Below are 57,345 nucleotides of genomic sequence, written 5' to 3' on the forward strand. Positions count from 1 at the left end.
CCGCCTGCCCGAGCCTGACGCGCGGCAAGTACGCCTACGACTTCGGCGACACCGGCCACCTGACGCCGCTGACCAAGATGCACACACTGGGCTCAACCTTCACGCCGCCGGGTTTCCATGCCGGCGGCCTGCGCTACCACGGCATGGCGCCCTTGATCAGCCACTGCAAGGAACTCGGCCTGCTGGATGCCGTGGCCTACACCCAGGGCGAGTGCTTTGCCGCCGGCGTGCAGTTCGCGCGTGCCGAGGGCATCGTGCCGGCGCCGGAGGCCAACCACGCGGTCAAGGGCGCCATCGACGAGGCGCTGCGCTGCAAGAAGGAAGGCAAGGCCGAGACCATCTTGTTCAACCTGAGCGGGCACGGGCACTTCGACATGGCGGCCTACCAGGCCTACTTCGCCGGCAAGCTGGTCAACGAGAAGTACGACGAGCGGGAGTTGGCGCAGGCGCTGTCGGGGCTGCCGGCTGTGCCGGCGTAAGCCGGGGGCGGGCAGCCATGACGCACGCCTACATCGTCGGTCACATCACCGTCAAGGACGCCGGGCGCTGGGCCGAGTATGTCGCCAGCGTGCCGGCGACGCTCGCGCCCTGGGGCGCCGAACTGGTGTTCCGGGGCCGGCAGGTCGCCGCCCTGGCCGGCGAGTTGCCGCACCCCGACATCGTCGTTGCACGCTTTCCCAGCATGGCGGCGGTCGACGGCTGGTTTGCCTCGGCGGCGTACCAGGCGCTGATCCCGTTGCGCGAGCAGGCGGCCGAGGTGGTGTTGCTGAGCTACGAAACCTAAACGTCAGGCACGCTCGTCTGCCGCTGCCGGCCGCACGCCCGCGGTCAGCGCCGTCAGTGCCGCCTCGTCCAGCGTTTCCTTGACCAGCAGTTCGCGTGCAGCCCGGTCCAGCACCGCGCGGTGCCGTTCCAGGAGGCGCGTGGCGGCGTCGAAGGCGTTCATCACGATGCCGCGCACGGCGCTGTCGATGTGCTGCTGGGTCTGCGGACTGACGTTGCAGCCGCCCGGCGCGGGGTAGCCGGGCACGTCGAGGAAGCGCGGGCGCTGGGCCTCGAAGGCGACGTAGCCCAGCACCTCGTCCATGCCGTAGCGCGTGACCATGTCGCGCGCGATGTCGGTGGCCTTGGCCAGGTCGTCGGCGGCGCCGGTCGACAGGTGGCCGAACACCAGTTTTTCCGAGGCACGGCCGCCCAGCAGCACCATGATCCTGCGCTCCAGTTCCTCGCGCGTCATCAGGAAGCGGTCCTCGGTCGGGCGCTGCAGGGTGTAGCCCAGGGCGCCGATGCCGCGCGGGATGATCGAGACCTTGTGCACCGGATCGGTACCGGGCAGCGCCAGCGCCACCAGCGCGTGGCCGATCTCGTGGAAGGCGACGATCTCGCGCTCGTGCGGGCTGAGCACGCGGTTGCGCTTCTCCAGCCCGGCGACGATGCGCTCGATGGCGACCGTGAAGTCCTGCAGCGTGACTTCCGTCGCGCCGCGGCGGGTGGCGGCCAGCGCGGCCTCGTTGCACAGGTTGGCCAGATCGGCGCCGGAAAAGCCGGTGGTGAGCGCCGCCACCTGCTCCAGGTCGACGCCCGGCGCCAGCCGGATCTTCTTGACATGCACCTGCAGGATCTGCACCCGCCCGGCCTTGTCGGGCCGGTCGACCAGCACCTGGCGGTCGAAGCGGCCGGCGCGCAGCAGCGCCGGGTCGAGGATCTCGGGGCGGTTGGTGGCGGCCAGCAGCACCACGCCGGAGGAGCTGTCGAAGCCGTCGAGCTCGACCAGCAACTGCTGCAGCGTCTGCTCGCGCTCGTCGTGGCCGCCCACCATGCCGCCGGCACCGCGTGCGCGGCCAAGCGCGTCGAGCTCGTCGATGAAGATGATGGCCGGTGCCTTGGCGCGCGCCTGCTCGAACAGGTCGCGCACGCGCGCGGCGCCGACGCCGACGAACATCTCGACGAACTCGCTGCCGCTGATGCTGAAGAAGGGCACCACCGCCTCGCCGGCCACGGCCTTGGCCAGCAGGGTCTTGCCGGTGCCCGGCGGCCCCACCAGCAGCACGCCCTTGGGCATGCGCGCGCCCAGGCGGCCGTAGCCCTGCGGGTCCTTCAGGAAGGCGATGATCTCCTGCAGCTCGGCCTTGGCCTCGTCGACGCCGGCGACGTCGGCGAAGGTGACGCCGGTGTTCTGCTCGACGTAAACCTTGGCGCGGCTCTTGCCGATGCTCATGAAGCCGCCGATGCCGCCGCCGGCGCGCTCGGCGAAGCGCCGGATGAGGAAGAACCAGAGGCCGAAGAAGATGACCGCTGGCAGGATCCAGGACAGCAGGTCACGCAGCCAGGTGCTTTCGATGGCGCGCGAGTAGGGCACCTTGTACCGGTCCAGCCATTCGGAGGTGGCGACGTCGACCCGGTTGGCGACGATCACCGTCTTGCCGGCGTCGGGGTTCTTCAGCCGGCCGGTGATGGTGGTGTCGCCGATCACCACTTCGGCGACGCGCTGCTCGGCCAGCGCCTGCTCGAACTCGCTGAAGGGCACGGGCTCGATGGTGCGCGCCTGCCACACCGTCTGGAGCACGAACAGGGCCAGCAGGGCGATCAGCCAGTAGCCGACGTTCCACTGCGTCTTCGGATCGGGTTTGCTGGGCATCGGTAGCAACCTCGCGCTTGCTCGCGGGAGCCCGGCGCCGCGTGCGGGTCATTCGGCTGGCGTCGGGCCGGCGGTGTGCGTCAAGTGTAGCCACCGGCCCGGATGCCGGCCGGTGCGTGGATTTCAATCCACGCTGTCGAACACTTCCAGCAGCCGGTCCAGCCCGCCCAGATCGATCGCCACCTTGGCCTGCTCGCGCACGCTGGGCTTGGCGCGGTAGGCGACCGACAAGCCGACCGCATCCATCATCTCCAGGTCGTTGGCGCCATCGCCCATGGCGATCGCCTGGTCCGGGTCGCAGCCGATCAGGCTGCAGGTTCGCAGCACGGTCTGGCGCTTCATGGCGCCGTCGCAGATGTCGCCCCAGCTCTGCGGCAGGATGCGTCCCGTGAGCTGGCCATCGACGATCTCCAGCTTGTTCGAGCGCGCGAAGTCCAGCGCCAGACGATCGCGCAGGCGGTCGGCGAAGTAGGTGAAACCACCCGACACCAGCAGCACCTTCAGGCCCGCCGCCTTGCAGGCCAGCACCAGTTCGGCGGCGCCGGGGTTCAGGCGCAGGCGCGCGCGGTAGACCTGCGCCAGGTGCTCCTCGCGCACGCCTTCGAGCATGGCGACACGGCGGCGCAGGCTTTCCTTGTAGTCGCTGATCTCGCCGCGCATCGCGGCCTCGGTGATGGCGGCCACCTCGGCCCGGCGGCCGGCGGCGTCGGCAATCTCGTCCACGCACTCGATGTTGATCAGCGTGGAATCCATGTCGAACGCGATCAGCTTGAAGTCGCGCAGCGCCAGCGGCGGCGTGATGCCGCGCACGACCAGGCCGGGGCTGAGCTCGCGCGGGCAATCGATGGTTTGTGGGGACGTCATGGGCTTCGATAACGGCCGTCAGGCGCGCGGTCGGCAGCGACGGCGAAGAATGCGATTATCCACGTGACGCCCGCGCCGCACGCGCGTCCGCACAGTGCCCTGGATGCGCCGGGCGCATCCGGTTGACGAGGTGACCGGCGTTCGAGGTGATCAGTCTGCCGCGCCGCGCTGCGCCACGGTCTGCGGCGGGGGCTCGCCGGCAAACGGAAACACGCTGGCGACCGGCTTGGTTTCCGGCAGCACGTAGACCACGCCGGCCGTGCGGCTGAACATCAGGTCGATGTAGCGGTCGTAGAAGCTGGCCGGCACGTTGACGCAACCGAACGAGATGCGGTTGTCGTCCACCGTGGGCGTGAGCAGGCGCTTGGTGCGGAATTCCTTCGGCACATTGCGCACCCGGTGCATCGACAGCGCATTGTCGTAGTCGAGCCAGACGATGTCCTCGCCCTTGTGGTTCTTGCCCGGTTCGGTCAGGTAGCGCCCCGCCGTGGTGACCTTCTCGTGCAGCTTGACCCGGGACAGCGGGCGCGTGCCGATGTCCGCCGGCGCCGTGTCTCCCTTGGCCTGTCCGACCAGCACCGGGGTGTTCGCCACCGCCTGGCCCTGCTTGTCGAACAGCCACAGCGTGGCGGCCTGCTTGTCGATGACGCCGAAGGCGCGCCCGCCGGCGTCGCCGCTGCGCATGACCTGGGCTGCAAACTCGCTCGCCGCCTGGGCGGCAGCCGCGTCCGGTGGTGCGTACGTGCTCGCGCCGCCCGCCGCCACGGCATGCGTGGCGGCCGCCAGCACCAGCGCGCCCAGGCTTCGACGGAAAACGCCAGTCAGTGAAGGCATGGATGGATCAAGGAAGTTTCAGGCTGATGAAGGATTCAGGTTATACCCCCGAAGCCGCGAACAGTTCCATGTGCCGGCGGTGCAAGGCCGAAAAACAGCCTGATTACGCGGCTTGTTTGTGGCACGCATGTGGCTTCTTGGCGCATCCGAGCCGGCACGGTGCACAACGCAAGGGCCTCGCGCTGCAAGGCCCTTGCCGACGGCTGCGGATCAGCCCCTGTCCGGACGAGCCGGGCGCGGCGGCGGTGGGGGCGGCGGAGGCGGCGGCGGTGGCGCAACCACCGGCGGCGGTGCCGGCGGCGGCGGTGCGACCGGCGGAGGCGGCGGAGGCGGCGGAGGCGGCGGTGCGACGTACACCGGCGCCGGTGGCGGCGCGGCCGGCCCGGTCGGGTTGAACTCACCGGCGTCCGGGAAGCCCCGTTCCTTGAACGGCGAATTCGGCCACGAACGGTCGCTGTTCTGCGCGCTCTGGTTGGGATCGTCCTGGGCCATCACCGGGCCGCTCAGGGCGGCCGCGACAGCCAGCAAAGCCACGGTCGTGAGTTTTGTCATCTCGTGCTCCTTGTCAGTTCTGCGGTGGCTGAGCGGCCTGCCGGATGGCATGCATATCACGCAAAGCCTGCCATGAACTCTAGGAGCGACGCTGGCTCGACGGTGTGGAGGGGCATCCAGTCACGTTGTAGGACGCGAGCGCGCTGATCGGCCAGTTCAGGCCAGCACCGGCGCTGGCGCCGTGCCCAGATTGCGCAGCACGTCGCGCACCATCTGCGCGCGGTCCCGGGGCTCGGGCAGCGCCTTCTCGATGCGCAGCTTGTCGTTGCTGGCCAGCTTGATGTGCCGGTTCTTCTGGATCATCTGGATGATGGCCATCGGATCGATCGGCGGGTTCGGCTTGAAGGCGATGTTGATCACGCCCGGCGCCGCATCCACCTTCTGCACGCCGTAGGGCGTGGAGAGCACGCGCAGGCGGTGCACGTCGATCAGCGTCTGCGCCTGAGGGGGGAGCTTGCCGAAGCGGTCGACGATTTCCTCCAGCAGCGCGTCGATCTGCTCGCTGGTCCGGGCGGTGGCGAGCTTCTTGTAGAACGACAGGCGCAGCTGCACGTCGCCGCAGTAGTCGGTCGGCAGCAGGGCGGGGGCGTGCAGGTTGATCTCGGTGACTGCCTGCATGGGGCTCAGCAGGTCGGGCTCCTTGCCGGCCTTCAAGCTGCGCACTGCCTCGGCCAGCATCTCGCTGTAGAGCTGGAAGCCGATCTCCATCATGTTGCCGCTCTGGTTCTCGCCCAGCACCTCGCCGGCACCGCGGATCTCCAGGTCGTGCATGGCCAGGTAGAAGCCGCTGCCGAGTTCCTCCATCTGCTGGATCGCGTCCAGCCGCTGCGCCGCGTGCTTGGTCAGGCTCTGGGTATCCGGCACCATCAGGTAGGCGTAGGCCTGGTGGTGGCTGCGGCCGACACGCCCGCGCAGCTGGTGCAGCTGCGCCAGGCCGAAGCGGTCGGCGCGGCTGATGACGATGGTGTTGGCTGTCGGCACGTCGATGCCGGTCTCGATGATGGTCGAGCACAGCAGCAGGTTGTGGCGCTGGGCGACGAAGTCGCGCATCACGCGCTCGAGCTCGCGCTCGGGCATCTGGCCGTGGGCAATGGCGATGCGCGCCTCGGGCAGGATCTTTTCCAGCGCCTGGCGACGGTTCTCGATCGTCTCGACCTCGTTGTGCAGGAAGTACACTTGCCCGCCGCGCTTCAATTCGCGCAGCACGGCCTCGCGGATCACGCCCGTGCCTTCGCTGCGCACGAAGGTCTTGATCGCCAGGCGGCGCTGCGGTGCAGTGGCGATCACGGAGAGGTCGCGCAGACCTTCCAGCGCCATGCCCATGGTGCGCGGGATCGGCGTGGCAGTCAGCGTGAGCACGTCGACCTCGGCGCGGAACTGCTTCATCTGCTCCTTGTGACGCACGCCGAAGCGGTGCTCCTCGTCGATGATGAGCAGGCCCAGGTTCCTGAACCGGGTCTTCTCGGAGAGCAGCTTGTGCGTGCCGACCACGATGTCGACGCTGCCGTCGGCCAGCCCTTTGAGCGTGGTGTTCACCTCCTTCGCGGAGTTGAACCGGCTCATGCTCGCCACCTTCACCGGCCACTTGGCGAAGCGGTCGGCCAGCGTCTGGTAGTGCTGCTCGGCCAGCAGCGTGGTCGGCGCGAGGAAGGCCACCTGCTTGCCGCCGGTGACGGCGACGAAGGCGGCGCGCAGCGCCACCTCGGTCTTGCCGAAGCCGACGTCGCCGCAGACCAGGCGGTCCATCGGCTGCGGACTGATCATGTCCTGCACCACGGCGTGGATGGCGGCCTTCTGGTCGGCCGTTTCCTCGAAGCCGAAGTCGGCGGCGAAGGCCTCGTAGTCGTGCGGCGAATAGCGGAAGGCGTGGCCTTCGCGGGCGGCGCGGCGGGCGTAGATGTTGAGCAGCTCGGCGGCGGCGTCGCGCACCTGTTCGGCGGCCTTGCGCTTGGCCTTGTCCCACTGGTTGCTGCCGAGCTTGTGCAGCGGCGCCTCCTCGGCGCCGACCCCCGTGTAGCGGCCGATCAGGTGCAGCTGCGACACCGGCACGTACAGCGTGGCGTTGCCGGCGTACTCCAGGTGCAGCATTTCCTGCAGGGCGGGAGTGCCGTCGCTGTTGGTGGCACCCAGGTCCATGTTGACCAGCCCGCGGTAGCGCCCGATGCCGTGCTGCGCATGCACCACCGGATCGCCCAGGTGCAGCTCGCTCAGGTCCTTGATCAGCGCGTCGACGTCGCTGACCTGCTCCTGCTTGCGGCGCTTGCGCGTGGTCGGGCCGGCGGCGAACAGCTCGGTCTCGGTGACGAAGTCGATGCCGCCTTCGAGCCAGGCGAAGCCCTGCACCAGGGCGGCGGTGGCGATGCCGGCTTGCTCGTCCGTGGCCTGCTGGAACTCGGCCAGCGAGTCGAAGGCGGGCGGATTCAGGCCGCTGGCGCGCAGGAAGTCCAGCAGGCTCTCGCGCCGGCCTGCGCTTTCGGCCAGCACCAGCACGCGCTGCGCGGTGCCGGCCATGTGCGCCTGCAAGCGCGCCAGCGGATCGTCGGCGCCGCGCACCACGGTCAGCTCGGGCAGCTGCTGCGCGAAGGCGCTGGCGTCGATGTCATCGATACCGGGGCGCAGCGCCAGCTGCGCATGCGGCTTGGCGGCGAGGTAGAACTCCTCCGCGTTCAGGAACAGCGCCTCGGGTGGCAGCACCGGCCGCTCGGGATCGCCCTGCGCCAGGCGGTAGCGCTCGCGCGTATCCTGCGTGAACTGCTGGAATGCGGCCTCCAGATCACCGTGCAGCACCAGCGTCGCGTCGCTGCCGAGGTAGTCGAACACCGTCACCGTGTCGTCGAAGAACAGCGGCAGGTAGTACTCGATGCCGGCGGTGGCGATCGCCTGCCCCATGTCCTTGTAGACGCGGCTCTTGGTCGGGTCGCCCTCCAGCAGCTCGCGCCAGCGGTGGCGGAACTTGGCGCGCGCCTCGTCGTGGATCGGAAATTCGCGGCCCGGCAGCAGGCGCACCTCGGGCACCGGGTACAGGCTGCGCTGGGAATCGGGGTCGAAGGCGCGGATCGAGTCGATCTCGTCGTCGAACAGGTCAACCCGGAACGGCTGCGGGCTGCCCATCGGGAACAGATCAATCAGGCCGCCACGCACCGCGTACTCGCCGGGGCTGACCACCTGCGTCACGTGCGTGTAGCCGGCCAGGGTGAGCTGCGACTTCAGCGCCGCCTCGTCCAGCTTCTGGCCCTGCTTGAAGTGGAAGGTGGTGCCGGCCATGAACGACGGCGGCGCCAGCCGGTACAGCGCCGTGGTGGCCGGCATCACCACCACGTCGGCCTGCCGCTGGCGGATCGCCCACAGCGTCGCCAGGCGCTCGCTGATCAGGTCCTGGTGCGGGCTGAAGCTGTCGTAGGGCAGGGTTTCCCAGTCGGGGAACAGGGTGGTGCGCAGCTCGGGCGCGAAGAAGGCCAGTTCGTGCAGCAGGCGCAGCGCATCGGTGGGCTCGGCGGTGACGATGGCGGTGAGCCTCTGGCCGGCGGTCTCGCGCCGCGCCAGTTGCGCGAGCAGCAATGCGTCGGCCGAGCCGGGCGGGCGCGGCAGGGCGTGGCGTTTGCCGGGAATGAGCTTGGGCAGATCCATGGAGAAGGTGCGGGGGAAACGACGAAAACCCCCGGCCGGGCTGGACGGGGGTGTGAGCGGAATTTTACGCCGACCAGGTTTCTCGATCGTTTCGGCTTCAGGCCCTTGTTCAACATCGATAGTCAGCTATGGAAATAATAATAAACAGAGGAGTGGTTGCGTGCAGGATCTAGCGCACCGCCCGTCTATAGTTGCAGCACACACTCACAGCAGGAGCCTTCGACATGCCCGATTCCAACGCCGCCATCCCCACCCGTTTCGGCAGTGGCCAGGCGGTCAAGCGGCTCGAGGACGAGGCACTGCTCAAGGGTCAGGGCCGCTACACCGACGACCTGGGCGAGCTCGGCGATGGCGTGCTGGTGTTCGTGCGCTCGCCCCACGCGCACGCCGCCATCCAGGGCGTCGACGCCGAGGCAGCGCGTGCCATGCCCGGCGTGCGCGGCGTCATCACCGGCGCCGATCTGGCAGGTGCCCCGCCGCTGCCCACGGGTTCTCCTGCCTTCAAGCGCGCCGACGGTGGCGACTGCGCCTCGCCGGTGCGCCGTGCGCTGGCGCACGAGGCGGTGCGCTACGTGGGCGAAGCCGTGGCCGCCGTGGTGGCCGACACGCTGCAGCAGGCGAAGGATGCAGCCGAGGCGGTGTTCGTCGATTACGCAGAACTGCCCGCCGTGCCCACGCTGGCTGCCGCGCTGGGTGGCGACGCAAGGGTGATTTCGGGCGCACCTGACAACATCGCCTGCGAAGCGCGCCATGGCGACGCGGCCGCCGCGCAGGCCGCGTTCGCGCAGGCCGCGCACGTGGTCACGCTCGACATTACGCACCAGCGGGTGGCCGCGCTGACACTGGAGCCGCGCACCGTGCGCGCCGCTTGGGACGGCCAGCGCATCGACATGCACATCAGTTCGCAGATGCCCACGGCCGTGCGCACGGCCGTCAGCAATGTGCTGGGACTGGCGGCCGAGTCGGTGCGTGTGCGCGTGGGCGACGTCGGTGGCGGCTTCGGCATGAAGACCGGTTCGTACCCCGAGGATGCGGTGATCGCCTGGGCCGCGCGCGCCACCGGCAGGCCGGTGCGCTGGACCGGCGAGCGCGGCGAGGAATTCGCCAGCACCACGCACGGGCGCGACCTGCAGGCGCACGCCGAACTGGCGCTCGATGCCGACGGCAGGATTCTTGCGTTGCGCGTGCATTCGCACGCCAACGTGGGCGCCTACCCCACGGGCACCGGCGTCGCGATCCAGCTGCTGATCGGCCCCTGGGTGCAGACCAGCGTGTACCACGTGCCGGTGATCGACTTTCACTTCGGCGCCGTGCTGACGAACCAGGCGCCCACCGGTGCCTACCGCGGCGCCGGGCGGCCCGAGGCCATCTTCAACATCGAGCGTCTGATGGACGAGGCCGCGCGGCAGACCGGCATCGACCGCATCGCGCTGCGCCGCCGCAACTTCATCCAGCCCGCGCAGATGCCCTACACCAACCCCATGGGCCAGACCTACGACGTCGGCCGCTTCGAGCACGTGATGGACCAGGCGCTGCCGCTGGCGGACTGGGACGGCTTCGCGGCGCGCGCGGCCGAGTCAAGGGCGCGCGGGCTGTGGCGTGGCCTCGGCATCGCCACCTTCCTCGAATGGACCGGCGGCAACGTGTTCGAGGAGCGCGTGACCGTGGAAATCAAGGCCCCCACGCTCCGCGCTGACGCGTCTGCGCTGCCCCCCGAAGGGGCCCTCGCGGCTAGGGGCGGCCCGTCGCCGCTCGAAGTCGACGGCATCATCGAGGTCTATTCCGCCGTCAACCAGATGGGCCAGGGCATTGCCACCACGCTGGCACAGTTGGTGGTGGATGCCTTCGGCGTGCCGATCGAACAGGTGCGCGTGGTGCTGGGCGACACCGACCGCGGCAACGGTTTCGGCTCGGCGGGATCGCGTTCGCTGTTCACCGGCGGCTCGGCCATGCGCTCGGGCGCCGACCGCACCATCGAGGAGGCCAAACGGCTCGCGGCGCACGAACTGGAGGCAGCGGCGGAAGACATCCGCTACGAGGCCGCGCGCTTCTTCGTCGCCGGCACGGACCATGCCATCGGCCTGTTCGAACTGGCCGGCCGGCAGGCCGGCGGCCACATCCTGGTCGACCACACGCACACCGTGAGCGGTCCGACGTGGCCCAACGGCTGCCACATCAGCGAGATCGAGCTCGACCCGCAGACCGGCGCCATCGCCATCGTGGCCTATGCGTCCGTCAACGACGTCGGCCGCGTGGTCAACCCGATGATCGTGCGCGGCCAGCTCGACGGCGGCGCGGTGCAGGGCATTGGCCAGGCGCTGACCGAGCAGGTCGTGTACGACGCCGACAGCGGCCAGTTGCTGACCGGCAGCCTGATGGATTACGCGGTGCCGCGCGCGCACGATCTCGCGACGATGTTCAAGACCGAAATGGACGAATCCACCCCCTGCACCAACAACCCGCTGGGCGTGAAGGGCGTCGGCGAACTCGGCACCATCGGCGCCACACCGTGCATCGTCAACGCCGTGGCCGATGCGCTGGCGCGCAACAGACGCGCCGACCTGGCGCCACGACTGCAGATGCCGCTGACGCCCGGGCGGATGTGGGCCTTGCTGCAGCAGGTCGGATCCTGACCAACAAGCAAGCTTTCCTGCACGCCCAAATCGCCGTCAGCTATCGAAACTGTAGTTGTCTCGCGCCATCACTACAATGGCGGCGCCCATGCCTGCCGAGTCGTCCCGCTCCCGTTGCTTCGCCCTGCTGCCCTGCGCCGGCACCGGCTCGCGCGCGGGCACGGGGCGACCGAAGCAATACCAGCCGGTCGCCGGACAGCCGATGGTGCTGCACACGCTGGCGGCGTTCGCGGCGGTGCCGCGCGTCGAGCGCGTGCTGGTCGTGGTGGCGCCGGGTGATGCCTTTCTTCAGCCGCAGGGTGCACCCGTGCTGATCGCCGACTGCGGCGGTGCCACGCGCGCCGAGAGCGTGCTCAATGGCCTGCACCGCTTGCTGGCCGAAGGAGCGCGGCCGACCGACTGGGTGCTGGTGCACGATGCCGCCCGTTGCCTGATCGCGCCGGCGCAGATCGACGCGCTCATCGACGCCTGCCTGCCGGACGCCGTGGGTGGCCTGCTGGCGCTGCCCTTGCCCGATACGCTGAAGCAGGCCGACGCCGGGCGCCGCGTGGTCGCCACCATCGACCGCGCCGACAAGTGGCTGGCGCAGACGCCGCAGATGTTCCGCATCGGGGCCTTGCGCGACGCCTACGCGGCGCACGCCGTGAGCGGCTTCGCCGGCATCACCGACGAGGCCAGTGCCATCGAATCGGCTGGTCATGCGCCGCTGCTGGTGCCCGGCAGCGCGCAGAATTTCAAGATCACCTACCCCGAGGATTTCGCCCTGGCCGAGGCCGTGCTGAGGAGCCGCATGCCATGAGCGCTGCCGACGATCAACCTGCCTTGCGCATCGGCGAAGGCTGGGACGTGCACGCGCTGGTGCCGGGGCGGCCGCTGCTGATCGGCGGTGTCCGCATCGCGCACACGCACGGCCTGCTGGGCCATTCCGATGCCGACGTGCTGCTGCACGCCATCACCGACGCGCTGCTGGGCGCGGCCGGGCTGGGTGACATCGGACGGCACTTTCCCGATACCGACGCGCGTTTTCGCGGCGCCGATTCAGCGGCGCTGCTGGCCGAGGCGGCACGGCGCGTGCGCGCGGCCGGCTGGCGGATCGGCAATCTCGACAGCACCGTGGTCGCCCAGGCGCCCAGGCTGGCACCGCACATCGACGCCATGGTCGCGCGCATCGCGCAGGTTCTGGAGCTGGATCCCGGCCAGGTCAACGTGAAGGCCAAGACCGCCGAACGCCTGGGGCCGACCGGGCAGGGCGTCAGCATCGAGGCACGGGCGATCGTGCTGCTGCGCAGCGCCTGAACCGCGACCAACCCCGCTTGCGACCCACGCCGGCTTGACTGACGCGGCGTCAACGCTGATCGCGCCACGGCTTGAGTGCGGCGTCGTCATCGACCGCGGGCGGCGCGCGGTTCAGCGAGACGCTGGCGACCAGGCCGCCTTCCGGATGGTTGGCGAGCGTCAGGCGGCCGCCCATGCTCTGCAGCATCTTGACCACGATCGACAGGCCCAGGCCGGCACCGGTGGCGGCGGTGCGCGCGCTGTCGCCGCGGAAGAACGGGCTCGTCAGCTGCGCCAGTTGATCGCCCGGCACGCCCCGACCGTGATCGCGCAGCGCGAAGCGGACCCGCTGGCCCCTGGCGCTGGCGCCGATGTGCACGCGTGTCACGCCATCGTTCGCCGACTGGCCATAGCGCCGTGCGTTCTCCAGCAGGTTGGCCAGGACGCGCGAGAGCTCGACCTCGTCGGCCATGACGCGCAGCTCGCCGGGGACGTCGATCTCGATCACCATGTCGTCGCGCAGCATGAACGGCGCGGTGCTGGCGTCGATCAGCTCGGCCAGGGGCAGCGCCTCCAGCTTGACCTGGTCGGGCCGGGCGTAGTCGAGGAACTTGTCGATGATGGTGCTGACCTGCTCGATGTCGGTCACCATGTGCTCGCGCGCCTCGCTGTCGGGCACGCTCATCTCGGCTTCCAGTCGCAGCCGTGCCAGCGGTGTGCGCAGATCGTGCGAGATGCCGGCCAGCATCACGGCCCGGTCCTGCTCGATCTTCGACAACTGATCGGCCATGCGGTTGAAGCCGATGTTGACGTCGCGGATCTCGCGCGACTGCACGGTCTCGTCGAGCCGGCTGTGCTCGTAGTTGCCGGCGCGCACCTGGCCGGCGGCCCGCGACAGCTGCTTCAGCGGCTGGTTGATGAAGCGCGCCAACAGGGCCGCGCCGAGCAGCGACACGGCCGCCAGCGCCGCCATCCAGGCCAGCCAGGTGCCGCCGCCCAGCGACGCGCCGACGCGCGAGCGGTCCATCAGCAGCCAGTAGGAGTCGCCCTCGATCGAGAAGCCGACCCACAGGCCGGGCTCGTCGTTGACCCGGCTGGCGACCACGGTACCTGGGCCGAGCCGGGCGATCAGCTCGCTGCTCACGCGGCGTTCGAGGTCGGTCGCGGTGAACAGGTGAAAGCTGTCGCTGGGCTCGCGCGGCAGCACGCGGACCTTTTCCTGCTCCACCAGCGTCTTCATCAGCGAGATGCGGGCAATGGCGTCCGAGTGCACCAGCGCGGCGCGCGAGAGGTTGACCAGCGACGCCACCTGGCGCGCGTTGTCGAGCACGCGTGGCTCGTATTCGAGCGTGCGAAACAGCTGGTAGCCGCCGATGGTGCTGCCCAGCAGCAGCAGGCCAAGCAGGATGAAGGTGCGCCAGAACAGCGTCAGGCCGAGCTTGCGCCGGCGCGGCGGCACGGCACGCCGCGGCGCCGCGCCGGTGCTGTCTGGCGGATCGTCGTCGTCCGGCAGTGGCAGCGCCACGCCGGCAGCGTCGGGATGCGGGGACTGGGCCATCGGCGCGATGCTACGGCACAAGCCGCGTTACCGTGCCATGCAGCGCCGCGCGCCGCGTCCGGCGACGATGGCGGACAGGTGCTTAGCCGATGCCGTCCGGCACGAACACGTAGCCGACGCCCCAGACGGTCTGGATGTAGCGCGGGCTGGCGGCGTCCTGCTCGATCAGCTTGCGCAGGCGCGACACCTGCACGTCGAGGCTGCGGTCGAACGGCTCGAACTCGCGCCCGCGCGCTAGTTGCGCCAGCTTCTCGCGCGACAGCGGCTGGCGCGGGTGGCGCACCAGGGCCTTCAGCATGGCGAACTCGCCGGTGGTCAGCGGCACATCGACGCCGTTCTTGTGCAGCGAGCGCGCCGCCAGGTCGAACACGAAGGGCCCGAAGCTGACCGATTCGTTCTCGGCCGAAGGCGCGCCGGGCGCCTCCTGCGGTGGGCGGCGGCGCAGCACCGCATTGATGCGTGCCAGCAACTCGCGCGGGTTGAACGGCTTGCCGAGGTAGTCGTCGGCGCCAACCTCCAGACCAACGATGCGGTCCACGTCCTCGCCCTTGGCGGTCAGCATGATGATCGGCGTCTTGTCGCCGGCGGCGCGCAGGCGGCGGCACACCGACAGGCCGTCCTCACCGGGCATCATCAGGTCGAGCACGATCAGATCCACCGTCTCGCGCAGCATCACGCGCGACAGCGCCTTGGCGTCCTCGGCGAGAATCACCTCGAAGCTTTCCTGCGCCAGGTAACGGCGCAGCAGATCGCGGATGCGGGCGTCGTCGTCGACGACGACGATCTTGTCCATTCGGTTGGCGACTTGGTTCATTGAGTTCCTGGGTCGAATTTGTAACAGCGGCATTGTGACCGGGTTGCGGGTTTACCCAGGTGCGCTTTTCACAGTGTTACATCTATTGCCCCAGGGTGCTGCATTCAGCAAGACAATCACGCGCCTGCGTGCCATCGTCAGACTTGTCATGAATGCGATGAAGTCGAGATGGCTCCTGCTGTGCGGCACCGGCTTGCTGAGCGCGTCGTGCGGGGCGATGGCCCAGGGCAGCGTTGCAGCAGGTGAGATGTCGGCGCAGGCCGACAAGGTGCTGACCACGCCCGCGATGGCGCGCAGCGCGCTGTGGCAGGCGGTGGATGCGCAATACCGAGGGCAGGGCGCCACCGCCGAGTCAGTGCGGCGGCTGAGCGCCGAGCAGCGCGTGGAACTGCGCGAGCAGGTGCGCCGCGCCGCACACCCGAAAGCCGTGGCGCTGCAGCCGCCGGAACTGCCGGCCCGCTGAACCGGCGCGTCGGGCGCGTCATGCGCCGGCGCACGGCATGGCGCGCACCAGCCGGTGTTGTTGTCCGACAGGCGTGGAGCGCCAGCCGTGTCAGCATACGCGCCATGTTCATACCCATCCTCCGGCACCGATCCGCATGAAAGCACGTCCGTTTCTCATCCACTTGGCTATCCTGGCGCTGGGTCTGGTGGCCGGCGCCGCCGCCCAGACCACCGCACCCGTGCCCAGCATGAATGCCTCGCCCCAGAACGTCATGCACCTGTCCGCCAGCGGCCAGGTCGAAACGCAGCAGGATCTGCTGACGCTGTCGCTCAGCACCTCGCGCGACGGCGCCGATGCGGCAGCCGTGCAGGCCGAGTTGCGCAGGGCGGTCGATCAGGCCCTGGCTGAAGCCCGGAAGTCGGTTCAGCCGGGCCAGATGGACGCGCGCAGCGGCGACTTCAGCGTGCACCCGCGCCACGGCCGCGACGGCAAGATCAACGGCTGGCAGGGCCGCGCCGAGGTGGTGCTGGAAGGGCGCGACTTCGACCGCATCACGCAGACCGCGGCGCGGGTGACGTCGATGACGGTGGGCCACATCGCCTTCGGCCTGAGCCGCGAGCAACGCGCCCGCGTCGAGGCCGAGGCGCAGCTGCAAGCGATCGAGCGCTTCAAGCTCAAGGCCGGCAAGATCGTCAAGGCGTTCGGCTTCGCCGGCTACACGCTGCGCGAGGTCACCGTCAGCGGCGACGGCGTCGGTCCGCAGCCGCGCATGGTCGGCATGGCGAGGGAGATGATGGCCGCCGCCGCGGATGCGCCGATCGCGGTCGAGCCCGGCAAGAGCGTGGTGCAGGTGACCGTGTCGGGTTCGGTGCAGGCGCGCTAGCGCGGGCATGCCGGACGACAGGTTCATTCTTTCTATCTTCTTTCCATTTTGACTATGTGCGCCGGCTGATGAAGCCCGGCGCGCCCGGCCGCGCATCCGCGTCGGCATCAGTGTCGACGCCCGGACCGGCGCTTGTGGCAGGCGTGTTTGAATTAGGATTTGCCCAGGCCGCGCGCGTCGGCCCTGAACCGCATTGCAACCGTCATGACCCTGCCCACGCTCCATCACGTCCATTGTCCCGATGCCGCCGGTGGCCACCGCATGGCCTGGTGGCAATGGGGCGAAGACCAGGCGCCGCACCTGGTCGTCTGTGCGCACGGCCTGTCGCGCCAGGGGCGTGATTTCGACGTGCTGGCACGCGCGCTGCTGGCGCGGGCGCAGCGGCAGGGACACGCCTTGCGCGTGGTTTGCCCCGATGTCGTCGGCCGCGGCGAGAGCGACTGGCTGAAGGACCCGATGGCTTACCAGTTCCCGACCTACGTGGCCGACATGCTGACCATGCTGGCGGCGCTGCAGCAGCAGGCGCCGATCGGCACGCTGGACTGGGTCGGTACCAGCATGGGCGGGCTGATCGGCATCATGCTGGCCGGCGCGCCGGATCTGCCGCTGCCGGCGCCGGTCCACCGCCTGCTGCTGAACGACGTCGGGCCGGCGGTCGAATGGTCGGCGCTCGAGCGCATCGGTGAATACCTGGGCAAGGCCGGCAGGTTCGACAACGTCGAGACCGCTGCGGCAGCGATGCGCGTGATCTCTTCGGGGTTCGGTCCGCACACCGACGAAGAGTGGCTGGCGCTGTCGCGCCCGATGCTGCGGGCCTTGCCCGAGGGCGGTTACCGGCTGCACTACGACCCGGCCATTGCCGTGCCCTATGCCGGCATGACGCGCGAATCCGCGGCCGACAGCGAAGCCGTGCTGTGGCAGCTGTACGACGCCGTGAAGGCCGAGACGCTGGTGCTGCGCGGCGCCGAATCCGATCTGTTGCAGCCGGCCACGGTGCAGGCCATGGCCGGGCGCGGCCCGCACGCGCGCGCGCTGGAATTCGCCGGCGTCGGCCACGCGCCCACGCTGGTGGCCGATGACCAGGTGCGGGCGGTGCTGGAGTTCCTGCTGCCGGTCGCAGCCGCCGCCCGATGAAGACACTGACGGCTCCCCGGCGCTTGGCCAGTCGGCAGGTGGCCGACGTGGTCGCCGCCACCAACCAGGGTCACGCCGAGGTCGCCGGTCTGCGCGCCCGCGCGCGCGCCTTCGCCGAACCGCTGTTGACCAGCGAGACCACCTCGTCGGGCGAGAACGTGCTGGCGCATGCCGATGCGGTGGCCGACATCCTGGCCGGCATCGGCGGTGACGAATCGCTGCAGGCGGCGGTCTACCTGAGCTACGCCAGCGTGCAGCTCAACCGGCCGGAAGAAGTGATCGGCAAGGCCTTCGACGAGAGCTTCGCGCGGCTGGCGATCGAGACTTCCAAGCTCGAGCACGTGCAGCAGCGCTCACGCGCCGGGCGGCAGGGGCGCGCAGCCGATGCCGACGATGCCGGGCAGCAGACCGAGTTCGTGCGCAAGATGCTGCTGGCCTTCAGCCGTGACCTGCGCGTGGTGCTGCTGCGCTTGGCCTCGCGCCTGCAGACCTTGCGCTATTGCGCGGCGGCGCGCAAACCGCCGGCGCCCAGCCTGCTGCGCGAAACGCACGAGGTGTTCGCGCCGCTGGCCAATCGCCTCGGCATCTGGCAGATCAAGTGGGAGATGGAGGACCTGGTCTTCCGCTTCCAGGAGCCTGACACCTACAAGCACATCGCCACGCTGCTCGCGCACAAGCGCGCCGAGCGCGAAGCCGCGCTGGAGCGGCAGCGTGCCGAGATCGAGGCGGCGCTGCGCGCGCACGGCATCCAGGCCAGCGTCAGCGGCCGGCCCAAGCACATCAGTTCCATCGTGCGCAAGATGCGCGGCAAGGGGCTGGATTTCGACCAGGTGTTCGACGTGCGCGCGCTGCGCGTGCTGGTGCCCACGGTAGACGACTGCTACAACACGCTGAGCTGGGTGCACGAGCGCTTCGCCGCCGTGCCGGACGAATTCGACGACTACATCGCCAAGCCGAAGATCAACGGCTACCAGTCGCTGCACACCGTGGTGCGCGACAGCGACGGCAAGGCCTGGGAGATCCAGATCCGCACGCCCGAGATGCACCAGCATGCCGAGCATGGCGTGGCGGCGCACTGGGCCTACAAGGAGGCTGGCACCAAGGGCTATGCCGGCGTCAGCGCCAGCAACGACTACGACACCAAGATCGCCGTGCTGCGCCAGCTGCTGGCCTGGGAGCGCGACCTGTCCGGCAGCGCGGCGGACTACGGCCTGTTCGACGACCGCATCTACGTGCTGACGCCCGATGCCGCCATCGTCGAACTGCCGGCCGGCGCCACGCCGGTGGACTTCGCCTACACCGTGCACACCGAGCTGGGCCACCGCTGCCGAGGTGCGCGCATCGATGGCGCCATGGTGCCGCTGCACACGCCGCTCAAGAACGGCCAGACGGTGGAGATCGTCGCCGCCAAGGAGGGCGGCCCCTCGCGCGACTGGCTGAACGCCGAGCTGGGTTACCTCGCATCGTCGCGCGCCAAGGCCAAGGTGCGGGCCTGGTTCAATGCGCAGCACACGCGCGAGACCGTCGCGCGCGGCCGCGAGATGGTCGAGAAGCTGCTGCAGCGTGAAGGGCGCACGGCGCTGGCGCTCGATACCCTGGCCGGCAACCTCGGCTTCAAGAGCGCCGACGCGCTGTTCGAGACCGTCGGCAAGGACGAGTTGTCGCTGCGCAGCATTGAGGCCGTGCTGCAGCCGCCGGAGCCGCTGCCCACCGCCGACGAGCAGGTGCTGCTGCGCAAGCCGCGCCGCGAGGGCGACACGCGCGGCGGCGTGCTGGTGGTCGGCATGGATTCGCTGCTGACGCAGCCCGCGCGCTGCTGCAAGCCGGCGCCGCCGGACGAGATCGCCGGCTACGTCACGCGCGGGCGTGGCGTCAGCGTGCACCGGCGCGACTGCGCATCGTTCCGCGACCTGCAGGCGCGCGAGCCCGAGCGTGTGATCGAAGTCGACTGGGGTACGCCGGCCACCGGCAGCGCGCCGGCCTATCCGGTCGACGTCGCGATCGAGGCGGTCGACCGCCAGGGCCTGCTGCGCGACATCTCGGAGGTGTTCGCGCGTGAGAAGATGAACGTCATCGGCGTACAGACGCAGTCGGTCAAGGGCTGGGCTTGGATGACCTTCACGCTCGAGCTCAGCGATACCCGCAGGCTGGCGCAGGTGCTGCGCCAGGTGCTGGATGTCACCGGTGTCCGCTCGGCCAAGCGGCGCTGAACGTGTGGCGGATTCGTGGCCACAATCGGCTATACTCTCGGGCTCGAATCTTCGTGCAGGCGCGTAGCTCAGCTGGTTAGAGCACCACCTTGACATGGTGGGGGTCGTTGGTTCGAGTCCAATCGCGCCTACCATATAAATCAAGCACTTGCGGGAAACCGCAGGTGCTTTTTTCTTGCCTGCGCGGCACAAGTACGGCAGAAGACCCGGGAAGAGTTCCCGTTGCGCGACGTGGATCGGCCCCGTGTCCGGATGCGCGCGAATGGCGGCGAGCGATAGGCGCCGTCGACGCACGAGACAATGGCATTCCTGCCCTTGGTCGCGCCATGTCCATCACACCGCCTGTGCCACACGCCCGATACCCACTTGCCATCGTCGGCGCCGGTGCACTGGGCCTGCACTTTGCCGCCAGGCTGGCGGCGCGGGGGCCGGTGGCCGTGCTGGCGCGCGATGCCGCCACCGCTGCGCGGCTGCGCGCCGGCGTGCGGGTAGGTGATGCGCGGTTCCATGTCGATGCCCTGGCGCTCGATGAGCTGCCCGCCGAGCCGCCTGCAGCCGACTGGGTCATCGTGCTGGTCAAGGCGGCCGACACCGAAGCGGCTGCGCGCGCCGCCCTGCGCCTCCGGCCGCGCGGTGTGCTCTCGCTGCAGAACGGCCTGCTGGAAGACCGGCTGCGCGTCGTCTGCGGCGCCGTGCCCTGCGGCCAAGGCCTGACCACCGCCGGTGCCTGGCGTGATGCCAGCGGCGTGACCCCGGTCTCGACCGGCGAGACCCTGCTGCCACCGGGCTTCGAAGCCGTTGCCACCCTGCTCGACGCCGCCGGCTTGCCGGCCCGCGTCACGCCGGACATCGCTGCAGCGCGGCTGGCCAAGCTGCTCGCCAACGTCGCCATCAACCCGCTCGCCGCGATCTTTCGCGTGCGCAATGGCGAACTGCTCGCGCCGCCCTATCGCGCCTGGCTCGATGCGCTGGTGCGCGAAGCCTGGCCGGTGCTGCGCGCCGAAGGCCTGGCACTCGATGAAGCGGCCGCGCACGCCCACGTGCAGGCGGTGGCCCGCGCCACCGCCGCCAACCGCGCCAGCATGCTGCAAGACGTGGAAGCCGGCCGGCGCACCGAGATCGACGCGATCACCGGTGCGCTGCTGGTCCTTGCTGCCCGCCACGTGCAACCGGTGCCTACCCATGCCGCGGTACAGCAGATGGTGCGGGTGCTGGATGAGGCGCGGGCGGCAAGCCGACGGACCGGCGATGGTGGCGCGGGGTAGCGCCTGTCGTGCGTCATCGTGCCGCAGCAGATCGCGCTGCGCAGCTCTTGCGTTCATGATTCCGAGGCCGTCAAGGTGCCAGCGCACCGCGTTGCCGAATGCGTGTCTTCACCTCACTGCCGATGGTTTGCGTCTGGACGATCTTCGGACCCGGCCGTGGCTTCGCCAGCTGTCCGGCCAGCGTCGCGGCCATCAGGCAGAATCCGGCGAGTCGATAGGCTGCACCCTCATGTCCTATATCAAGCACCTGGACATCCGAACCGGAAGCGTCCGCCACAACGAGCGCGGTGACGTGCCGGACGGCGTCGATGCCGCACTGATGCCGTGGCTCGACGGCGCGCTCCGTTCCGGCGCGGTGGAGCCTCTGCCCAAGCCGTTCTCGCCCTACGGCGCCCGCTGCCTGGTGCAGGGCGGGGCACTGATGGCCTCGGTGTACACGCCGGCGATCGGTGCCAGCCCGCAGTTGCTGCTGATGAGCCTGGGTGTCGCCAGGGATGCGGAGCAGGGCGCCGCGCTGTGGCCGGTGTTGCTGCGGGGCGTCAACCACGATGCGCAGCTGCGGCCGCCCGCCGCGCCATGGTGCATTGCGCATCTGCACCCGGCCCACGCCCGTCTGGAAGACTCGGCGTGGCTGGTCGATCTCGAGCGGAGCCTGGCCTGGGCGTGGATCGCGCGCAATCCATGACCGGCTCGCGCGTGCCGGATGCTGGTCTGGCGCGTCGATTCAGGTTCGACGAGCGATCCAGCGCATGCTTGTGGTGATTTGGCGTCTGGATCGGCGCATGATGTGGTCCCTGACTGTTGTGCCGTCGCGGTCAATATGGTATTATCGTACCGAATAGCTTCAATTAACTGGATGGCTGTGGATGCCGGCTTTGCCCTACATTTCCTGATTCAGTAACCTTGGCGCAGTGCAGACGATGACTCCTCGATCACCCCGGTGCCCACACGTGCCAGCCGGCCGGCGCTGGAGCGCGCCATGAGCGCCGGCAGTTCCTTCCTGTATCAGCCGGTGGTGGTCGCCCGCCCGGTGCGCGTCGAGCGCATTCCCGACGGCACCCCGGTGGACCTGCAGCCGGGCACCACGGCGCAGGTGGCGCAGGCACTGGGGTCGAACTACTCGCTGCTGGTGCAGGGCCAACTGATGCGGCTGGCCGGCAAGGATGCGTCGGCGGTCGGCCTGCCGGAGCCGGAGGGCGCCGACATACCGGACGACGCCGCGCCGGAGGATGTGCCCAGGCTGGCGTGGGAGGTGCTGCGCACCTGCTACGACCCGGAGATTCCGGTCAACGTGGTCGAGCTCGGCCTGGTCTACCGCTGCGACGTGATGCCGCTGGAAGGCACCAAGGGCCTGCAGCGCATCGAGGTCGACATGACGCTGACGGCGCCGGGTTGCGGCATGGGCGACGTGATCGCGAACGATGCGCGCGACAAGCTGATGGGCCTGCCGCACGTCGGCGAGGTCGACGTACAGATCGTCTTCGATCCGCCCTGGGACCGTTCGCGCGTGTCCGAGGCGGCGATGCTGACGCTCGGGCTCTGAACCCGACCCGCCCGCACAGCGGGCTCCGCGTCGACCAGTCCGGTCTTTTCTCCTCCGAACCCTGGAGCCTCCATGCCCTGCTATGAACTCGACGGCCTGGTGCCGGTGATCGACCCGACCGCCTTCGTCCATCCCGATGCGATCCTGATCGGTGACGTCATCATCGGACCGGGCTGCTACGTCGGCCCGGCGGCCAGCCTGCGCGGCGACCTGGGTCGCATCATCTTGGAGCGTGGCGCCAACGTGCAGGACGCCTGCGTGCTGCACAGCTTTCCGGACCGCGACATGCTGGTGGAGGAAAACGGCCACATCGGCCACGCTGCGGTGCTGCATTGCTGCACGGTGCGCCGCGACGCGCTGGTGGGCATTCAGGCTGTGTTGATGGATGCGGTGGTGGTGGGCGAGCAGGCCATCGTCGGCGCCTGCTCATTCGTGCCCGAGGGGGTCGAGCTGCCGCCGCGCACGCTCAGCGTCGGCTCGCCGGCGCGCGTGCTGCGCGAACTGACCGAGGTGCAGCTGACCGCCAAGCGCGCCGGCACCGAGGTCTATCACCGCCTGGCCGAGCGCTGCCTGCAGAGCTTCAGGTCGGTCACGCCGCTGAGCGCACCGGAGCCGGGTCGGCCGCGCCTGGATCTGCCCTACGTGTCGGCACTGGGCCGGCGCTAGCGCGCCGCATCCGGAACAGCGTTCAGGAATAGAAACACCGTTCGGGCCGGGCCGGTCGAAGTCCTGCGTACAGTCTGCACTTCGACAAAGCCTGTCGTGAGCTTGTCGAACGGCTCAGGGCGGACGGGTTTCCAGGCCGTCGAAAGCCAACCGGTATCAATCGGCGCTGGTGCCGGTGCTGCGCAGTCGCTGCAACTCGGCCAACTCGACCACCGGGGCGGGCCGGCGATCGGCCAGCTTGACCACCGGGGCCGTGCCCTGCTGGCGCGCGATCATGCGCAGCATGGTTGCCACCGTGATCGAGCTGAAGGTGGCCACGCTGTTGGCGTCGGTCTCGCTCAGCACCGCGTGCAGCGCCAGTTCCACCGGGCTGGCGTCTGGCGCCGGCTGGTGCCGGCGCGTCGGCGCCATGTCCTCGAACAGCTCGATGATGTCCATCAGCGTCACGCGCGAGGCGTTGGCGATGAAGCGGTAGCCACCACCGGCGCCGCGTACCGACTCGACCAGGCCCATGCGCACCAGTTCGGCCAGTACCTTGGCAAGGTGGTGCGACGAGACCTTGTACTTCTCGGCGATCTCGCCGGCCGCCAGGTGGCGCTGTGGCTGGCCGGCGATCTCGAGCACGCTCGACAGCGCCAGCATGGTGTTCTTCTGCAGTTTCATGGTGCGCGCTTCCTCAGTTGTCGATTTCCATCTCGAGTGACAGCAGCGGCCCGGCCACCATGCCCTGGCTGCGGAAGAACGACAGGATCAGCGTGTTCTCGCGCTCGAGCACGGTGCGGATGGTGTGCACGCCGGCACGCCGGAACTGCGCCGCGATGGCGTCGAGCAGCAGCACGCCGACGCCGCGCTGGCGCACCGCCGGATCGACCTCGATGGCGAAGATCCAGCCGCAGGGCGGCGAGCCAAACTCCCAGTCGCGTACCTCGCCGATGATCAGGCCGATCACCGTGCCTTCGGCGACGGCGACCAGGAAGCGCGAGTCGCGGTGCTCGCCGCTGCCATAGCGCCGGAACACCTGCAGCCAGTAGGCGCGGCGCTCCTCGCCGACGATGGCGGCGTCGATCGCCACGATCTCCTTCAGGTCGGCACGGCGCGCGGCGCGCACCTCCACCGGATGGGTTTGCGGCGTGCTCTGCGGGCGACCGCGACGTGCCGCCGCCTTGGCGGGCCGGGGCGTTTCGGACAGCGAAGTGGTGCGGGAATTCATGCGGATGATCGGGCTGCAGACTTAATTCGGTATTTTAGTACCAAATATAGCAGAACACAGCATGCGAGCAGGATTTATGCGGCAAATCAAGAAAAAACCCACACGATTCGTGTAGGCCGGACGAACGCCGCCCTCGGGCGGGCGGCGGCGCCGGATTATGCCCATCCGCGTCGCCGCGCTGGCGGCCTGCGCCGGTGGCCCATGTTGCTGCCCTGGTGGCTGGAGATCCGGATGCGCGCCGCGCTCAGCCGCGCGGCACGACGGCGGTGGCCTCGAGTTCGATCTTGCCCGGGTGGTCGAGCAGGTCCGACACGAAGATCATGCTCATGGCCGGATAGTGCTTGCCCATCAGCGCGCGCCAGATCGGGCCGAGCTGGGCCCGTGCCGCCATGTAGCTCGGCTTGTCGCAGCAGTACGCCGTCATGCGGCAGATGTGCTCGGCGCGCCCGCCGGCCTCGGCCAGCACCGCCAGGATGTTCTTCAGCGCCTGCTCGAACTGCGGCACGATTTCCTCCGACTCGAACTGCTGCTGCGCGTTCCAGCCGACCTGGCCGGAAACGAAGACGATCTTGCCGCTGCCATCGGCCTCGATGCCGTTGGCGTAGCCGATCGGTGGCGCCCAGCCTTCGGGCAGCAGGGTACGGATCATGATCTCTCCTTCAAGAACGGTGGGCGTCGGGCAGTCCGTGCGGATCAGCCTTCGTAGCGCGGCGGATCCGGGTCCTCGTACCAGTCGGCGTCGGGCTTGGGCACCTTCTTCAGCCAGCTGTGGATCAGGTCGACGTGCTCGCGTTCCTCCTCCAGCAGCTCCAGTGCCGCCTTGCGCACGGCGTCGGTCTGCGCCGCCTCGGCGAGGGCGTCGAAGAAGCGCACCGCGCGCTGCTCTGCCTTCAGTGCCAGTTGCAGCGCGTGCCAGGGCGTCATCAGGTAGTGGATGTCGTCCATCGACACCATCTCGGGCGAGTCGAAGCCTTCCCAGGGCTGGGCGCGGGTGCCGGGCGGGATCTCGCTCCAGCCCATCTCGGCCAGCATCTGCTCGGCATGCTTGTTCTCGATCACCGACATCTTGCGGAACAGCTCGGCCACTTCGCTGTTGTTGTGCGTTTCCATGGTGTCGGCCAGCTGCTGGTAGCGCTCGACGGCCTCGAACTCCATGGCGATTGCCTGCGCCATGAAGTCCTCGATGGTGGCCGGTACGGTCAGCTGGGATGGGGTGGTGGTCTGGCTCACAGTGCGAACTCCGCTTCGAGGTCCTGGGGTGTCTGGCTGGCGCGGCGCTCGGGCAGCGCGAAGGCCGGGCGGTTGCCGAGGTAGAGCACGCCGATGTTGATGCCGTCGTCGGTCATCAGCCGGCGAGCCGCCTGCTCGGGATTCGAGGTCGGCTTGACCGGCGCCGGGCGCACCACGTCCTTCCAGCCGCGCTGCTCGGGCCGGAAGGTGACGCAGGGACTGAGGATCTCGACGAAGGAGAAGCCTGGGTGCGCCATCGCCTGGGCCAGGATGTCGGCGGTGCCGTTCTGGTCGCCGGCGAATGCGCGGGCGACGAAGTTGGCACCCGAGGCCAGCGCCACCACCAGCGGGTGGAACACGCGCAGGCCGGTGCCGCCGGGCGACAGCTTGGAATCCCAGTCGGGCTCGGTGGTCGGCGAGGGCTGGCCCTTGGTCATGCCGTAGACGTGGTTGTCCATCACCATGTAGGTCATGTCGACGTTGCGGCGGCAGGCGTGCAGGAAGTGGTTGCCGCCGATCGAGTAGCCGTCGCCGTCGCCGCTGGCGACCAGCACCGTCAGGTCGGGGCGCGCCACCTTCAGGCCGGTGGCGGCCGCCAGCGAGCGCCCGTGGACGCCGTGGAAGCCGTAGCACGAGGTATAGGCCGGGATGCGCGAGGAGCAGCCGATGCCCGACACCACGGCAATTTCGTGCGGCGGCCGGCCGGTCTGCGCCATCGCCTTCAGCACGGCGTTGAGCACCGTGTAGTCGCCGCAGCCAGGGCACCAGATCGGCTTGTAGTCGGACTTGTAGGACGCGGCGGTCAGGGCCGGCGCCTCGGCGTCGGGTGCGAGAGCGGTGGCTTCGGTCATTTGGCGTTCCTCCAGGAAAGCAGCACGTTCAGGATCTCGTCAGGGCGCAACGGCAGCGGCCCCGGGCGGTGGTACTTGTCGGGCCGGACCGGCAGCTCGAAGTGGCCGCGCAGGTAGCGGTACAGCTGGGCGCTGTGGTTCTGCTCGATCACCAGGATGCGCTTGGCGCCTTCGAGCGCCGCGCTCATCGCCTCGACGCGTGCCGGTGCCAGCAGCCGCATGGCGATCAGGCGCACCGACAGGTCCTGTGTGGTGCCACGCGTGATCGCCTCGCGCACCGGCCCGGTGGCCGAGCCGAAGGTGATCACCGCCAGTTCGCCGTCGCCTTCGATGTCGGCCCACATGGCGCCGTAGTCGAAGCGCTCCAGCTTGCGTGCGCGCTTGTCCATCTGCGTCGCGTGCACGCTGGCCTGGCTGCTGGGGATGCCCTTCTCGGTGTGCTCCAGGCCGTCGGCGGTGTAGGTGGTGCCGCGCCGGCCGGGAATCGCCATCGGGCTGACGCCGGATTCGGTGTCGCGGTAGCGCAGGTAGTCGGGCGTGTCGGCCGGCGCGGTCAGGCGCTCGGCCACGTAGGGCAGGTCGGCCGGGCGGTCGATGATGCAGCGCGACTGGCCCAGGAACTGGTCCGACAGCACCAGCGCCGGCGCCTGCAGCGCTTCGGCCAGGTGCACCGCCCATTGCGTGGTGCCGAGGCAGTCGGAGATCGAGGTCGGCGCCACCACCAGGCGTGGCGCGTCCCCGTGCAGGCCGCCGACCGCCATCGACAGGTCGCTCTGCTCGCTCTTGGCCGGGATGCCGGTGGACGGACCGCCGCGCATCACGTCGACGATGACGATCGGCACTTCGGCCGCCACCGCCAAGCCGATACCCTCGGTCATCAGCGACAAGCCCGGGCCGGCGGTGGCCGTCAGCGAGGGTACGCCGCCGAACGAGGCGCCGACGATCATGTTGACCGAGGCCAGCTCGTCCTCGGCCTGCAGCAGCGTGCCGCCGACCTTGGGCAGGGCCGGCGACAGCCATTCCAGCACCTCGGTGGCGGGCGTGATCGGGTAGGCGGCGACGAAGCGGATGCCGCCGCGCAGCGCGCCCATGCCGGCAGCCTCGTTGCCCGACAGCAGCCAGCGCTTGGCAGCGGTGTCGCGCTGCGGCCAGGCCGGCGCCGGGCGGCCCCAGTCGCGCCGCAGCTGCAGCCCGGCCTCGGCGCCGGCGGCCAGCGCCTGCAGGTTGGCTTCCAGCGTTTCCGGCTTCTTCCAGGATTCCCGCAGCGCCGCTTCCAGCGCTTCGCGTGGCAGCCCGCACAGGGTGCCGGCGACGCCGAGCGACAGCATGTTGGCCCAGGCGCCGCGAATGCCCTTGAGCATCTTCTTCAGCGGCAGCGGCAGGTAGCGCGCACCGGTGTCGGTGAACACCGCCGGCGCCTCGCCCTGATCCGGGTCGCCGACCAGCGCGCTGTGCGGGCCGAGCACGATCTCGTCGGCGAAGCGGCCGACGCCCATCCAGTCGATTGCCAGCAGCAGATCGAACTGGTCGTCGAGCGCCTCGATCTGGCGGCTGCCCAGGCGCACCAGTGCGCCGGCCTCGCCGCCGCGGATCTGCGGGCCGCTGGTGCGCACCATCAGCCCGTACAGGCCGGCCTTGGCGGCGGCGTCCAGCAGCAGATTGCCGGCGGTCATGACGCCGGCGCCGCCGCTGCCGGCCAGCGCGACGGACAGGGTGGTGGCGGACGAATTCGCCGCGGTGGTGGAAGGGGCGGCGGCGCTGTGGCCGGCCGGGCGTTCAAGGATGGCGGGTGTGGACAAGGCAAAGTCTCCTGCGTCGATGGGTGTCAGTAAATCGCGTCGCGATGAGCTTGGTTCTGATCTAGATCAAAGCCGATCCAAGCAACTGCCCGACAATTGCGCTAAATCGGCATTGCGGTACTAATTTACCACAGAGCGCGGTTTTGAAGCCACTCCAGACAGCAACCAGGACGGAAACAGACACCATGCGAATCCAGGCTCATCGCTGGCAAATGACGGCCCCGCAGGCCCCGCTCGAGCGTGTCGATTTCGACGTCGAGCCGGGCGCCGGCGAGGTGGTGGTGGAGATCGCCGGCTGCGGCGTCTGCCACACCGATCTCGGCTACTACTACGACGGCGTGCGCACCAACCAGCCGCTGCCGCTCACGCTCGGCCACGAGATCAGCGGCCGCATCGTCGCCGCCGGCGCCGGTGCCGAGGACTGGATGGGCGTCGCGGTGATCGTGCCGGCGGTGCTGCCCTGCGGCGAGTGCGATCTGTGCAAGCGCGGTCTGGGCACCATTTGCCGCAGCCAGAAGATGCCGGGCAACGACATCCAGGGCGGCTTCGCGACCCACATCGTGGTGCCCGCGCGCGGTCTGTGTCGCGTCGACGAGGCAGCGCTGGCCCGCGCCGGGCTCAAGCTGGCCGAGGTCTCGGTGGTCGCCGATGCGCTGACCACGCCCTACCAGGCCGTGACGCGCGCTGGCGTGACGCCCGGCAGCCTGGCCATCGTGATCGGCGCCGGCGGCGTCGGCGGCTATTGCGTGCAGGTCGCCAACGCCATGGGCGCCAAGGTGGTCGCGATCGACGTCGACGACAGCAAGCTGGCGGCGGTGGCCGAGTACGGCGCCGCGCTGACGCTCAACAGCCGCCAGCACGACCAGAAGTCGCTCAAGGCCGCGATCACCGCCTTCGCCAAGGAGCAGGGCCTGCGCACGACCGAGTGGTTCATCTTCGAATGCTCGGGCACCGCGCCCGGCCAGCTCACTGCCTTCGGCCTGCTGGTGCACGGCGCCACGCTGTCGGTGGTCGGCTTCACCATGGACAAGGTCGAGGTGCGCCTGTCCAACCTGATGGCCTTCGACGCCCGCGCGATCGGCAACTGGGGCTGTCCGCCCGAGGCCTATCCGGCCGCGCTCAAGCTGGTGCTCGACGGCAAGGTCAAGGTGCAGCCCTTCGTCGAATGCCATCCGCTCGATGACATCAACCACGTGTTCCACGCCGTGCACGCACGCGAGATCCGCAAGCGTGCCGTGATGGTGCCCGCCACCGCCTGAACCACCTGTTCACCCAGAAAGAAAGAGGAAACCCCAGCGATGACCGCCATCAAACCCATGCGCGAATTCGTCAACCACGATCTCGTCGATGACTTCAAGAAGCCCGGCGTACTGTATGAGCTGCGGCCCGCCAAGCGGCCCGACGGTACGGTGGCCGAAGGCCTGTACAACGCCTGGATCACGCTCGACAACGAGAGCCAGTACAACTCCTACACCACCGACATGGTCAAGGGCGTGATCCTGGCCATGCGCGCGGCCAGCAACGACCGGTCGGTCAACTGCGTGGTGTTCACCGGCGCCGGCGACAAGGCCTTCTGCACCGGCGGCAACACCAAGGAATACGCCGAGTACTACGCCGGCCACGGGCAGGAATACCGCCAGTACATGCGCCTGTTCAACGACATGGTGTCGGCCATCATCGGCTGCGACAAGCCGGTGATCTGCCGCGTCAACGGCATGCGCATCGGCGGCGGCCAGGAAATCGGCATGGCCTGCGACTTCTCGGTCTCGTCGGACCTGGCGCGCTACGGCCAGGCCGGTCCCAAGCACGGCTCGGCCCCGATCGGCGGCGCCACCGACTTCCTGCCGGTCGTCATCGGCGCCGAGCGCGCCATGGCCGCCTGCGTGCTGTGCGAGCCGTTCAGCGCCCACAAGGCCTACCAGATGGGCATCCTGACTGACATCGTGCCGGCGCTGAAGGTGGACGGCAAGTACGTCGCCAACCCGCTGGTCGAGACCCAGCGCATGGTCGACGAGTTCGGCCGCAACGTCTACGGCGAGCCCAAGACCGGCGACGCGCTGAAGGAGGGCAAGGCCCTGATGGCGCGCGGCACGGTCGATCTGACAGCGCTCGACGAGAAGGTCGAGGAGTTGTGCGCCAAGATCCTGCTCACCTTCCCCGACTGCACCACCAAGTCGCTGGAAGAGCTGCGCAAGCCCAAGCTCGAGGCCTGGAACCGCAACAAGGAAAACTCGCGCGCCTGGCTGTCGCTGAACATGATGACCGAGGCCCGCGCCGGCTTCACCGCCTTCAACGACGGTCCGAAGGACGACCGCGAAGTCGACTTCGTGCTGCTGCGCCAGAAGCTGGCCGCCGGCCAGGGCTGGCACGGCACGCTGCACGACGAGATCCAGCCGAAGAAGGCCAAGGCCTGATCCAGGAGCTTAAGTAAGTGAGCGAATCCCCCCTCAAGGTCTGGCTCGATCGCGATGGCGCGCTGCTGCGCCTGCGATTGAACCGGCCGAAGGCCAACATCGTCGACGCCGAGATGATCGGCGCGCTGCACGCGGCGCTCGACCAGCACCGCGACATCGCGGCACTGCGCGGCGTGCTGCTGGATGCCGAAGGCGCGCACTTCAGCTTCGGCGCCAGCGTCGAGGAGCACCTGGCCGAGCGCTGCGCGCAGATGCTGGCCAGCCTGCACGCGCTGGTGCTGGCGATGGTCGAGTTCCCGAAGCCGATCCTGGTCGCCGTGCGCGGCCAGTGCCTCGGCGGCGGGCTCGAAGTGGTGCTGGCCGGCGGCCCGATCTTCGCCGCACCCGATGCGCAGCTCGGCCAGCCCGAGCTGAAGCTGGGCGTGTTCGCGCCGGCCGCCTCCTGCCTGCTGCCTTGGCGCGTCAACCAGGCGGTGGCCGAGGATCTGCTGTGGTCCGGCCGCAGCCTGGACGGCAGCGCCGCGCACGCGGTCGGCCTGGTCCACACCCTGGCGGGCGACCCCGAGGCCGCCGCGCTGGCCTATTTCGATGAACACCTGGCGCCGAAAAGCGCCGCCGCGCTGGCCTGCGCGGTGGCGGCCGCGCGCGCCCCGCGCATCCGCGAGCTGCGCCAACGTCTCGCCGAGGTCGAGCGGCTGTATCTCGACCAACTCATGTCCACCCGCGACGCCAACGAGGGGCTGGCTGCCTTCCTCGCGCGCCGTTCACCCACCTGGGAGCATCGCTGATGAACCAAGCCGCCACTCTCGAAAAACCCGAGGTCCTGCAGATCATGGAGCGTTGCGAAACGCTCTTCGAGGACTTGCACTTCAACGCCGTCAAGGAATGGAAGGCCGCCGTGCCTGGCCGCAAGGCGGTCGGCTACATGCCGATCTACGTGCCGCGCGAGATCATCCACGCCGCCGGCATGCTGTCCGTGGGCATCCTCGGCGGCGGTGACCAGCTGGAGGTGATCCAGGGCGACGCCTACTACCAGAGCTACATCTGCCGCATCCCGCGTTCGACCATCGAGCTCGGACTCACGGGCCGGCTCGACTGCCTGGACGGCATGCTGTTTCCGTCGATCTGCGACGTCATCCGCAACCTGTCCGGGATGTGGAAGATGTTGTTCAAGGACAAGTACGTGCGCTACATCGACGTGCCGCAGAACTACGACGATTCGATCGGCGGCAGGTTCTGGACCGAGGAAATGGAGGTGCTGCGCAAGGAGCTGGGCGAGCTCGCCGGCAAGGAGATCACCGACGAAGCGCTGAATGCCTCGATCCGCGTCTACAACGAGAACCGCCGGGTGATCCGCGAGCTCTACGCCATGCGCGCGGCCCAGCCCTGGCAGGTGCCGACCTCCGAGGTCTACCTGCTGCAGCGCGCCGGCATGGTGCTGCCGCCCGAGGAGCACACCCAGCTGCTGCGCGACTACATGGCCGCGGTGGTCCAGGTCGAGCGCCCGAAGCGCGACAACGCGCGCGTCGTCATCAACGGCAGCTTCTGCGAGCAGCCGCCGCTGTCGCTGATCAAGTCGGTCGAGATGGCCGGCTGCTACGTGGTCGACGACGACTGGATGCTGGTGTCGCGCTGGCTGCTGGACGACGTGCCCGATGACGGCAAGCCGCTGGAGGAGCTGTCCAAGGCCTTCCTGCACCACTCGGCCTCGACCGCCGCCAAGTACGACGAGCGGCGCGAGGACAAGGGCCAGTACCTGCTGAACCAGGTCAAGACCCGAGGCGCCGAGGGCGTGGTGTTCGCCGCGCCGTCGTTCTGCGACCCGGCGCTGCTCGAGCGCCCGATGCTGCAGGACGTTCTGGCCAAACACGGCGTGCCCTACACCGCGTTCAAGTACGCCGAGAACACCGGCCAGATGGCCCCGATTCGCGAGCAGGCTGGCACCTTCGCCGATTCCATCAAGCTTTGGAGCGCCGAGGCCTAAGCGCCCGCGCCAGGAGAAACCCACATGAATACCACCGCTGCCAAACCAGCACCCTCCGCCAAGCGTCCCCGCGAAGTCCAGAAAGAGGACGCGATGTGGATGCAGAAGGAGCTGATCAACAAGAACTACATGGAGCTGGCCACCGCGCGCCAGCAGGGCCGCAAGGTCTCGGCCACCTTCGTGCCGGGCAACCTCAACGAGCTGCTGATGTGCTTCGACTTCGCGCGCAGCCTGCCCGAGACCAACGCGCTGCAGAACGGCATGCGCAAGAAGAGCGGCAAGTTCATCATGGACGCCGAGCGCGACGGCCACTCCGAGGACGTCTGCACCTACGTCAAGTCCGACCTCGGCATGATGCAGGGCGGCGAGATCGGCCCCACCGGCGACCCGCTGCCGACGCCCGACGTGCTGCTGCTCAGCTACACCGGCTGCTTCACCTTCATGAAGTGGTTCGAGCTGATCCGCCACAAGTACGGCTGCGAGACCACCATGCTGCACGTGCCCTACCAGGGCGAGGGCAAGATCGCGCCCAACATGCGCGACTACGTGGTGCGCCAGCTGAAGGAGAACGTGATCCCGACGCTGGAGCGCGTCTCGGGCGTCAAGTTCGACATCGACCGCCTGCGCCAGTACATGAAGGAATCGGCCAAGGCCGAGGAGGACCTGGTCGCGGTGCTGGAATCGGCCAAGCACCGTCCGAGCCCGATCGACGGCTACTTCGGCGCCGTCTACTACATCGGCCCGATCTTCACCGCCTTCCGTGGCACCACCGATGCGACCGAGTACTACCGCACGTTGCGCGGCGAGATCGAGCAGCGCATCCGCGAGGGCAAGGGCCCGGTCACGCCGGACGGCGAGATGGGCGAGGAGAAGTACCGCATCGTGGTCGAGGGTCCGCCCAACTGGACCAGCTTCCGCGACTTCTGGAAGATGTTCTACGACGAGGGCGCGGTGGTCGTCAGCTCGACCTACTCCAAGGTCGGCGGCCTGTACGACTTCGGCTTCCGCCACGATCCCGACCATCCGCTGGAGTCACTGGCCGAGTACTGCCTGGGCTGCTACACCAACCTGAACCTGCCCTCGCGCGTCGACATGATCTGCAAGTACATCGAGGAGTACCAGGCCGACGGCCTGCTGATCAACTCGATCAAGAGCTGCAACAGCTTCTCGGCCGGCCAGCTGCTGATCCTGCGCGAAGTCGAGAAGCGCACCGGCAAGCCGGCCGCCTTCATCGAGACCGACCTGGTCGATCCGCGCTACTTCTCGGCGGCCAACGTCAAGAACCGGCTCGAGAGCTACTTCCAGATGGTCAAGCAGAAACGCTCCGCGGCCAGCCTGCACATGCCGGAAGCCGTGAACTGAACACCGACCAGGAGAAAACACCATGCGCACCTTCATTGGCATCGATCTCGGCTCGACGACGACCAAGGCGATCGTCGTCGACGAGAACCAGCAAGTCATCGGCCGCGGCATCACCAACTCGCGCTCGAACTACGACACCGCCGCCACCGTCGCCAAGACCGAGGCGATGGTCAACGGTCGCTTCCACCTGTTCCGCCAGGCGCTCGGCGAGAGCGGCGCGCTGAACGGCTCGCTCGACAGCTTCCTGGGCCAGCTCGAGCGCGACTTCCGCGCCGAGCAGTACATGGAGCAACTGGTCGACCTGGAGGAGACCTGCCACCGCAGCCTGGAGACCGCCAACTTCGGCGACGACGTGCCGGCGGTGAAGGAGGCGCTGGAGGAGACCTTCAAGCGCATCACGGTCGAGGCGCCCAGCCTGTTCCTGCCCGGCGCCAAGCGCAAGAGCGACTTCTTCCGCGACATCGCCGGCAGCCAGTACCTGGCCATCGGCGAGACCGTGGCCAAGGAGCAGAACACGCGCTACGACTTCCTGCTGAACCTGTTCGACCGCTCGATCATCGAAGTCGAGAACCGCGTCTACACCGACTCGGTGCGCCGCCACCTGCTGGCGGCGCTGGAGCGCAGCTTCAAGGCCATGCCCGAGACCGAGGCGCACCGCGGCAAGATCGAGCAGCCGGTCAAGCGGATTCTCGACACCGAACTGGAGGAGACCTACACCGTCGGCACCGGCTACGGCCGCGCCCGGCTGCCGTTCTCCAAGGAGCACATCCGCAGCGAGATCCTGTGCCACGGCCTGGGCGCGCACGTGATGTACCCCAGGACCGCCACGGTGCTCGACATCGGCGGCCAGGACACCAAGGCGATCCAGGTCGACCCGGCCGGCATCGTCGAGAGCTTCCAGATGAACGACCGCTGCGCGGCCGGCTGCGGACGCTACCTGGGCTACATCGCCGACGAGATGAACATGGGCCTGCACGAGCTGGGGCCGATGGCCATGCAGTCGACCAAGCAGATCCGCATCAACTCGACCTGCACCGTGTTCGCCGGCGCCGAGTTGCGCGACCGCCTGGCGCTGGGCGACAAGCGCGAGGACATCATGGCCGGCCTGCACCGCGCCATCATCCTGCGCGCGATGTCGATCCTGGCGCGCTCGGGCGGCATCCGCGACGAGTTCACCTTCACCGGCGGCGTGGCCAACAACGTGGCCGCGGTCAAGGCGCTGGAGGAGCTGGTCGAGGAGAACTACGGCAAGCTGACCCTGAACATCGACCCCGACTCGATCTACACCGGCGCGCTGGGCGCCGCCACCTTCGCCTACCGCGCGGTGGTGGAAGAAGGCAAGGAAGCCGAGCACCGCGTCAAGGCCTGAGGAGACAACATCATGAGCAAGAGCATCCATACCATCGGCATCGACATCGGCTCCGGCGCGGTCAAGACGGCGCTGTTCCGCATCGACGAGGACGGCACGCCGCACTGGCTGGCCAAGCGCGTCGAGCGCATCCGCCGCCGCGACCCCATGACGCTGGCCCGCGAGGGTTACGAAGGCGTGATGGAGGACGCCGGCCTCAAGCCGGAGGACATCGACTACATCGCCACCACCGGCGAGGGCGAGAACGTCAAGTTCTCGACCGGCCACTTCTACTCGATGACCACGCATGCGCGTGGCGGCGTGTTCCTTGACCCCGAGGCCCGCGCCGTGGTCGACATCGGTGCGCTGAACGGCCGCGCGATCTCGGTCGACGAGCGCGGCAAGGTGCTGCAGTACAAGATGACCAGCCAGTGCGCCTCGGGCTCGGGGCAGTTCCTGGAGAACATCGCGCGCTACCTGGGCGTGGCGGTCGAGGAGATCGGCACCCTGTCGCAGAGCTCGAAGGACCCCGAGAAGGTCAGCTCGATCTGCGCCGTGCTGGCCGAGACCGACGTCATCAACATGGTCAGCCGCGCCATCTCGACACCCGACATCCTCAAGGGCATCCACCTGTCGATGGCCTCGCGCATCGTCAAGCTGTTGAAGGTGACGGGCGTGAAGGGCGGCGTCGCGCTGCTGACCGGCGGCCTGGCGCTGGACACCGGCCTGCTGGCGGCGATCCAGGAAGAGATGGCCGCCGAGAAAGTCAGCGTCACGGTGCGCTCGCATCCCGACTCGATCCTGGCCGGCGCCATCGGCGCCGCGCTGTGGGGCGCTTATCGCTACCATAAGCTGCAGGAACTCGAATCGGCCGCAGTCGCCGCCTGACACTTCACCGCATGACATATCAAGGAGAGACATCATGGCCTTGCTGATCGACGACAACTGCACCGCCTGCGACGCCTGCCGGCCGGTGTGCCCCAACGAAGCCATCTCGGTGGGTGACCCGATCTACGTGATCGACCCGCTGCGCTGCACCGAGTGCGTCGGTGCCGAGGACGAGCCCCAGTGCATGCTGGTGTGCCCGGCCGACTGCATCGTCCCGAACCCCGACTTCGTCGAGACCCACGACGAGTTGCTGGCCAAGTACGAAAGCCTGCACGGCTGACGCACACCCCGGCGGCGCGCCGCTGCGGCGGTGACGGGCACAGTCTCGTCAACGCTGCGCCGCGCCGCCGCTTTTTTTCGCCAGCGCCACCCCGCCACGCTGCGCCGACCGGCGCGGCCGGTGCGTGGGCGGCCATCTTGGAGTCGGGCGCATGGGTGGAGCAGCCAGGATGATCATCGCTTGCGGGCATCGTGAGCCCTCGAGCCTGTCACCGCGCGCTGCCGGCCGTGGCCCCGCGCCGATGCCACCGGCCATCGCGCGGACGGGCTCCGGTGCCCAGCCCGACCGCTTCCGATTCGCCCCTGGCGTCGCGCTGCGGCCAGCGCCGGCGCACTGCCCGTCATCCCGCATCGGCCGCCTTTTCATTGGCGCGTGCTGCGTCGGCCTGGCTGCGGAACGGGTAAACCCGGTCCCCGCCAATGCACCCAGCTTTTGCGCTGGATCAAACTCGAATCGGTATCGTGGTACCACATTACGGGTTCCGGCGATGCCCCAATTCCTGCTGATGGTTCCGTGATGCCAAAACGCCTGCTGACCCTGAACGTGAACGGCCGCGAACGCCAGTTGCTGGCCGCGGATGGCGCCCTGCTGATCGACGTGCTGCGCGAGGAGCTGGGCCTGACCGGCACCAAGCGCGGCTGCGACGGCGGTGAGTGCGGCGCCTGCACCGTGCTGGTGGACGACCGGCCGCGCCTGGCCTGCTCGACACTGGCGCACCAGGTCGCCGGCTGCGAGGTCGAGACCATCGAAAGCCTGGCCACGCTGGGGCGCCTGTCGCGTCTGCAGCAGGCCTTCCACGAGAAGCTCGGCGCGCAGTGCGGCTACTGCACGCCCGGAATGATCATGGCCTCCGAAGGTCTGCTGCGGACCAACCCGCAGCCATCGACCGACGAGATCAAGCAGGCGCTGGCCGGCAACCTGTGCCGCTGCACCGGCTACGTGAAGATCATCGAGTCGGTGCACGCAGCCGCCGATCCGGCCTGGGAGGCAGCGCGATGAACGCGCCCGAGACCGTCAAGACCCGGCTGGCGCACCAGGGCGCGGTCGGTGTGCGCATGCCGCTGGTGGACGGCGTCGAGAAGGTCACCGGCAAGGCGCGCTACACGGCCGACATCGCCGCGCCCGACGCGCTGGTCGGCCGCATCCTGCGCAGCCCGGTGGCGCATGCGCGCATCGTCTCGATCGACACCCGCGAGGCGCTGGCGCTGAAAGGCGTGCACGCGGTCTGCACCGGCGACGACACGCCGGTGCCCTATGGGGTGCTGCCGATCGCCGAGAACGAATTTCCGCTGGCGCGCGAGAAGGTGCGCTACCGTGGCGACCCGGTGGCCGCTGTGGCCGCCGTCGACGAAGCCACGGCGGAAGCGGCGCTGCGCCTGATCCGCGTCGAGTACGAGGAACTGCCGGCCTACATGACGGCCAAGCAGGCCATGAAGCCGGGCGCGGTGGCGATCCACGACGAGAAGCCCAACAACGTCCTGCGCGAGGTGCATGCCGAGTTCGGCGACGTCGCTGCCGGCTTCGCCGAGGCCGAGCTGGTGCGCGAGAAGACCTACACCTTCGCCGAGGTGAACCACGCGCACATGGAGCTCAACGCCACGCTGGCCGAGTACGACGTGCAGCGCGACGCGCTGACGCTGCACACCACCACCCAGGTGCCGTATTACGTGCACCTGAAGGTGGCCTCTTGCCTGCAGATGGATGCGGCGCGCATCCGCGTCATCAAACCCTTCCTGGGCGGCGGCTTCGGCGCCCGCACCGAGGCGCTGCACTTCGAGATCATCGCCGCGCTGCTGGCGCGCCGCGCCGGCGGCACGGTGCGGCTGACGCAGACGCGCGAGGAGACCTTCATCGCGCACCGCGGCCGCCCGTGGACGCTGGTGAAGATGAAGCTGGGGCTCAAGCGCGACGGCCGCATCACGGCGCTGGCGCTCGAGGCCACGCAGGCCGGCGGCGCCTATGCCGGCTACGGGATCATCACCATCCTGTACACCGGCGCGCTGATGCATGGCCTCTACCACATCCCGGCCATCAAGCACGACGCCTGGCGCGCCTACACCAACACGCCGCCGTGCGGTGCCCAGCGCGGCCACGGTACCGTCGACACGCGCGCCGCCTTCGAGGCGCTGCTGACCGAGATGGCGGAAGAACTCGGCCTGGATGCCTTCAAGGTGCGCGAGCTGAACCTGCTGCCGCAGATTCCCTACACCACCATGTACGCGCAGAAGGTGCTGAGCTACGGCCTGCCCGAGTGCCTGGAGAAGGTCAAGGCCGCCTCCGGCTGGGAGGAGCGGCGCGGCCGCATGCCGCCCGGCCGCGGGCTGGGCCTGGGCTGCTCGCACTTCGTTTCCGGCACCTCGACGCCCAAGCACTGGACCGGCGAACCGCACGCCACCGTCAACCTCAAGCTCGACTTCGACGGCGGCCTGACCATCTTCACCGGCGCTTCCGACATCGGCCAGGGTTCGAACACCATGGTCACGCAGGTGGTGGCCGAGACGCTGGGCGTCGACATCAACCGCATCCGCGTCATCAGCGCCGACAGCGCGCTGACGCCCAAGGACAACGGCAGCTATTCGTCGCGCGTCACCTTCATGGTCGGCAACGCCGGCATCCACGCGGCCGATCAGCTCAAGGCCATCCTGGTGAAGGCGGTGGCCGAGCGCCTGAAGGTGTTCGAGGCCGACATCGAGGTCATCGACGAGTGCTTCGTGGTGCGCGGTGGCGACGGCGCCGGCATGACCTACCACGAGGCGGTGGCCGCGGCCATGGTCGACAGCGGCACCATCACCGTCAAGGGCACCTACACCTGCCCGATCGAATTCCAGGGCGACAAGAAGATCCGCGGCAGCGCCATCGGCGCCACCATGGGCTTCTGCTACTCGGCCCAGGTGGTCGAGGCCTCGGTCGACGAGGTCACCGGCAAGGTCACCGCGCACAAGGTCTGGCTGGCGGTCGACGTCGGTAAGGCGCTGAACCCGCTGGCGGTCGAGGGCCAGGCGCAGGGCGGCGTCTGGATGGGCATGGGTCAGGCGCTGTCGGAGGAGACGCGCTGGGACGAGGGCCGCATGCTGCACGGCAACCTGCTCGACTACCGCTTCCCGACCATGGCCGAGAGCCCGGATATCGAGGTCATCATCGTCGAGAGCATCGACCCCAACGGGCCGTTCGGCGCCAAGGAGGCGTCGGAGGGCATGCTGGCCGGCTTCCTGCCGGCGGTGGCCGACGCCGTGCACGAGGCGGTCGGCGTGCGCGCGCTCGAGTTTCCGCTCAGCCCCGACCGCGTACTGGACCTGATCGATGCGCGCGACGCCGCCGCCGCCCGCGCGGCCGCCAAGGCGATGAAGGGAGCCGCAGCGTGAATGCACTGGCCAACATCAGCATGGAGCGCCCGGAAACCGTCGAGGCGGCCACGCGCGCGCTGGCCGCGCCGGGCGCGCAGGCGCTGGCTGGCGGCACCGACCTGCTGCCCAACCTACGCCGCGGCCTGGGCGAACCGGAGTTGCTGGTCGACCTCAGCCGGGTCGCCGGTTTCGACGCCTGCGAGATCGGCGCCGACGGCCACGCGCGCATCGGTGCCGGCATGACGCTGGCGGCGATCGCCAATGACGCCCGCATCCGCGCCAACTGGCCGGCGCTGGCCACCGCCGCTGGGCTGGTGGCGGGGCCGACGCACCGATTGACCGCCACGCTGGGCGGCAACCTGTGCCAGGACACCCGCTGCGTGTTCTACAACCAGAGCGACTGGTGGCGCTCCGGCAACGGCTACTGCCTGAAGTACCGCGGCGACGTCTGCCACGTGGTCGTCAAGAGCGACCGTTGCTACGCCACCTACCACGGCGACGTGGCGCCGGCGCTGATGGTGCTGGGCGCCGAGGCTGAAGTAGTCGGCCCCGCCGGCACGCGCCGCATTCCGGTCGCCGAACTGTTCGTCGAGGATGGCGCCAGGCGGCTGACGCTGGCGCCGGGCGAACTGCTGGCCGCGGTGCACCTGCCGCCGGCCGGCAACTGGCACGCCGGCTACGAGAAGGCCCGGGTACGCGATGCGGTCGATTTTCCGCTCGCCGGCGTCGCCGTGGCGCTGCAGCGCGAGGGCGAGCGCATCGCCGGCCTGCGCGTGGCCATCACCGGAACCAACTCGGCGCCGCTCGCGGTGCCGACCGAAAGCTTCGTCGGCCAGAACTGGTCGCCCGAGCTGGCCGCCGCGCTCGGCGAGGCGGTACGCAAGACTTCCAACGTGTTGCAGACCACGACGCTGGCGGTCAAGTACCGCCGCCGCGTGCTGGTCAAGCTGACCGGCCGCCTTGCCGCCACGCTGTGGGACGGCGCGGCTGCCGACGCCTGAAACCGAACTCCCGAGGACTTCGCCGATGTACCGGATCGTCAAGCACGAGGTTTTCTCCGACGCCGCCTTCCAGTGGGATGTGCTGGCTCCCGATGTCGCGCAGGCCGCCGAGCCTGGGCATTTCGTCATGCTGCGCCTGTACGAGGACGGCGAGCGCATCCCGCTCACCGTGGCCGACTACGACCGCGAGCGCGGCACCGTGACGGTGGTGGTGCAGGCGCTGGGCAAGACCACGCGCGAGATGCGCGACACCTTCAAGCAGGGTGACGAATTTGCGGACTTCGTCGGCCCGCTCGGGCTGCCGCAGCACATCGACAAGGTCGGCCACGTGGTGCTGGTGGCCGGCGGCCTCGGCGTGGCGCCGGTGTATCCGCAGCTGCGCGCCTTCAAGGAGGCCGGCAACCGCACCACCGCCATCATCGGCTTCCGCAGTGCCGAGCGGGTGTTCTGGCAGGACAAGATGGCCGAATACGCCGACGAGCTGATCGTCTGCACCGACGACGGCAGCGCCGGGCGGCCCGGCTTCGTCACCATGGCGTTGCAGGAAGTACTGGAGCGCGAAGGCCCGAAGCCCGACCTGATCATCGCCATCGGCCCGATGCCGATGATGCACGCCTGCACCGACGTCAGCCGGCCGTTCGGCGTCAAGACCATGGTGTCGCTCAACACCATCATGGTCGATGGCACCGGCATGTGCGGTTCGTGCCGCGTCACGGTGGATGGCGAGGTCAAGTTCGCCTGCGTCGACGGCCCCGATTTCGACGGCCATCAGGTCGACTTCAAGGAGCTTCACGCACGCCAGCGCCGCTTCAAGACGCAGGAGCAGGAGGCCAACGCCGACTTCGAGCACGTCTGCAGCCTCGACGAGCTGCTGATCAAGCAGGGCAAGCGCACCTACAAGAAGTACTCGGCGCTCGAGCGCACCCAGGTGCCGATGCCCGAGCGCGAGGCGCAGCAGCGCGCGCAGAGCTTCGACGAGGTCAACCTGGGCTACGACTGGGCCTCCGCGCTGCGCGAGAGCGAGCGCTGCATCCAGTGCCTGAAGCCGACCTGCATCGAGGGCTGCCCGGTGCGCATCGACATTCCGCGCTTCATCCGCCACCTGATGCTGCGCGACCTCGATTCGGCGGTCGACGCGATCTACGAGTCGAGCCCGTTCCCCTCGGTGTGCGGCCGCGTCTGCCCGCAGGAGAGCCAGTGCGAGGCCCAGTGCGTGCTGGTCAAGGCCAAGATGGAGCCGGTGGCGATCGGCCGGCTGGAGCGCTTCGTCGGCGACTTCGCCGCGCAGCGGCCGGTGCAGCCGCCGCAGGTCGAGCAGCAGCTCGGCAAGGTCGCCATCGTCGGCTCCGGCCCGGGCGGGCTGGCCGCCGCGGCCGACCTGGTCAAGCGCGGCGCCGAGTGCACGGTCTACGAGGCGCTGCACGTGGTCGGCGGCGTGCTGCGCTACGGCATCCCCTCGTTCCGGCTGCCGCGCGACATCATCGACCGCGAGGTCAATCGCCTGCGCGATGCCGGCGTGCGCTTCGAGACCAACAAGGTGATCGGCAAGACCTTCACCATCGAGCAGCTCACCAGCTCGATGGGCTACGACGCGGTGTTCGTCGCCGCCGGCGCGGGCGCACCGATGTTCCTCGGCTTGGCCGGTGAATCGGCCGGGCAGGTGTTCTCGGCCAACGAGTTCCTGACCCGCGTCAACCTGATGGGTGGCGACCGCTTCCCCTACCACGGCACGCCGATCGGCATGGGCAAGCGCGTGGCCGTGATCGGCGCCGGCAACACCGCCATGGACTGCCTGCGCACGGCGCGCCGGCTCGGCGCCGACGAGGTGCGCTGCATCTACCGCCGCAGCGAGGCCGAGGCGCCGGCGCGCGTCGAGGAACTGCGCCACGCCAAGGAGGAGGGCGTGGTGTTCAGCTTCCTGCATGCGCCGGTCGAGATCCTGCTGAATGAGGACGGCGACGTGCGTGGCCTGAAGGCGCAGCGCATGATGCTGGGCGAACCCGACGCGCGCGGTCGCCGCAGCCCGGTGCCGCTGGACGAGTTCGTCGAATTCGAGTGCGACACCGTGATCTACGCGCTCGGCACCAAGGCCAATCCGATCGTCGGCCGCGCCACCAAGGGCCTGGCGCTGGACAAGCGCGGCTACATCGTCGCCGACGACGCGACGCAGGCGACCAACCTGCGCGGCGTGTTCGCTGGCGGCGACATCGTCACCGGTGGCGCCACCGTGATCCTGGCCATGGCCGCCGGCCGGCGCGCAGCGCGCGCCATCGGCGACTGGCTGCAAAGCGGTCACGCCGACTGGCCGCCGCCACCGACCGACGCCACCGCGTCGACCCCATCCGAAACGCTCACTCCCTGAAGGACGCGCACCATGATGCGATGCCCCAAGTGCCACCAGCCGCTCGAGGACCAGGACGAGGGCCTGTACATCTGCTGCGCAGAGGCGCCCATCGAGTGGCAATGCCAGGACTGCGGCAAAATCAGTGAAGGCTTTGCCTTCCCCTACGGCGCCTGCCCGCAGTGCGGCGGCCGGCTCGACCTGCGCACGGCCGGCAGCGCCGTGCAGACCGCCGAAGCCGCGACCATGAACGCGGTGCGCACCGCGTTCGAGATCGAACTCGGCGGGCGCGCGTTCTACCAGCGCGCCGCCGCCGAGTGCGAGGACGAGACGCTGCGCGCGCTGTTCGGCCGCTTCGCGGTGATGGAAGGCGAGCACATGGAGACGCTGTCGCGGCGCTACCACGTCGGCGTGCCGACGCCGTCCGAGGAGTTCAGCCTGCGCACCGCCGCCGTCTACGCCGACGCCGAGCCGCCCCAGAATGCCGCCGACCTGTTCAAGCTGGCGATCGCGCTGGAAAAGCGCGCTGTCGCCTTCTTCTCGGCGCGCGCGGCCACCGTCGTGCCGGATTCGCCGGAACACCAGCTGTACCAGGAGCTCGCCGCCGAGGAGCGCGAGCACGCCCAGCTGCTGACGGCCGAGTTCGCCCGCTGGCGCGGCCAGCTGCCGGGCCTGTTCGGCGGTGAGGTGGCGACGATGGCGGCACGCACCGCGGCGCCCGGCACCGACACCGCGATGAACGCGGCCGAGCTGCTGCTGGCCGGCCACGACGCCAACAGCCTTGCGCTGGAGTGCGGCGACGAGCGCATCACCTATGGCCAGCTGCGCGACCGGGTGGCGCGCGCCGCCGCGGTGTGGAAAGCGCGCGGTCTGCGCCCGGGTGACCGGGTCGCGGTCAAGCTCAACGACGGCATCGACTGGGTGGTGTGCTGGCTCGGCACCATCTGGGCCGGCGGTGTCGCGGTCGGCGTCAACCCGCGCATCCCGGCGCCCGAGTGGGAATACATCCTCGACGAGGCCGGCTTCAACGTGATCGTCGCCGAGTCGGCCGAGGACACGCCGGAGCCCTGGCGCGAGCGCGTGATCACGCTCGAGGAAGGCCAGCGCGCGGTCGCCGCCGCCGCGCTGGAGGCGCCGGTGCAGATGAACGAGGACAGCCCGATGTTCTGGGTCCACTCCTCGGGCACCTCGGGGCGACCGAAGGCGGTGGTGCACGCGCACCGCTGCGTGCGCGAGTCCGGCCGCATCTCGGCCGAGCGCATCGGCATGCGGCCGGGCGACCGGCTGTTCGCCAGCTCCAAGCTGTTCTTCGCCTACCCGCTGGCCAACCTGCTGCTGGGCGGTCTGCGCAACGGCGCCACGCTGATCCTCGACCCGACCTGGCCGACGCCGCAGATCGTCGCCGAGGCGGTGATCCGCACGCGCCCCAACATCCTGTTCAGCGTGCCCTCGCTGTACCGCTACATGCTGCACGAGGGGCTGGCGTCGCAGGTCACGGCGGCCGGCGTGCGCTGCTGCGTCTCGGCCGGCGAGGCGCTGCCGGCCTCGCTGCGCCAGGCCTGGAGCAAGGCCACCGGCCTGCCGATGATCGACGGCTACGGCGCCTCCGAAGTGCTGGTGCTGGTGATGACCGAGATCGAAGGCGAGGACGGCCTGCACCCGTCGCCCGGCACCATCATCACGCCGCTGGATCCGGAAGCCGCCGACGCCGGCGGACCGACCCGATTGCTGGTCTGCAGCCCGATGCAGGCGCTTGGCTACCTGGATCGCCCGGCGGCGCAGGCCGACAGCTTCCGCCAGGGCTGCTTCTGCCCGGCCGACCTGTTCTCGCGCACCCCCGGCGGCGGCTGGCGTTTCGGCGGCCGCGAGGATTCGCTGGTGAAGATCAAGGGGCGCTGGGTCAACCTGGTCGAGCTCGAGGAGCGGCTTGGCGCCAACGTGCCGGGCCTGCGCGAGGCCGCCGTGGTGTGCGCGCCCGACGCGCACGGCATCGACGAGGTCGGCCTGTTCTACTCCGGCAGCGACGACGGCCGTGCGCTGCGCGAGTTGGAGGCGCGCATCGCCGCGCTGCCCAAGTACCAGCGTCCGGCCTGGCTGCGCCCGATCGATGCGCTGCCGCGCACCGCCACCGGCAAGCTGCTGCGGCGCGCGCTGGTCGAGCACGCGCTGTACACGAGCTGATGCGCTGCCGTGCGCGGCGCAGACCAGTAGGAGCGGCGGAAGCCGCGAATCAGCGTCTCGGGTGCACGGCGGTTCTGTTCGCGGCTCCCGCCGCTCTGCGCACGGGGCGATAAAGCCGCCTCCAGGCTGAGCGTCAAGCGCTGTCGTCCTCGATTTTGTCGCGGTGGCCGAAACCGAGCCGGTTGTCGATCAGGTACAGGCGCAGCGGCACGAAGCGGTACCAGTGCACGCGCGCCAGCGCCTCGGCGACGCGTGCCGGCGCCCGCGCCACCAGCGGGAAGCGCTCGGCGTAGCACGCACGCGCCGCTGCCACCGCGGCGCCGTCGATGCGCTCGACCGTCCCTTCGGCCTGCACGCCGGTGATCTCGGGCCAGTCGTCGTAGTCGCGCTGGATCGTCACCGCCACGCGTGCGTCGCGCGCCAGGTGCTCGGCGTGGCGGCTGCGCGGTGACGACAGGAACAGCAGCGCGCGGCCGGCGGGCGTGGTCTCGATGGCGTAGAACACCGCCGCCGCCCACGGCCCGTCGGTGCCGACGGTGGCCAGCGTCATCACGTGGTGCGACTGCAGGAAGGCCTGCAGCCGTGCCGCCGGTGATTCCTTCATGAGGTGGTCGCCTCGTCGCGCGTGATCTGCTGCGTTTCGTGCAGGCGCTTGAGCCGGTAGGCCAGTTGTGGTCGCGTCAGGCCGAGCAGGCGCGCCGCCGCCGACAGGTTGCCGCGCGAGCGGTCGACCGCGCGCTCGATCAGCATGGCCTCGGCCTGCTCCAGTTGCATGCTGCCGCTGAACACCGCCTCGCACAGCACGTCCTCGGCATTGCCGGCGCCCGCGTTCGTGCCCAGGCCGAGCGCGCCGCTGCTGGACGGGCAGTACTCGGGCGGATGCGGGCCGGTCGAGGGCATGAACAGGTGCTCGACCTCGACCCAGCCGCCCGGCGGCGCCAGGATCACGCCGCGCTCGACGATGTTCTGCAACTCGCGGATGTTGCCGGGCCAGCCATGGCTGAGCAGGGCGCGCTTGGCCTTGTCGGTGAAGCCGCGCAGTTTCTTGCCCTGGATGGCCGCGTACTTGGCCAGGAAGTGCTTCGCCAGTGTCGAGATGTCCTCCTTGCGCTCGCGCAGCGGCGGGATCAGCACCTGGTAGGCGTTGAGCCGGTAGTACAGGTCGCTGCGGAAACTCCCGTCCTTGACACACTGCGCCAGCTCGTTGTGCGTCGCCGCGACGATGCGCACGTCGACGCGGCGCGTGCGCTCGCCGCCGAGGCGCTCGACCTCGCGCTCCTGCAGCACGCGCAGCAGCTTGGCCTGCGCCGCCAGCGGCAGTTCGCCGATCTCGTCCAGGAACAGGGTGCCGCCGTCGGCGCGCTCGAAGCGGCCGGCGCGCGAGACCTGGGCGCCGGTGTAGGCACCCTTCTCGACGCCGAACAGCTCGGACTCGACCAGCTCGTGCGGGATGGCGCCGCAGTTGACCGCGACGAAGGGCCCGCCGCGGCGCGAACTCATGTCGTGCAGCGCACGCGCGAACAGCTCCTTGCCGACGCCGGTCTCACCCAGCAACAGCACGCCGATGTCGCCGTGCGCAGCCGCCTGCAGCAGCTTGCAGGCCTGCTGGAAACTGCGCGAGCTGCCGACCATCTCGCCCGGCAGCAGCATGCGGGTGTCGAGCGTCGAGCGCAGGCTGGCGACCTCGGACTGCAGCTCGATCAGCTGCTCGGCGATCGATACCGGCGCCAGCAGCCGCTCCCATTCGGCGGCGTCGTCCCACTCCTCGTTGGGCTTGCCGACGATGCGGCAGTTGTTGTCGCCCTTGCCGACGCAGTCGACTTCCTTGTAGAGGATCTTGCGGCCCATGAAGGCCGAGGTGTAGCCGCAGGCGTAGCCGATCTGGGTCCAGCACACCGGCTCGTGGTGGGTGCCGAAGTGCTGGCGATGCCAGCGGCCTTCCCAGGAGTTCTGCCACAGGAACTCGCCGTGGAAATGCCCGCGCGCGCGGTCGACCTCCAGCCGCAGCGGCGTCACGTGCACGATGCCCTCCAGCGCGTGCAACTGCGGTCCGATCAGGAAGGCCTCGGTGTCGTCTTGCGCCGCCTGCATGCGCGGGCGCGCCAGCTCGGCGTCGCGTAGGCCCGATGCGTAGCCCATGCGCAGCAGCAGGCCCTTGGCGCGTTCCATGCCGAGCGTGTGGATGATTTCGCGGCGCAGGCTGGCCTGCGCTTCCGCGTGCACGAGCAGCATCCGGTGCTCGTGCAGCCAGATCTGGCCCGTGTCCGGCGAGAAGCGCAGTTGCGTGCGCAGATCATCTTCCTGCGCAGGCGCGACGCAGGGCAACTTGGTCATTTCAGGCTGACAGTACGGGAAAGTTGCATCCTAGTACCTATTTGGCGTACGTCAACTTGACCTAGCACAAGAACGCGTGTCGCGCGTCGCGAGATGAGCGGGCGGGCTCCGGCACCCTGATCACCAATCGCCGCGGCGCTGCCTGCTCCTTTTGCGCGACTTGCCGGCGCGCTGCGAAGCCACCGGATCGCGGCTTCTGATCATTTGGTCAAACCGCCGGCCAGCGCGCGGCCGATTTGTCCTTTTGGATAAGAGCCGATCAAGGGCCGACTCCTGCCGCCCCGAGTCCCCGCATCCTTCGTCGCGCGGCGCGCGCAGCGCCTTACCCCGGCGTGTAGCCGGCCTGCAGCGGGTACCGGACTGATCGCGCACCGGGTTGGCACGCTTCCTGCAACTGTTGCCGTGTCGGAAGGCCCGACGCACGAATTTCCAACGACAACACCTGAAGCGAGACAAGTCCCATGAAATTTCCGGTACCCCATGATGTTCGAGCGCAGGTCATTCCCGGCACCGAGGGCTGGGAGCGCATGTATCCGTACCAGTACCAGTTCGTGACCGACGATGCCGAGCGCAACGCCTACGAGAAGGAGGCGTTCTGGTTCTACGACGGGCTGCACTACCCGGAGCCGCTGTACCCCTTCGACACCATCTGGGATGAGGCCTGGTACCTGGCGCTGAGCCAGTACAACAACCGCATCTTCATGGTGCCGCCGGTGCGCGGGGTCGACCACCGGATGATCAACGGCTACGTCTACATCTCGCCGGTGCCGGTCAAGGACGGCGACGAGATCGGCAGCCGCGTGCCGCACTTCATGGAGCGCGCCGGCCACTACTACAAGAACTGGGACGATCTCGAGGCCAAGTGGAAGCACAAGATGGAGGCGACCATCCGCGAGCTGGAGAAGCTCGAGCTGCCGCGCCTGCCCGACATGGAGGAGCTCAATGTCGTCATCGACGCACTCGGCGAGTCCAAGGGCTTCCACCTGCTGAAGGCCTACGACGACCTGATCAATCTCGGCATCAAGTGCTGGCAGTACCACTTCGAGTTCCTGAACCTGGGCTACGCGGCCTACGTGTTCTTCCTCGACTTCGTGCAGAAGCTGTTCCCAAGCATCCCGCCGCAGCGCGTGACGCAGATGATCTCGGGCATCGACGTCATCATGTACCAGCCCGACGAGGAGCTGAAGAAGCTGGCGCGGCGCGCCATCGAGCTTGGCGTCGACCAGCTGGTGACCTCGAGCAAGGAGTGGACCGATGTCGAGAAGGCGCTCAAGGCCGACGCCAAGGGCACCGAGTGGCTGGTGTCGCTGAGCCTGGCCAAGGAGCCCTGGTTCAACGTTTCCACCGGCACCGGCTGGTTCCACCACGACCGCTCGTGGAACGACGAAATGAACGTGCCGCTGGTGGGCATCCAGACCTACATCGAGAAGCTGCGCGAGGGCGCGTCGATCGACCGGCCGACCGACAAGGTGATCGCCGAGCGCGACCGCATCACCGCGGAGTACCGTGACCTGATCCAGGACGAGGCCGACCGCAAGCAGTTCGACGAACTGCTCGGCTGCGCCAAGACGGTGTTCCCCTACGTCGAGAACCACCTGTTCTACGTCGAGCACTGGTTCCACTCGGTGTTCTGGAACAAGATGCGCGAGGTCGCCGCGATCCTCAAGGAGCACGGCGTGCTCGCCGATGTCGAGGACGTGTGGCTGCTGCGGCGCGACGAGATCAAGCAGGCGCTGTGGGACGTGGTCACCGCCTGGGCCACCGGTGTCAAGCCGCGCGGCACCGCCACCTGGCCGAAGGAGATCGAGTGGCGCAAGGGCGTGATGGAGAAGTTCCAGCAATGGTCGCCGCCACCGGCCATCGGCACCGCGCCCGAGGTGATCCAGGAGCCCTTCACCATCGTGCTGTGGGGCGTGACCAACAAGTCGCTGGCTGACTGGGCCGCGGTGCAGGAGGTCGGCGACCCCGAGACGATCACCGAGCTCAAGGGCTTCGGCGGCAGCCCCGGCATCGTCGAGGGCAAGGCGCGCGTGTGCCGCACCGTGTCCGAAGTCGGCCAGCTGGAGGAGGGCGAGATCCTGGTGGCGCCGACCACCTCGCCGTCCTGGGCGCCGGCGTTCGCCAAGATCGGCGCCTGCGTCACCGACGTCGGCGGCGTGATGAGCCACGCCGCCATCGTCTGCCGCGAGTACGGCATGCCGGCGGTGGTCGGCACCGGCCACGCCACCAAGGTGATCCGCTCCGGCATGATGCTGCGCGTCGACGGCTCGACCGGCGCGGTCAGCATCCAGCGTTGAGCGGATCAAGGAGTAGTACGCCATGACTGCCGCTGCTGAAGCCATCCAGGTCCGCCCCAAGCCCACCAGCGATGCTGCGCTGGTGTGGTTTGAAGAGTGCGACAAGCACGACGTCGAGCGCGTCGGAGGCAAGTGCTCGTCGCTGGGCGAGCTGATCCACATGGGCGTGCGGGTGCCGCCCGGATTCGCCATCACCACGGCAGGCTGCACGCGCTTCCTGCAGGACGCCGGCATCCTGGATGAGATCGACCGCCTGCTGCAGGGCATCGACGCGCAGGATATCGAGCGCCTGGAGCAGGTGTCCTCGCTGGTGCGCGGCATGATCGAGTCGCGGCCGATGGCGATCGAGCTGCAGGACGAGATCGCCGAGGCCTACCGCAAGCTGTCGGTGCGCTGCTGCGTGCCGGCGGCGCCGGTGGCGGTGCGCTCCAGCGCCACCGCCGAGGACCTGCCGGGCGCCAGCTTCGCCGGCCAGCAGGACACCTACCTGTGGATCCGCGGCGCCGACGGCGTGCTCGAGCACGTGCGCCGCTGCATCTCCAGCCTGTACACGGCGCGCGCCATCGCCTACCGCATCCGCATGGGGTTCGAGCACACCCAGGTGGCGATCAGCGTCGGCGTGCAGAAGATGGCCAACGCCTACACCGCCGGCGTGATGTTCACCCTGCACCCGGGCAACGGCGACCGTTCGGTGATCGTCATCGACTCCAACTTCGGCTTCGGCGAATCCGTGGTCTCTGGCGAGGTCACGCCGGACCACTTCGTCGTCAACAAGGTGACGCTGGACATCATGGAGCGCACCATCTCGCAGAAAGAGGTCTGCTGCACGGTCGACCTCAAGACGCAGCGCTGCGTCACGCTGCCGGTGCCGGCCGAGCGCCAGAACGTGCAGTCGCTGATCGACGACGAGATCAGCGAGCTGGCCTGGATGGGCAAGCAGATCGAGAAGCACTACGGCCGTCCGATGGACGTCGAGTGGGCGCTCGACAAGGACCTGCCGGCCGGCGGCAACATCTTCATCCTGCAGGCCCGGCCCGAGACCGTGTGGAGCGACAAGGCGGCCACCAGCACCAGTGGCGAGGCGCGTTCGGCCATGGACTTCATCCTCGCGGGCCTGCTCAGCGGCCGCAGGCTCAGCTAGGGGGAACGGCGATGCTAGTTTGCAACTGGATGCAACCCACACCGGTGGTGATCGGCAGCGACATGCTGGTGTCGGAAGCCAACGAGCTGCTGACCGAGCGCAACCTGCACGGCCTGCCGGTGGTCGATGGCGGCAAGCTGCGCGGCCTGATCACGCGCGCCAACTGCCTGCGCGCGGCGCACTTCGTTGCCCGCACGCAGAGTCCGGACGAGTTCGAGTACTTCCACAACCGCCTCAAGGTCAGCGACCTGATGGTGCGCAACCCGGCCACGGTGAACGCCACCGACACCATGGAGTCGGTGCTGGCCAAGGGCCAGTCGCTCGGCGTCGGTCAGTTCCCGGTGATGGATGGCGACATCGTGGTCGGGATGATCTCGGCCAACGAAGTGTTCGCGCTGGCGGCGCACTTCCTCGGCGCCTGGGAGCGCCGCAGCGGCGTCACCCTGGCGGCGCAACAGCTGGTGCCGGGGCTGTTCGCGCGCATCGTTGAGGCGGTCGAATCGGCCGGCGGGCATCTGCGCGCCATCTACCCGATCGGCAGCTCGGATCCCGATGCCGACGGCCACCGGCCGGAGCGCCGCGTGGTGGTGCGCTTTCACGCCGACCGCGTGCCGGACGTCATCGCCGCGCTCGAGGGCGCCGGCTTCAGCATCGTCGAATCGGTCGACGCCGGCAACGGCGCGCACCAGCAACACTCCCAAGTTCAACCCCACCACGTCACGCAAGGAGCCCATTGATGGATCTCAGAAGCTATATCGAGGCCTGCAGGAAGGCCGATGAACTCCAGGTCGTCAGCGCACCGGTCGACTGGAACATGGAAATCTCGCACGTCTCGAAACTGGTCGAGGAGCGCAAGGGCCCGGCGCTGCTGTTCGAGAACGTCAAGGGCTACGACACGCCGGTGTTCACCGGCGCCTTCGCCACCACCAAGCGCCTGGCCATCATGCTCGGCCTGCCGCACGGCAACACGCTGTGCGAGTCGGCGCAGGCCTGGATGCACAAGAGCATCAGCGCCGAGGGTCTGATCAAGGCCAAGGAGGTCAAGGACGGCCCGGTGCTGGAGAACGTGCTGCAGGGCGACAAGGTCGACCTCAACATGTTCCCGGTGCCGCGCTTCTTCCCGCTCGACGGCGGGCGCTACATCGGCACCACGGTGTTCGTGGTGCTGAAGGACCCCGAGACCGGCGAGACCAACCTCGGCACCTACCGCATGCAGATGCTCGACGGCAAGCGCTGCGGCGTGCAGATCCTGCCCGGCAAGCGCGGCGAGCGCATCATGAAGAAGTACGCCAAGCTGGGCAAGAAGATGCCGGCGGCGGCGGTGATCGGCTGCGATCCGCTGCTGTTCATGGCCGGCACGCTGATGCACAAGGGCGCCAGCGACTTCGACATCACCGGCACCGTGCGCGGTCAGCAGGCTGAGTACCTGATGGCGCCGCTCACCGGCCTGCCGGTGCCGGCCGGCGCCGAGATCGTGCTCGAAGGCGAGATCGACCCCAACAACTTCCTGCCCGAGGGGCCGTTCGCCGAGTACACCGGCTACTACACCGACGAGCTGCACAAGCCGATCCCCAAGCCGGTGCTCGAAGTGCAGCAGATCCTGCACCGCAACAAGCCGATCCTGTGGGCCACCGGCCAGGGCCGGCCGGTCACCGACGTGCACATGCTGCTGTCGTTCACGCGCACCGCGACGCTGTGGACCGAGCTCGAGAAGATGAAGATCCCGGGCATCGAGACCGTGTGCGTGCTGCCCGAGTCGGCCGGCCGCTTCTGGGCCGTGGTCTCGGTCAAGCAGGCGTACCCGGGTCACTCACGCCAGGTCGCCGACGCGGTGATCGGCAGCAACACCGGCAGCTACGGCATCAAGGGCGTGATCACGGTCGACGAGGACATCGCCGCCGACGACCTGCAGCGCGTGATCTGGGCGCTGTCGTGCCGCTACGACCCGATGCGCGGCACCGAGCTGATCAAGCGCGGGCGCTCGACGCCGCTGGATCCGGCGCTCGATCCCGACAGCGACAAGCTGACGACCTCGCGCATCCTGATGGACGCCTGCATCCCCTACGAATGGAAGCAGAAGCCCGTCGAGGCGCGCCTGGACGAGGCCACGCTGGCGCTGGTCAAGTCGCGCTGGGCAGAGTACGGCCTGGACTGAAGCTGCTCGCGAACAACAAGGAGACAAGCACCATGAAATCAAGCCGCAACAAGGAACTGTCCAAGCTGCTGTCGAGCCTGCCGTGCCCGCAGGGCCTGCTGTGCATGCAAGCCGGCGAGGCGATCGACATCGTCGCCGCCACCGCGATGTGGGTCTCGTACGACCCGGTCATCGTCGCCGTCTATCTCAAGCCGGGCACCACCGCACACAAGCTGCTCAACGAGGGCCGCAACTTCACCTTCAACACCGGCGACGAGAAGCAGAACGAGGCGACGTTGAAGGCCGGCTCGATCCGCGGCACTGTGGCCGACAAGCTGCAGCAGCTGGGCCTGAAGCTGCTGCCCTCGGAGTCGATCGAGTCGCCGCGCGTCGACGGCAGCACCGCCAGCTACGAATGCCGCGTGCTGAAGGTGGCCGCCTGCGGCGACCACGACCTGTTCCTCGGCCTGGTCACCGGCTGGAGCGTGCGCGCCGGCGCCAAGCCGGTGGTGCGCTACGGCGGCCAGAGCCACGCCGTCGGCACTGCGCTCAAGGGCCCGAAGGTGGGCTATCCGCACTGAGCCACCAACCTGGAAATCACCATCATGGACCAAGCCAAGCAAGTGAAGCTCGCCATCCTCGACATCGATGGCGTGATGACCGATGGGCGCATCGTGATCGACGACAACGGCGTCGAGCAGCGCAACTTCAACATCAAGGACGGCCTCGGCGTCGTCGCCATGCAGATGAGCGGCATCGAGGTCGCCATCATCACCTCGAAGAAGTCCGGCTCGGTGCGCCACCGCGCCGAGGAGCTGAAGATCAAGCGCTTCCACGAGGGCATCAAGAAGAAGACCGAGCCCTACGAGCAGATGCTGGCCGAGCTCGGCATCGGTGACGCCGAGGTGGCCTACGTCGGCGACGACCTGGTCGACCTGTCGCTGATGAAGCGCGTCGGCATGCCGATCGCCGTCGCCGACGCGGTACCCGAGGTGCGCGCCGCCGCGGCCTGGGTCACGCCCTCCAAGGGCGGCCACGGCGCGGTGCGCGAAGCGGCCGAAATGATCCTCAAGGCGCAGGGCAAATGGGACGCCATCCTGGCCAAGATTTCCTGACCACCCGCGCATCTTCCAATCCACCCGACCACCGGAGCAATGTGACCCATGGCCATTCCACGCAGCAACCGTGAATTCATCGACGCCTGCGTCGCCTCGGGCGACGCCGTGCGCATCAAGCAGCAAGTCGACTGGGACAATGAGGCCGGCGCCATCGTGCGCCGCGCCTGCGAGCTCGGCGCCGCGGCGCCGTTCATGGAGTCGATCAAGGACTACCCCGGCTTCAGCTACTTCGGCGCGCCGCTGTCGACCTACCGCCGTATGGCGATCTCGCTCGGCATGGATCCGGATTCCAGCCTGCCCGAGATCGGCGCCGAGTACCTCAAGCGCACCAACGGCGAGCCGCTGGCGCCGGTCATCGTCGACCGCGCCGACGCGCCCTGCAAGGAGAACATCCTCAAGGGTGCCGACGTCGACCTGTGCAAGCTGCCGGTGCCGCTGGTGCACGACGGCGACGGCGGCCGCTACGTCGGCACCTGGCACGCGGTGGTGACCAAGCACCCGGTGCGCGGCGACGTCAACTGGGGCATGTACCGGCAGATGATGTGGGACTCGCGCACCATGTCGGGCGCGGTGTTCCCGTTCTCGGATTTGGGCAAGGCGCTGAACGACTACTACCTGCCGCGCGGCGAGACCTGCCCGTTCGCGACCGCGATCGGCCTGTCGCCGCTGGCCGCGATGGCGGCCTGCGCGCCGTCGCCGATCCCCGAGCCCGAACTGACCGGCATGCTGGCCGGCGAGCCGGTGCGCTTGGTCAAGTGCGAGACCAACGACCTCGAGGTGCCGGCCGATGCCGAGATCATCATCGAGGGCGAGATCCTGCCCGACTACAAGGTCGAGGAAGGACCGTTCGGCGAGTACACCGGCTACCGCACCAGCCCGCGCGACTTCCGCGTCACCTTCCGCGTCAACTGCATCACCTACCGCAACAACGCGACCATGACGATCTCCAACATGGGCGTGCCGCAGGACGAGGGGCAGCTGCTGCGCTCGTTCTCGCTCGGCCTGGAGCTGGAGAAGCTGCTCAAGAGCCAGGGCATTCCGGTCACCGGCGTCTACATGCACCCGCGCTCGACGCACCACATGATGATCGTTGGCGTCAAGCCGACCTACGCCGGCATCGCGATGCAGATCGCGCAGCTGGCTTTCGGCTCCAAGCTCGGGCCCTGGTTCCACATGGTGATGGTGGTCGACGACAAGACCGACATCTTCAACTGGGACGAGGTCTACCACGCGTTCTGCACGCGCTGCAACCCGGAGCGCGGCATCCACGTGTTCAAGAACACCACCGGCACCGCGCTGTATCCGCACGCGACGCCGCACGACCGCAAGTACTCGATCGGCTCGCAGGTTCTGTTCGACTGCCTGTGGCCGGTCGACTGGGACAAGCTCAACGACATCCCGAGCGTGGTGTCGTTCAAGAACGTGTACCCGAAGGAGATCCAGGACAAGGTGGTGTCGAACTGGACCAACTACGGCTATCCGGCCATCCACCGCTGAACCCTCAAGGAGCTGCACCATGAAGCATTGGGAAGTATTCGTCATGGATCTGGCCGAGCTGGCGCCCGGCCAGGATCTGGAATTGACCATCCGCACGCTCGAGCCAGGCCTGCACAAGTACACCTACAAGCGCGTCAAGGCGCGCGTGTCGGAGAACGAGCAGGACGCGCCCGACCGCCTGCAGGTGCGCTTCGGGCGCGGGCAGCTGGCGCCGCAGCGCTTCGGCATCCAGGTGCTCGAGGAAGTCGAGCGGCTGCCGGCCAAGTACCGCTGAAGCGGCGGCCGATCGGGAGCACGGCATGGCCTGGCGTGATCTGCGTGAACTGCTCGACGGCATGGCACCGGGCGATCTGCGGCGTGTTGCCGAGCCGTTCGCGCCGCGCCACGAGATCGCTGCCGCGCTGCGGCAGGCGCCGGCTGATGCACCGGCCCTGCTGTTCGAGAACGTGGTCGGCCATCCCGGCTGGCGCGTGGCCGGCAACCTGATCGCGACGCGGCGCCGCCTGGCGCTGGCGCTGGGTGCGCCGGTCGACGAACTGGCCGATTTCTGCGCCCGGCGCCGCGGCCAGGCTGTCGAGCCGGTGCTCACCGGCGATGTGCCGGTGCAGCAGGTGGTGCACCAGGCCGGCGACGACCTGCTGGGCCGCCTGCCGATCCTGACCCACCACGCCGGCGACGGCGGACCCTACATCACCATCGGTGTCGTCATGTGCCGCGACCCGGAGACCGGCGAGCGCGGCATGGGCGTGCACCGCATGATGGTCAAGGGCGGACGGCGCCTGACGGTGATGTTTTCCAACCCGCCGATGTCGCGCCTGCATGCGGCGGCCGAGGCGCGCGGCGAGCCGCTGCCGGTGGTGATCGCGCTCGGGCTCGACCCGGCGACCCTGATCGGCGCCGTGGTGCGCTCCGGCGGCGGGCAGGGCGCCGACAAGCTAGGCTTCAGCGGCGCACTGCGCGGCCGCGCGGTCGAGCTGGCGCCGGCGCGCACGGTGGCGCTCGAGGTGCCGGCGCGCGCCGAAGCCATCATCGAGGGCCATGTGCTGTGCGGCGTGCGCGAACACGAGGGGCCGTTCGGCGAGAACACCGGCACCTACTTCAGCGACGACAGCCCGGTGATCGAGGTCAGCGCGGTGACGCACCGCGAGCAGCCGGTCTACCCGGGCCTGAGCCCGGCCGGTGCCGACGTCGACATGCTGCTGTGGCTGGCCGCCGGCGCCGACCTGCTGGCGCAGCTGCGCGCCCAGGTGGCGGGCGTGGTCGATCTGGAGATCGCGCGCGGCACGGCGGCGTTCTCGATGGTGGTCGCGGTGCACTGCTGCTCGCGCTCCGAGGCGCGGCGGCTGGCGCATCTGGCGCTGGCGCTGGATCGGCGGCTGAAGACCATCACCGTGGTCGATGACGACATCGACATCCGTGACCCCGAGGACGTGGCCTGGGCCCTGGCCACGCGCTGGCAGCCGGCGCGTGATACCGTGGTGATCGAGGGTACCGACGCCTACGTCATCGACCCGTCGGCCAGCGGCGCGGGGCAGGGTTCGAAGGCGGCGTTCATCGCCCTGCACGCGGCCGGCGGCGGCGACGAGCGCATGCGGCTGGACGCCGCCGCGCTGGCGAAGGCGCAGGCGTTGTTTCGTCAACCAGTACTGT

The 57,345-nt window shown here is 69.0% G+C and carries 49 protein-coding genes, 1 tRNA gene and 1 pseudogene (1 of these 51 only partly in view); 37 read left to right on the plus strand and 14 right to left on the minus strand.

Annotation, left to right across the window (positions count from 1 at the left end; translation table 11 throughout):
- Positions 1–479 (plus strand): annotated as a pseudogene (locus PK606_RS04385) (TrpB-like pyridoxal phosphate-dependent enzyme); the annotation flags it as partial.
- 17 nt (positions 480–496) lie between these two features.
- Positions 497–784 (plus strand): DUF1330 domain-containing protein, encoded by a 288-nt coding sequence (locus tag PK606_RS04390; RefSeq protein ID WP_324561107.1) that lies wholly within the window; start codon positions 497–499, stop codon positions 782–784.
- 3 nt (positions 785–787) lie between these two features.
- On the opposite strand, the gene ftsH is transcribed toward PK606_RS04390, so the two are convergent.
- From ftsH to PK606_RS04405, 3 genes are all read right to left on the minus strand, one after another.
- Positions 788–2,638, minus strand: a complete 1,851-nt coding sequence (gene ftsH, locus PK606_RS04395) for an ATP-dependent zinc metalloprotease FtsH (protein ID WP_324561109.1) — start codon at positions 2,636–2,638, stop codon at positions 788–790.
- A 123-nt stretch (positions 2,639–2,761) separates the two neighbouring features.
- Positions 2,762–3,502: a phosphoserine phosphatase SerB gene (serB, locus tag PK606_RS04400; protein ID WP_324561111.1), complete on the minus strand. Its 741-nt coding sequence runs from the start codon at positions 3,500–3,502 to the stop codon at positions 2,762–2,764.
- A 150-nt stretch (positions 3,503–3,652) separates the two neighbouring features.
- A complete protein-coding gene (locus PK606_RS04405; protein ID WP_324561113.1) occupies positions 3,653–4,336 on the minus strand; it encodes a L,D-transpeptidase in 684 nt (227 codons plus the stop codon).
- Between the two features lie 424 nt (positions 4,337–4,760).
- Here PK606_RS04405 and PK606_RS04410 point away from each other — a divergent pair, with 424 nt between their 5' ends.
- On the plus strand, positions 4,761–4,964 hold the full coding sequence (locus tag PK606_RS04410) for a hypothetical protein (protein WP_324561115.1): 204 nt from the start codon (positions 4,761–4,763) through the stop codon (positions 4,962–4,964).
- 80 nt (positions 4,965–5,044) lie between these two features.
- Here PK606_RS04410 and mfd read toward each other — a convergent pair whose 3' ends face one another.
- Positions 5,045–8,515, minus strand: a complete 3,471-nt coding sequence (gene mfd / locus PK606_RS04415; RefSeq protein ID WP_324561117.1) for a transcription-repair coupling factor — start codon at positions 8,513–8,515, stop codon at positions 5,045–5,047.
- Between the two features lie 224 nt (positions 8,516–8,739).
- Here mfd and PK606_RS04420 point away from each other — a divergent pair, with 224 nt between their 5' ends.
- The 3 genes from PK606_RS04420 (at position 8,740) to ispF (ending at position 12,444) form a co-directional block, all read left to right on the plus strand.
- Positions 8,740–11,148: a xanthine dehydrogenase family protein molybdopterin-binding subunit gene (locus tag PK606_RS04420; protein WP_324561119.1), complete on the plus strand. Its 2,409-nt coding sequence runs from the start codon at positions 8,740–8,742 to the stop codon at positions 11,146–11,148.
- 88 nt (positions 11,149–11,236) lie between these two features.
- Complete coding sequence (gene ispD / locus PK606_RS04425) at positions 11,237–11,947, plus strand: 2-C-methyl-D-erythritol 4-phosphate cytidylyltransferase (RefSeq protein WP_324561121.1); 711 nt, start codon at positions 11,237–11,239, stop codon at positions 11,945–11,947.
- On the plus strand, positions 11,944–12,444 hold the full coding sequence (gene ispF, locus PK606_RS04430) for a 2-C-methyl-D-erythritol 2,4-cyclodiphosphate synthase (RefSeq protein ID WP_324561123.1): 501 nt from the start codon (positions 11,944–11,946) through the stop codon (positions 12,442–12,444). The genes ispD and ispF overlap by 4 nt, the downstream gene beginning before the upstream one ends.
- Before the next feature lie 49 nt (positions 12,445–12,493).
- Here ispF and PK606_RS04435 read toward each other — a convergent pair whose 3' ends face one another.
- Entirely contained in the window at positions 12,494–13,981 is a 1,488-nt protein-coding gene (locus tag PK606_RS04435; protein WP_324561125.1) for a sensor histidine kinase family protein, read from the minus strand.
- Positions 13,982–14,063: 82 nt separating this feature from the next.
- Entirely contained in the window at positions 14,064–14,795 is a 732-nt protein-coding gene (ompR, locus tag PK606_RS04440) for an osmolarity response regulator transcription factor OmpR (protein ID WP_324561127.1), read from the minus strand.
- Positions 14,796–14,952: 157 nt separating this feature from the next.
- Here ompR and PK606_RS04445 point away from each other — a divergent pair, with 157 nt between their 5' ends.
- The 9 genes from PK606_RS04445 (at position 14,953) to PK606_RS04485 (ending at position 22,941) form a co-directional block, all read left to right on the plus strand.
- On the plus strand, positions 14,953–15,258 hold the full coding sequence (locus PK606_RS04445; RefSeq protein WP_324561129.1) for a hypothetical protein: 306 nt from the start codon (positions 14,953–14,955) through the stop codon (positions 15,256–15,258).
- Between the two features lie 136 nt (positions 15,259–15,394).
- Entirely contained in the window at positions 15,395–16,123 is a 729-nt protein-coding gene (locus PK606_RS04450; RefSeq protein ID WP_324561131.1) for an SIMPL domain-containing protein, read from the plus strand.
- A gap of 204 nt (positions 16,124–16,327) precedes the next feature.
- Complete coding sequence (locus PK606_RS04455; RefSeq protein WP_324561133.1) at positions 16,328–17,257, plus strand: alpha/beta fold hydrolase; 930 nt, start codon at positions 16,328–16,330, stop codon at positions 17,255–17,257.
- Positions 17,254–19,467, plus strand: coding sequence for a RelA/SpoT family protein (locus PK606_RS04460; RefSeq protein ID WP_324561135.1), 2,214 nt, complete (start codon positions 17,254–17,256; stop codon positions 19,465–19,467). Before PK606_RS04455 ends, PK606_RS04460 begins: the two co-directional genes overlap by 4 nt.
- 57 nt (positions 19,468–19,524) lie before the next feature.
- Positions 19,525–19,601 (plus strand) — tRNA-Val (locus tag PK606_RS04465).
- A gap of 210 nt (positions 19,602–19,811) precedes the next feature.
- Positions 19,812–20,732: a ketopantoate reductase family protein gene (locus PK606_RS04470; RefSeq protein WP_324561137.1), complete on the plus strand. Its 921-nt coding sequence runs from the start codon at positions 19,812–19,814 to the stop codon at positions 20,730–20,732.
- Positions 20,733–20,859: 127 nt separating this feature from the next.
- The gene (locus PK606_RS04475) at positions 20,860–21,417 is read left to right on the plus strand and encodes a hypothetical protein (protein ID WP_324561139.1); all 558 of its coding nucleotides are present in this window, start codon (positions 20,860–20,862) and stop codon (positions 21,415–21,417) included.
- Between the two features lie 294 nt (positions 21,418–21,711).
- Positions 21,712–22,275: a putative Fe-S cluster assembly protein SufT gene (sufT, locus tag PK606_RS04480; RefSeq protein WP_324561304.1), complete on the plus strand. Its 564-nt coding sequence runs from the start codon at positions 21,712–21,714 to the stop codon at positions 22,273–22,275.
- Between the two features lie 72 nt (positions 22,276–22,347).
- Positions 22,348–22,941: a phenylacetic acid degradation protein PaaY gene (locus tag PK606_RS04485; RefSeq protein ID WP_324561141.1), complete on the plus strand. Its 594-nt coding sequence runs from the start codon at positions 22,348–22,350 to the stop codon at positions 22,939–22,941.
- 156 nt (positions 22,942–23,097) lie between these two features.
- Here PK606_RS04485 and PK606_RS04490 read toward each other — a convergent pair whose 3' ends face one another.
- The 6 genes from PK606_RS04490 to PK606_RS04515 form a co-directional block, all read right to left on the minus strand.
- On the minus strand, positions 23,098–23,604 hold the full coding sequence (locus PK606_RS04490) for an Rrf2 family transcriptional regulator (RefSeq protein ID WP_324561143.1): 507 nt from the start codon (positions 23,602–23,604) through the stop codon (positions 23,098–23,100).
- Between the two features lie 13 nt (positions 23,605–23,617).
- A complete protein-coding gene (locus PK606_RS04495; RefSeq protein WP_324561145.1) occupies positions 23,618–24,151 on the minus strand; it encodes a GNAT family N-acetyltransferase in 534 nt (177 codons plus the stop codon).
- A gap of 244 nt (positions 24,152–24,395) precedes the next feature.
- A complete protein-coding gene (locus tag PK606_RS04500; protein WP_324561147.1) occupies positions 24,396–24,800 on the minus strand; it encodes a RidA family protein in 405 nt (134 codons plus the stop codon).
- Between the two features lie 44 nt (positions 24,801–24,844).
- The gene (locus PK606_RS04505; RefSeq protein WP_324561149.1) at positions 24,845–25,381 is read right to left on the minus strand and encodes a ferritin-like domain-containing protein; all 537 of its coding nucleotides are present in this window, start codon (positions 25,379–25,381) and stop codon (positions 24,845–24,847) included.
- Positions 25,378–26,232 carry a 2-oxoacid:ferredoxin oxidoreductase subunit beta gene (locus PK606_RS04510; RefSeq protein ID WP_324561150.1) on the minus strand — a complete coding sequence of 285 codons (855 nt, stop codon included), beginning with the start codon at positions 26,230–26,232 and terminating at the stop codon, positions 25,378–25,380. The genes PK606_RS04505 and PK606_RS04510 overlap by 4 nt, the downstream gene beginning before the upstream one ends.
- On the minus strand, positions 26,229–28,031 hold the full coding sequence (locus PK606_RS04515; RefSeq protein WP_324561153.1) for a 2-oxoacid:acceptor oxidoreductase subunit alpha: 1,803 nt from the start codon (positions 28,029–28,031) through the stop codon (positions 26,229–26,231). The genes PK606_RS04510 and PK606_RS04515 overlap by 4 nt, the downstream gene beginning before the upstream one ends.
- Positions 28,032–28,243: 212 nt before the next feature.
- Between PK606_RS04515 and had the strand changes: the two genes are divergently transcribed.
- The 13 genes from had to PK606_RS04580 all read left to right on the plus strand — a co-directional run bounded on the left by had (position 28,244) and on the right by PK606_RS04580 (position 45,174).
- The gene (had, locus tag PK606_RS04520; RefSeq protein WP_324561154.1) at positions 28,244–29,290 is read left to right on the plus strand and encodes a 6-hydroxycyclohex-1-ene-1-carbonyl-CoA dehydrogenase; all 1,047 of its coding nucleotides are present in this window, start codon (positions 28,244–28,246) and stop codon (positions 29,288–29,290) included.
- Positions 29,291–29,329: 39 nt separating this feature from the next.
- Positions 29,330–30,445, plus strand: a complete 1,116-nt coding sequence (gene oah, locus PK606_RS04525) for a 6-oxocyclohex-1-ene-1-carbonyl-CoA hydratase (protein WP_324561156.1) — start codon at positions 29,330–29,332, stop codon at positions 30,443–30,445.
- Between the two features lie 17 nt (positions 30,446–30,462).
- The gene (locus PK606_RS04530; protein ID WP_324561158.1) at positions 30,463–31,233 is read left to right on the plus strand and encodes a cyclohexa-1,5-dienecarbonyl-CoA hydratase; all 771 of its coding nucleotides are present in this window, start codon (positions 30,463–30,465) and stop codon (positions 31,231–31,233) included.
- Entirely contained in the window at positions 31,233–32,429 is a 1,197-nt protein-coding gene (gene bcrC / locus PK606_RS04535) for a benzoyl-CoA reductase subunit C (RefSeq protein ID WP_324561160.1), read from the plus strand. Before PK606_RS04530 ends, bcrC begins: the two co-directional genes overlap by 1 nt.
- Positions 32,430–32,453: 24 nt before the next feature.
- Positions 32,454–33,791 (plus strand): benzoyl-CoA reductase subunit B, encoded by a 1,338-nt coding sequence (bcrB, locus tag PK606_RS04540; protein WP_324561162.1) that lies wholly within the window; start codon positions 32,454–32,456, stop codon positions 33,789–33,791.
- A gap of 22 nt (positions 33,792–33,813) precedes the next feature.
- Positions 33,814–35,160, plus strand: a complete 1,347-nt coding sequence (gene bcrA / locus PK606_RS04545) for a benzoyl-CoA reductase subunit A (RefSeq protein WP_324561163.1) — start codon at positions 33,814–33,816, stop codon at positions 35,158–35,160.
- 12 nt (positions 35,161–35,172) lie between these two features.
- Entirely contained in the window at positions 35,173–36,027 is an 855-nt protein-coding gene (bcrD, locus tag PK606_RS04550; protein ID WP_324561165.1) for a benzoyl-CoA reductase subunit D, read from the plus strand.
- A gap of 34 nt (positions 36,028–36,061) precedes the next feature.
- Positions 36,062–36,307, plus strand: coding sequence for a YfhL family 4Fe-4S dicluster ferredoxin (locus tag PK606_RS04555; RefSeq protein WP_324561167.1), 246 nt, complete (start codon positions 36,062–36,064; stop codon positions 36,305–36,307).
- A gap of 516 nt (positions 36,308–36,823) precedes the next feature.
- Positions 36,824–37,306 carry a 4-hydroxybenzoyl-CoA reductase subunit gamma gene (gene hcrC, locus PK606_RS04560; protein ID WP_324561169.1) on the plus strand — a complete coding sequence of 161 codons (483 nt, stop codon included), beginning with the start codon at positions 36,824–36,826 and terminating at the stop codon, positions 37,304–37,306.
- Positions 37,303–39,669 carry a 4-hydroxybenzoyl-CoA reductase subunit alpha gene (gene hcrA / locus PK606_RS04565; RefSeq protein WP_324561171.1) on the plus strand — a complete coding sequence of 789 codons (2,367 nt, stop codon included), beginning with the start codon at positions 37,303–37,305 and terminating at the stop codon, positions 39,667–39,669. The genes hcrC and hcrA overlap by 4 nt, the downstream gene beginning before the upstream one ends.
- Positions 39,666–40,652, plus strand: coding sequence for a 4-hydroxybenzoyl-CoA reductase subunit beta (gene hcrB, locus PK606_RS04570; RefSeq protein ID WP_324561173.1), 987 nt, complete (start codon positions 39,666–39,668; stop codon positions 40,650–40,652). Before hcrA ends, hcrB begins: the two co-directional genes overlap by 4 nt.
- Positions 40,653–40,677: 25 nt before the next feature.
- The gene (gene gltA / locus PK606_RS04575; RefSeq protein ID WP_324561175.1) at positions 40,678–43,014 is read left to right on the plus strand and encodes an NADPH-dependent glutamate synthase; all 2,337 of its coding nucleotides are present in this window, start codon (positions 40,678–40,680) and stop codon (positions 43,012–43,014) included.
- A gap of 12 nt (positions 43,015–43,026) precedes the next feature.
- On the plus strand, positions 43,027–45,174 hold the full coding sequence (locus PK606_RS04580; protein ID WP_324561177.1) for an AMP-binding protein: 2,148 nt from the start codon (positions 43,027–43,029) through the stop codon (positions 45,172–45,174).
- A gap of 133 nt (positions 45,175–45,307) precedes the next feature.
- Here the strand turns inward: PK606_RS04580 and PK606_RS04585 are convergent, their stop codons facing one another.
- Positions 45,308–45,778, minus strand: a complete 471-nt coding sequence (locus tag PK606_RS04585; protein WP_324561179.1) for a pyridoxamine 5'-phosphate oxidase family protein — start codon at positions 45,776–45,778, stop codon at positions 45,308–45,310.
- Positions 45,775–47,508: a sigma 54-interacting transcriptional regulator gene (locus PK606_RS04590; RefSeq protein WP_324561181.1), complete on the minus strand. Its 1,734-nt coding sequence runs from the start codon at positions 47,506–47,508 to the stop codon at positions 45,775–45,777. Before PK606_RS04590 ends, PK606_RS04585 begins: the two co-directional genes overlap by 4 nt.
- Positions 47,509–47,969: 461 nt before the next feature.
- On the opposite strand from PK606_RS04590, the gene PK606_RS04595 reads away from it, so the two are divergent.
- The 9 genes in view from PK606_RS04595 to PK606_RS04635 are tightly spaced (at most 48 nt apart) and all read left to right on the plus strand, a layout consistent with a single transcriptional unit that may run on beyond the window.
- Positions 47,970–49,805, plus strand: a complete 1,836-nt coding sequence (locus PK606_RS04595) for a PEP-utilizing enzyme (RefSeq protein ID WP_324561183.1) — start codon at positions 47,970–47,972, stop codon at positions 49,803–49,805.
- A gap of 22 nt (positions 49,806–49,827) precedes the next feature.
- Positions 49,828–50,946: a PEP/pyruvate-binding domain-containing protein gene (locus PK606_RS04600; protein WP_324561185.1), complete on the plus strand. Its 1,119-nt coding sequence runs from the start codon at positions 49,828–49,830 to the stop codon at positions 50,944–50,946.
- Positions 50,947–50,975: 29 nt separating this feature from the next.
- The gene (locus tag PK606_RS04605; RefSeq protein WP_324561187.1) at positions 50,976–51,683 is read left to right on the plus strand and encodes a CBS domain-containing protein; all 708 of its coding nucleotides are present in this window, start codon (positions 50,976–50,978) and stop codon (positions 51,681–51,683) included.
- A complete protein-coding gene (ppcB, locus tag PK606_RS04610; protein ID WP_324561189.1) occupies positions 51,683–53,101 on the plus strand; it encodes a phenylphosphate carboxylase subunit beta in 1,419 nt (472 codons plus the stop codon). The genes PK606_RS04605 and ppcB overlap by 1 nt, the downstream gene beginning before the upstream one ends.
- A 32-nt stretch (positions 53,102–53,133) precedes the next feature.
- Positions 53,134–53,661 carry a flavin reductase family protein gene (locus tag PK606_RS04615; protein ID WP_324561191.1) on the plus strand — a complete coding sequence of 176 codons (528 nt, stop codon included), beginning with the start codon at positions 53,134–53,136 and terminating at the stop codon, positions 53,659–53,661.
- Positions 53,662–53,685: 24 nt separating this feature from the next.
- A complete protein-coding gene (gene ppcD / locus PK606_RS04620) occupies positions 53,686–54,195 on the plus strand; it encodes a phenylphosphate carboxylase subunit delta (RefSeq protein ID WP_324561193.1) in 510 nt (169 codons plus the stop codon).
- Between the two features lie 48 nt (positions 54,196–54,243).
- Entirely contained in the window at positions 54,244–55,695 is a 1,452-nt protein-coding gene (gene ppcA, locus PK606_RS04625; protein ID WP_324561195.1) for a phenylphosphate carboxylase subunit alpha, read from the plus strand.
- A gap of 19 nt (positions 55,696–55,714) precedes the next feature.
- On the plus strand, positions 55,715–55,969 hold the full coding sequence (locus tag PK606_RS04630; protein ID WP_324561197.1) for a phenylphosphate carboxylase subunit gamma: 255 nt from the start codon (positions 55,715–55,717) through the stop codon (positions 55,967–55,969).
- 25 nt (positions 55,970–55,994) lie between these two features.
- Positions 55,995–57,345: the 5' portion of a UbiD family decarboxylase gene (locus tag PK606_RS04635; RefSeq protein ID WP_324561199.1), read on the plus strand. The gene runs 2 nt beyond the window's last position; the window shows 1,351 of its 1,353 coding nt (coding positions 1–1,351); the start codon lies at positions 55,995–55,997; the stop codon is cut by the window's right edge — 1 of its three bases falls inside, at position 57,345.

Source organism: Ottowia sp. (genome assembly GCF_035444425.1).
Classification (GTDB): Bacteria; Pseudomonadota; Gammaproteobacteria; order Burkholderiales; family Burkholderiaceae_C; genus Ottowia.

What these genes read in the sequence shown, in the direction of transcription:
- PK606_RS04390 (WP_324561107.1), top strand. Translation starts at nt 497, where the DNA reads ATGACGCACGCCTACATCGTCGGTCACATCACCGTCAAGGACGCCGGG.
- ftsH (WP_324561109.1), bottom strand. Translation starts at nt 2,638, where the DNA reads ATGCCCAGCAAACCCGATCCGAAGACGCAGTGGAACGTCGGCTACTGG.
- serB (WP_324561111.1), bottom strand. Translation starts at nt 3,502, where the DNA reads ATGACGTCCCCACAAACCATCGATTGCCCGCGCGAGCTCAGCCCCGGC.
- PK606_RS04405 (WP_324561113.1), bottom strand. Translation starts at nt 4,336, where the DNA reads ATGCCTTCACTGACTGGCGTTTTCCGTCGAAGCCTGGGCGCGCTGGTG.
- mfd (WP_324561117.1), bottom strand. Translation starts at nt 8,515, where the DNA reads ATGGATCTGCCCAAGCTCATTCCCGGCAAACGCCACGCCCTGCCGCGC.
- PK606_RS04420 (WP_324561119.1), top strand. Translation starts at nt 8,740, where the DNA reads ATGCCCGATTCCAACGCCGCCATCCCCACCCGTTTCGGCAGTGGCCAG.
- ispD (WP_324561121.1), top strand. Translation starts at nt 11,237, where the DNA reads ATGCCTGCCGAGTCGTCCCGCTCCCGTTGCTTCGCCCTGCTGCCCTGC.
- ispF (WP_324561123.1), top strand. Translation starts at nt 11,944, where the DNA reads ATGAGCGCTGCCGACGATCAACCTGCCTTGCGCATCGGCGAAGGCTGG.
- PK606_RS04435 (WP_324561125.1), bottom strand. Translation starts at nt 13,981, where the DNA reads ATGGCCCAGTCCCCGCATCCCGACGCTGCCGGCGTGGCGCTGCCACTG.
- ompR (WP_324561127.1), bottom strand. Translation starts at nt 14,795, where the DNA reads ATGAACCAAGTCGCCAACCGAATGGACAAGATCGTCGTCGTCGACGAC.
- PK606_RS04445 (WP_324561129.1), top strand. Translation starts at nt 14,953, where the DNA reads ATGAAGTCGAGATGGCTCCTGCTGTGCGGCACCGGCTTGCTGAGCGCG.
- PK606_RS04450 (WP_324561131.1), top strand. Translation starts at nt 15,395, where the DNA reads ATGAAAGCACGTCCGTTTCTCATCCACTTGGCTATCCTGGCGCTGGGT.
- PK606_RS04455 (WP_324561133.1), top strand. Translation starts at nt 16,328, where the DNA reads ATGACCCTGCCCACGCTCCATCACGTCCATTGTCCCGATGCCGCCGGT.
- PK606_RS04460 (WP_324561135.1), top strand. Translation starts at nt 17,254, where the DNA reads ATGAAGACACTGACGGCTCCCCGGCGCTTGGCCAGTCGGCAGGTGGCC.
- sufT (WP_324561304.1), top strand. Translation starts at nt 21,712, where the DNA reads ATGAGCGCCGGCAGTTCCTTCCTGTATCAGCCGGTGGTGGTCGCCCGC.
- PK606_RS04485 (WP_324561141.1), top strand. Translation starts at nt 22,348, where the DNA reads ATGCCCTGCTATGAACTCGACGGCCTGGTGCCGGTGATCGACCCGACC.
- PK606_RS04490 (WP_324561143.1), bottom strand. Translation starts at nt 23,604, where the DNA reads ATGAAACTGCAGAAGAACACCATGCTGGCGCTGTCGAGCGTGCTCGAG.
- PK606_RS04495 (WP_324561145.1), bottom strand. Translation starts at nt 24,151, where the DNA reads ATGAATTCCCGCACCACTTCGCTGTCCGAAACGCCCCGGCCCGCCAAG.
- PK606_RS04500 (WP_324561147.1), bottom strand. Translation starts at nt 24,800, where the DNA reads ATGATCCGTACCCTGCTGCCCGAAGGCTGGGCGCCACCGATCGGCTAC.
- PK606_RS04510 (WP_324561150.1), bottom strand. Translation starts at nt 26,232, where the DNA reads ATGACCGAAGCCACCGCTCTCGCACCCGACGCCGAGGCGCCGGCCCTG.
- had (WP_324561154.1), top strand. Translation starts at nt 28,244, where the DNA reads ATGACGGCCCCGCAGGCCCCGCTCGAGCGTGTCGATTTCGACGTCGAG.
- oah (WP_324561156.1), top strand. Translation starts at nt 29,330, where the DNA reads ATGACCGCCATCAAACCCATGCGCGAATTCGTCAACCACGATCTCGTC.
- bcrC (WP_324561160.1), top strand. Translation starts at nt 31,233, where the DNA reads ATGAACCAAGCCGCCACTCTCGAAAAACCCGAGGTCCTGCAGATCATG.
- bcrB (WP_324561162.1), top strand. Translation starts at nt 32,454, where the DNA reads ATGAATACCACCGCTGCCAAACCAGCACCCTCCGCCAAGCGTCCCCGC.
- bcrA (WP_324561163.1), top strand. Translation starts at nt 33,814, where the DNA reads ATGCGCACCTTCATTGGCATCGATCTCGGCTCGACGACGACCAAGGCG.
- bcrD (WP_324561165.1), top strand. Translation starts at nt 35,173, where the DNA reads ATGAGCAAGAGCATCCATACCATCGGCATCGACATCGGCTCCGGCGCG.
- PK606_RS04555 (WP_324561167.1), top strand. Translation starts at nt 36,062, where the DNA reads ATGGCCTTGCTGATCGACGACAACTGCACCGCCTGCGACGCCTGCCGG.
- hcrC (WP_324561169.1), top strand. Translation starts at nt 36,824, where the DNA reads ATGCCAAAACGCCTGCTGACCCTGAACGTGAACGGCCGCGAACGCCAG.
- hcrA (WP_324561171.1), top strand. Translation starts at nt 37,303, where the DNA reads ATGAACGCGCCCGAGACCGTCAAGACCCGGCTGGCGCACCAGGGCGCG.
- gltA (WP_324561175.1), top strand. Translation starts at nt 40,678, where the DNA reads ATGTACCGGATCGTCAAGCACGAGGTTTTCTCCGACGCCGCCTTCCAG.
- PK606_RS04580 (WP_324561177.1), top strand. Translation starts at nt 43,027, where the DNA reads ATGATGCGATGCCCCAAGTGCCACCAGCCGCTCGAGGACCAGGACGAG.
- PK606_RS04585 (WP_324561179.1), bottom strand. Translation starts at nt 45,778, where the DNA reads ATGAAGGAATCACCGGCGGCACGGCTGCAGGCCTTCCTGCAGTCGCAC.
- PK606_RS04590 (WP_324561181.1), bottom strand. Translation starts at nt 47,508, where the DNA reads ATGACCAAGTTGCCCTGCGTCGCGCCTGCGCAGGAAGATGATCTGCGC.
- PK606_RS04595 (WP_324561183.1), top strand. Translation starts at nt 47,970, where the DNA reads ATGAAATTTCCGGTACCCCATGATGTTCGAGCGCAGGTCATTCCCGGC.
- PK606_RS04600 (WP_324561185.1), top strand. Translation starts at nt 49,828, where the DNA reads ATGACTGCCGCTGCTGAAGCCATCCAGGTCCGCCCCAAGCCCACCAGC.
- PK606_RS04605 (WP_324561187.1), top strand. Translation starts at nt 50,976, where the DNA reads ATGCAACCCACACCGGTGGTGATCGGCAGCGACATGCTGGTGTCGGAA.
- ppcB (WP_324561189.1), top strand. Translation starts at nt 51,683, where the DNA reads ATGGATCTCAGAAGCTATATCGAGGCCTGCAGGAAGGCCGATGAACTC.
- PK606_RS04615 (WP_324561191.1), top strand. Translation starts at nt 53,134, where the DNA reads ATGAAATCAAGCCGCAACAAGGAACTGTCCAAGCTGCTGTCGAGCCTG.
- ppcD (WP_324561193.1), top strand. Translation starts at nt 53,686, where the DNA reads ATGGACCAAGCCAAGCAAGTGAAGCTCGCCATCCTCGACATCGATGGC.
- ppcA (WP_324561195.1), top strand. Translation starts at nt 54,244, where the DNA reads ATGGCCATTCCACGCAGCAACCGTGAATTCATCGACGCCTGCGTCGCC.
- PK606_RS04630 (WP_324561197.1), top strand. Translation starts at nt 55,715, where the DNA reads ATGAAGCATTGGGAAGTATTCGTCATGGATCTGGCCGAGCTGGCGCCC.